At 58.1% G+C, this 56,159-nt stretch carries 58 protein-coding genes and 4 pseudogenes (2 of these 62 only partly in view); 20 read left to right on the plus strand and 42 right to left on the minus strand.

Annotation, left to right across the window (positions count from 1 at the left end):
* Window positions 1-851 carry the 5' portion of an MDR family oxidoreductase gene (locus DK261_RS23075; RefSeq protein WP_110176494.1) on the minus strand. Its footprint begins 133 nt before the window's first position, so 851 of the gene's 984 nt are visible here — the first part of the coding sequence; it begins with the start codon at window positions 849-851; its stop codon lies beyond the left edge, outside the window.
* Window positions 852-1,169: 318 nt separating this feature from the next.
* On the opposite strand from DK261_RS23075, the gene DK261_RS23080 reads away from it, so the two are divergent.
* The 6 genes from DK261_RS23080 to DK261_RS23105 all read left to right on the plus strand — a co-directional run bounded on the left by DK261_RS23080 (window position 1,170) and on the right by DK261_RS23105 (window position 7,124).
* A complete protein-coding gene (locus DK261_RS23080; RefSeq protein WP_053269230.1) occupies window positions 1,170-2,234 on the plus strand; it encodes a nitronate monooxygenase family protein in 1,065 nt (354 codons plus the stop codon).
* A 173-nt stretch (window positions 2,235-2,407) separates the two neighbouring features.
* Window positions 2,408-3,175 carry a molybdate ABC transporter substrate-binding protein gene (modA, locus tag DK261_RS23085; protein ID WP_038632868.1) on the plus strand — a complete coding sequence of 256 codons (768 nt, stop codon included), beginning with the start codon at window positions 2,408-2,410 and terminating at the stop codon, window positions 3,173-3,175.
* Window positions 3,176-3,856, plus strand: a complete 681-nt coding sequence (gene modB, locus DK261_RS23090; RefSeq protein ID WP_009049354.1) for a molybdate ABC transporter permease subunit — start codon at window positions 3,176-3,178, stop codon at window positions 3,854-3,856.
* 6 nt (window positions 3,857-3,862) lie between these two features.
* Window positions 3,863-4,948 (plus strand): molybdenum ABC transporter ATP-binding protein, encoded by a 1,086-nt coding sequence (gene modC, locus DK261_RS23095; RefSeq protein WP_173477436.1) that lies wholly within the window; start codon window positions 3,863-3,865, stop codon window positions 4,946-4,948.
* A gap of 255 nt (window positions 4,949-5,203) precedes the next feature.
* Window positions 5,204-6,844: an ABC-F family ATP-binding cassette domain-containing protein gene (locus tag DK261_RS23100; protein WP_016702438.1), complete on the plus strand. Its 1,641-nt coding sequence runs from the start codon at window positions 5,204-5,206 to the stop codon at window positions 6,842-6,844.
* Window positions 6,845-6,914: 70 nt separating this feature from the next.
* Window positions 6,915-7,124: a hypothetical protein gene (locus DK261_RS23105; RefSeq protein ID WP_009049357.1), complete on the plus strand. Its 210-nt coding sequence runs from the start codon at window positions 6,915-6,917 to the stop codon at window positions 7,122-7,124.
* 243 nt (window positions 7,125-7,367) lie between these two features.
* Here the strand turns inward: DK261_RS23105 and DK261_RS23110 are convergent, their stop codons facing one another.
* Window positions 7,368-7,688 (minus strand): YbjQ family protein, encoded by a 321-nt coding sequence (locus DK261_RS23110; protein ID WP_009049358.1) that lies wholly within the window; start codon window positions 7,686-7,688, stop codon window positions 7,368-7,370.
* Window positions 7,689-7,898: 210 nt separating this feature from the next.
* Here DK261_RS23110 and DK261_RS23115 point away from each other — a divergent pair, with 210 nt between their 5' ends.
* Window positions 7,899-8,225 (plus strand): isochorismate lyase, encoded by a 327-nt coding sequence (locus DK261_RS23115; RefSeq protein WP_009049359.1) that lies wholly within the window; start codon window positions 7,899-7,901, stop codon window positions 8,223-8,225.
* A gap of 63 nt (window positions 8,226-8,288) precedes the next feature.
* Here DK261_RS23115 and DK261_RS23120 read toward each other — a convergent pair whose 3' ends face one another.
* Together DK261_RS23120 and DK261_RS23125 are read right to left on the minus strand one after the other, a co-directional pair.
* Window positions 8,289-8,489 (minus strand): hypothetical protein, encoded by a 201-nt coding sequence (locus tag DK261_RS23120; protein ID WP_016704205.1) that lies wholly within the window; start codon window positions 8,487-8,489, stop codon window positions 8,289-8,291.
* Between the two features lie 114 nt (window positions 8,490-8,603).
* Entirely contained in the window at window positions 8,604-8,807 is a 204-nt protein-coding gene (locus tag DK261_RS23125) for a DUF6021 family protein (RefSeq protein WP_009049361.1), read from the minus strand.
* A 406-nt stretch (window positions 8,808-9,213) separates the two neighbouring features.
* On the opposite strand from DK261_RS23125, the gene osmE reads away from it, so the two are divergent.
* Complete coding sequence (gene osmE, locus DK261_RS23130; RefSeq protein WP_029527026.1) at window positions 9,214-9,573, plus strand: osmotically-inducible lipoprotein OsmE; 360 nt, start codon at window positions 9,214-9,216, stop codon at window positions 9,571-9,573.
* 448 nt (window positions 9,574-10,021) lie between these two features.
* Here the strand turns inward: osmE and DK261_RS23135 are convergent, their stop codons facing one another.
* Both DK261_RS23135 and DK261_RS23140 read right to left on the minus strand, forming a co-directional pair.
* Complete coding sequence (locus DK261_RS23135; protein WP_028682521.1) at window positions 10,022-10,534, minus strand: fimbrial protein; 513 nt, start codon at window positions 10,532-10,534, stop codon at window positions 10,022-10,024.
* 424 nt (window positions 10,535-10,958) lie between these two features.
* Window positions 10,959-11,390, minus strand: coding sequence for an anti-virulence regulator CigR family protein (locus DK261_RS23140; protein WP_009049364.1), 432 nt, complete (start codon window positions 11,388-11,390; stop codon window positions 10,959-10,961).
* Window positions 11,391-11,505: 115 nt separating this feature from the next.
* Here DK261_RS23140 and DK261_RS23145 point away from each other — a divergent pair, with 115 nt between their 5' ends.
* A complete protein-coding gene (locus DK261_RS23145) occupies window positions 11,506-11,979 on the plus strand; it encodes a hypothetical protein (protein WP_080577950.1) in 474 nt (157 codons plus the stop codon).
* Window positions 11,980-12,445: 466 nt separating this feature from the next.
* Here DK261_RS23145 and DK261_RS23150 read toward each other — a convergent pair whose 3' ends face one another.
* A complete protein-coding gene (locus tag DK261_RS23150) occupies window positions 12,446-12,853 on the minus strand; it encodes a hypothetical protein (protein ID WP_028682519.1) in 408 nt (135 codons plus the stop codon).
* A gap of 147 nt (window positions 12,854-13,000) precedes the next feature.
* Entirely contained in the window at window positions 13,001-13,189 is a 189-nt protein-coding gene (locus tag DK261_RS33960) for a winged helix-turn-helix transcriptional regulator (RefSeq protein ID WP_218278189.1), read from the minus strand.
* 538 nt (window positions 13,190-13,727) lie between these two features.
* Here DK261_RS33960 and DK261_RS23165 point away from each other — a divergent pair.
* Both DK261_RS23165 and DK261_RS23170 read left to right on the plus strand, forming a co-directional pair.
* On the plus strand, window positions 13,728-14,057 hold the full coding sequence (locus DK261_RS23165) for a hypothetical protein (RefSeq protein ID WP_009049368.1): 330 nt from the start codon (window positions 13,728-13,730) through the stop codon (window positions 14,055-14,057).
* A gap of 170 nt (window positions 14,058-14,227) precedes the next feature.
* Window positions 14,228-14,656 carry an N-acetyltransferase gene (locus DK261_RS23170; protein ID WP_080710562.1) on the plus strand — a complete coding sequence of 143 codons (429 nt, stop codon included), beginning with the start codon at window positions 14,228-14,230 and terminating at the stop codon, window positions 14,654-14,656.
* A 103-nt stretch (window positions 14,657-14,759) separates the two neighbouring features.
* Here DK261_RS23170 and DK261_RS23175 read toward each other — a convergent pair whose 3' ends face one another.
* Both DK261_RS23175 and DK261_RS23180 read right to left on the minus strand, forming a co-directional pair.
* Entirely contained in the window at window positions 14,760-15,146 is a 387-nt protein-coding gene (locus tag DK261_RS23175) for a DUF5329 domain-containing protein (RefSeq protein WP_038632885.1), read from the minus strand.
* 69 nt (window positions 15,147-15,215) lie between these two features.
* Entirely contained in the window at window positions 15,216-15,671 is a 456-nt protein-coding gene (locus DK261_RS23180; RefSeq protein ID WP_053269242.1) for a hypothetical protein, read from the minus strand.
* 90 nt (window positions 15,672-15,761) lie between these two features.
* Here DK261_RS23180 and DK261_RS23185 point away from each other — a divergent pair, with 90 nt between their 5' ends.
* Complete coding sequence (locus DK261_RS23185) at window positions 15,762-16,154, plus strand: hypothetical protein (protein ID WP_038632891.1); 393 nt, start codon at window positions 15,762-15,764, stop codon at window positions 16,152-16,154.
* A 315-nt stretch (window positions 16,155-16,469) separates the two neighbouring features.
* On the opposite strand, the gene DK261_RS33230 is transcribed toward DK261_RS23185, so the two are convergent.
* The 5 genes from DK261_RS33230 to DK261_RS23205 form a co-directional block, all read right to left on the minus strand.
* A complete protein-coding gene (locus DK261_RS33230; RefSeq protein ID WP_007921689.1) occupies window positions 16,470-16,619 on the minus strand; it encodes a hypothetical protein in 150 nt (49 codons plus the stop codon).
* 193 nt (window positions 16,620-16,812) lie between these two features.
* Window positions 16,813-17,049 (minus strand): YceK/YidQ family lipoprotein, encoded by a 237-nt coding sequence (locus DK261_RS23190; RefSeq protein ID WP_009049373.1) that lies wholly within the window; start codon window positions 17,047-17,049, stop codon window positions 16,813-16,815.
* A 1,042-nt stretch (window positions 17,050-18,091) separates the two neighbouring features.
* Entirely contained in the window at window positions 18,092-19,213 is a 1,122-nt protein-coding gene (locus DK261_RS23195; RefSeq protein WP_081361067.1) for a P1 family peptidase, read from the minus strand.
* An 85-nt stretch (window positions 19,214-19,298) separates the two neighbouring features.
* A complete protein-coding gene (locus DK261_RS23200; protein WP_081361066.1) occupies window positions 19,299-20,408 on the minus strand; it encodes a polyamine ABC transporter substrate-binding protein in 1,110 nt (369 codons plus the stop codon).
* Between the two features lie 140 nt (window positions 20,409-20,548).
* A complete protein-coding gene (locus tag DK261_RS23205) occupies window positions 20,549-21,364 on the minus strand; it encodes a carbon-nitrogen hydrolase family protein (RefSeq protein WP_081361064.1) in 816 nt (271 codons plus the stop codon).
* A 134-nt stretch (window positions 21,365-21,498) separates the two neighbouring features.
* Here DK261_RS23205 and DK261_RS23210 point away from each other — a divergent pair, with 134 nt between their 5' ends.
* The 3 genes and pseudogenes from DK261_RS23210 (at window position 21,499) to DK261_RS33965 (ending at window position 23,942) form a co-directional block, all read left to right on the plus strand.
* Window positions 21,499-22,284, plus strand: a complete 786-nt coding sequence (locus DK261_RS23210; protein WP_081363201.1) for a helix-turn-helix transcriptional regulator — start codon at window positions 21,499-21,501, stop codon at window positions 22,282-22,284.
* Window positions 22,285-23,147: 863 nt separating this feature from the next.
* Window positions 23,148-23,411: pseudogene (locus tag DK261_RS23220) on the plus strand (nitroreductase family protein); the annotation flags it as partial.
* Window positions 23,412-23,609: 198 nt separating this feature from the next.
* Entirely contained in the window at window positions 23,610-23,942 is a 333-nt protein-coding gene (locus tag DK261_RS33965) for a hypothetical protein (RefSeq protein ID WP_164486667.1), read from the plus strand.
* Window positions 23,943-23,956: 14 nt separating this feature from the next.
* On the opposite strand, the pseudogene DK261_RS33630 reads toward DK261_RS33965, so the two are convergent.
* Window positions 23,957-24,160 (minus strand): annotated as a pseudogene (locus DK261_RS33630) (IS5/IS1182 family transposase); the annotation flags it as partial.
* A gap of 399 nt (window positions 24,161-24,559) precedes the next feature.
* On the opposite strand from DK261_RS33630, the gene DK261_RS23235 reads away from it, so the two are divergent.
* On the plus strand, window positions 24,560-25,666 hold the full coding sequence (locus DK261_RS23235) for a polyamine ABC transporter substrate-binding protein (RefSeq protein ID WP_177411734.1): 1,107 nt from the start codon (window positions 24,560-24,562) through the stop codon (window positions 25,664-25,666).
* A 338-nt stretch (window positions 25,667-26,004) separates the two neighbouring features.
* Here the strand turns inward: DK261_RS23235 and DK261_RS23240 are convergent.
* Window positions 26,005-26,441, minus strand: a pseudogene (locus DK261_RS23240) (OprD family outer membrane porin); the annotation flags it as partial.
* A gap of 92 nt (window positions 26,442-26,533) precedes the next feature.
* Between DK261_RS23240 and DK261_RS23245 the strand changes: the two are divergent.
* Window positions 26,534-27,079: pseudogene (locus DK261_RS23245) on the plus strand (extracellular solute-binding protein); the annotation flags it as partial.
* Window positions 27,080-27,153: 74 nt separating this feature from the next.
* Here the strand turns inward: DK261_RS23245 and DK261_RS23250 are convergent.
* The 5 genes from DK261_RS23250 to DK261_RS33635 form a co-directional block, all read right to left on the minus strand.
* Window positions 27,154-28,071 carry a LysR family transcriptional regulator gene (locus DK261_RS23250; RefSeq protein WP_081361058.1) on the minus strand — a complete coding sequence of 306 codons (918 nt, stop codon included), beginning with the start codon at window positions 28,069-28,071 and terminating at the stop codon, window positions 27,154-27,156.
* A gap of 5 nt (window positions 28,072-28,076) precedes the next feature.
* Window positions 28,077-28,634: a DUF924 family protein gene (locus tag DK261_RS23255; protein ID WP_081361056.1), complete on the minus strand. Its 558-nt coding sequence runs from the start codon at window positions 28,632-28,634 to the stop codon at window positions 28,077-28,079.
* The gene (locus DK261_RS23260) at window positions 28,634-30,385 is read right to left on the minus strand and encodes a monovalent cation:proton antiporter-2 (CPA2) family protein (RefSeq protein ID WP_081361055.1); all 1,752 of its coding nucleotides are present in this window, start codon (window positions 30,383-30,385) and stop codon (window positions 28,634-28,636) included. The genes DK261_RS23255 and DK261_RS23260 overlap by 1 nt, the downstream gene beginning before the upstream one ends.
* A 27-nt stretch (window positions 30,386-30,412) precedes the next feature.
* On the minus strand, window positions 30,413-30,682 hold the full coding sequence (locus DK261_RS23265) for a hypothetical protein (RefSeq protein WP_081361053.1): 270 nt from the start codon (window positions 30,680-30,682) through the stop codon (window positions 30,413-30,415).
* 330 nt (window positions 30,683-31,012) lie between these two features.
* Window positions 31,013-31,135 carry a hypothetical protein gene (locus DK261_RS33635; protein ID WP_256597596.1) on the minus strand — a complete coding sequence of 41 codons (123 nt, stop codon included), beginning with the start codon at window positions 31,133-31,135 and terminating at the stop codon, window positions 31,013-31,015.
* A gap of 289 nt (window positions 31,136-31,424) precedes the next feature.
* On the opposite strand from DK261_RS33635, the gene DK261_RS23270 reads away from it, so the two are divergent.
* Entirely contained in the window at window positions 31,425-31,790 is a 366-nt protein-coding gene (locus DK261_RS23270) for a hypothetical protein (RefSeq protein ID WP_081361052.1), read from the plus strand.
* 314 nt (window positions 31,791-32,104) lie between these two features.
* On the opposite strand, the gene DK261_RS23275 is transcribed toward DK261_RS23270, so the two are convergent.
* From DK261_RS23275 to DK261_RS23285, 3 genes are all read right to left on the minus strand, one after another.
* The gene (locus DK261_RS23275; RefSeq protein WP_081361050.1) at window positions 32,105-32,527 is read right to left on the minus strand and encodes a hypothetical protein; all 423 of its coding nucleotides are present in this window, start codon (window positions 32,525-32,527) and stop codon (window positions 32,105-32,107) included.
* Window positions 32,517-33,734, minus strand: a complete 1,218-nt coding sequence (locus DK261_RS23280; RefSeq protein ID WP_110176498.1) for an EAL domain-containing protein — start codon at window positions 33,732-33,734, stop codon at window positions 32,517-32,519. Before DK261_RS23280 ends, DK261_RS23275 begins: the two co-directional genes overlap by 11 nt.
* Before the next feature lie 383 nt (window positions 33,735-34,117).
* A complete protein-coding gene (locus DK261_RS23285) occupies window positions 34,118-35,053 on the minus strand; it encodes a fimbrial protein (RefSeq protein WP_081361047.1) in 936 nt (311 codons plus the stop codon).
* A 126-nt stretch (window positions 35,054-35,179) separates the two neighbouring features.
* Between DK261_RS23285 and DK261_RS33970 the strand changes: the two genes are divergently transcribed.
* The gene (locus DK261_RS33970) at window positions 35,180-35,359 is read left to right on the plus strand and encodes a hypothetical protein (protein WP_371923104.1); all 180 of its coding nucleotides are present in this window, start codon (window positions 35,180-35,182) and stop codon (window positions 35,357-35,359) included.
* Between the two features lie 130 nt (window positions 35,360-35,489).
* Here DK261_RS33970 and DK261_RS23295 read toward each other — a convergent pair whose 3' ends face one another.
* The 8 genes from DK261_RS23295 to DK261_RS23330 form a co-directional block, all read right to left on the minus strand.
* The gene (locus DK261_RS23295; RefSeq protein ID WP_081361044.1) at window positions 35,490-36,446 is read right to left on the minus strand and encodes a fimbrial protein; all 957 of its coding nucleotides are present in this window, start codon (window positions 36,444-36,446) and stop codon (window positions 35,490-35,492) included.
* An 11-nt stretch (window positions 36,447-36,457) separates the two neighbouring features.
* The gene (locus DK261_RS23300) at window positions 36,458-38,929 is read right to left on the minus strand and encodes a fimbria/pilus outer membrane usher protein (RefSeq protein ID WP_110176501.1); all 2,472 of its coding nucleotides are present in this window, start codon (window positions 38,927-38,929) and stop codon (window positions 36,458-36,460) included.
* Window positions 38,930-39,158: 229 nt separating this feature from the next.
* On the minus strand, window positions 39,159-39,911 hold the full coding sequence (locus tag DK261_RS23305; RefSeq protein ID WP_232000889.1) for a molecular chaperone: 753 nt from the start codon (window positions 39,909-39,911) through the stop codon (window positions 39,159-39,161).
* Between the two features lie 42 nt (window positions 39,912-39,953).
* Window positions 39,954-40,478, minus strand: a complete 525-nt coding sequence (locus DK261_RS23310; RefSeq protein WP_081361039.1) for a fimbrial protein — start codon at window positions 40,476-40,478, stop codon at window positions 39,954-39,956.
* A 266-nt stretch (window positions 40,479-40,744) separates the two neighbouring features.
* On the minus strand, window positions 40,745-42,805 hold the full coding sequence (locus DK261_RS23315) for an ATP-binding protein (protein WP_081361037.1): 2,061 nt from the start codon (window positions 42,803-42,805) through the stop codon (window positions 40,745-40,747).
* A 162-nt stretch (window positions 42,806-42,967) separates the two neighbouring features.
* Complete coding sequence (locus DK261_RS23320) at window positions 42,968-43,594, minus strand: response regulator transcription factor (RefSeq protein ID WP_081361036.1); 627 nt, start codon at window positions 43,592-43,594, stop codon at window positions 42,968-42,970.
* A gap of 40 nt (window positions 43,595-43,634) precedes the next feature.
* A complete protein-coding gene (locus DK261_RS23325) occupies window positions 43,635-44,729 on the minus strand; it encodes an EAL domain-containing protein (RefSeq protein ID WP_158286946.1) in 1,095 nt (364 codons plus the stop codon).
* A gap of 562 nt (window positions 44,730-45,291) precedes the next feature.
* The gene (locus DK261_RS23330) at window positions 45,292-46,392 is read right to left on the minus strand and encodes a P1 family peptidase (protein ID WP_110176503.1); all 1,101 of its coding nucleotides are present in this window, start codon (window positions 46,390-46,392) and stop codon (window positions 45,292-45,294) included.
* Between the two features lie 180 nt (window positions 46,393-46,572).
* On the opposite strand from DK261_RS23330, the gene DK261_RS23335 reads away from it, so the two are divergent.
* Complete coding sequence (locus DK261_RS23335) at window positions 46,573-47,376, plus strand: helix-turn-helix transcriptional regulator (RefSeq protein WP_081363199.1); 804 nt, start codon at window positions 46,573-46,575, stop codon at window positions 47,374-47,376.
* Between the two features lie 371 nt (window positions 47,377-47,747).
* Here the strand turns inward: DK261_RS23335 and DK261_RS23340 are convergent, their stop codons facing one another.
* The 9 genes from DK261_RS23340 to DK261_RS23380 form a co-directional block, all read right to left on the minus strand.
* Window positions 47,748-48,371, minus strand: coding sequence for an NIPSNAP family protein (locus DK261_RS23340; protein ID WP_081361030.1), 624 nt, complete (start codon window positions 48,369-48,371; stop codon window positions 47,748-47,750).
* A gap of 4 nt (window positions 48,372-48,375) precedes the next feature.
* The gene (locus DK261_RS23345; protein ID WP_081361028.1) at window positions 48,376-49,572 is read right to left on the minus strand and encodes an alpha-hydroxy acid oxidase; all 1,197 of its coding nucleotides are present in this window, start codon (window positions 49,570-49,572) and stop codon (window positions 48,376-48,378) included.
* 65 nt (window positions 49,573-49,637) lie between these two features.
* Window positions 49,638-50,951, minus strand: a complete 1,314-nt coding sequence (locus DK261_RS23350) for an MFS transporter (RefSeq protein WP_256597597.1) — start codon at window positions 50,949-50,951, stop codon at window positions 49,638-49,640.
* Between the two features lie 96 nt (window positions 50,952-51,047).
* Window positions 51,048-52,298 carry an OprD family outer membrane porin gene (locus DK261_RS23355; protein ID WP_081361025.1) on the minus strand — a complete coding sequence of 417 codons (1,251 nt, stop codon included), beginning with the start codon at window positions 52,296-52,298 and terminating at the stop codon, window positions 51,048-51,050.
* Between the two features lie 180 nt (window positions 52,299-52,478).
* Window positions 52,479-52,979: a flavin reductase gene (locus DK261_RS23360; RefSeq protein WP_081361024.1), complete on the minus strand. Its 501-nt coding sequence runs from the start codon at window positions 52,977-52,979 to the stop codon at window positions 52,479-52,481.
* An 11-nt stretch (window positions 52,980-52,990) separates the two neighbouring features.
* Window positions 52,991-53,950 (minus strand): PDR/VanB family oxidoreductase, encoded by a 960-nt coding sequence (locus tag DK261_RS23365; protein ID WP_110176507.1) that lies wholly within the window; start codon window positions 53,948-53,950, stop codon window positions 52,991-52,993.
* A gap of 68 nt (window positions 53,951-54,018) precedes the next feature.
* On the minus strand, window positions 54,019-54,759 hold the full coding sequence (locus DK261_RS23370; RefSeq protein ID WP_081361021.1) for an SDR family NAD(P)-dependent oxidoreductase: 741 nt from the start codon (window positions 54,757-54,759) through the stop codon (window positions 54,019-54,021).
* An 11-nt stretch (window positions 54,760-54,770) separates the two neighbouring features.
* The gene (locus tag DK261_RS23375) at window positions 54,771-55,247 is read right to left on the minus strand and encodes an aromatic-ring-hydroxylating dioxygenase subunit beta (RefSeq protein WP_081361019.1); all 477 of its coding nucleotides are present in this window, start codon (window positions 55,245-55,247) and stop codon (window positions 54,771-54,773) included.
* A gap of 17 nt (window positions 55,248-55,264) precedes the next feature.
* Window positions 55,265-56,159, minus strand: the 3' portion of a protein-coding gene (locus DK261_RS23380) for a Rieske 2Fe-2S domain-containing protein (RefSeq protein ID WP_081361018.1). The gene runs 392 nt beyond the window's last position; the window shows 895 of its 1,287 coding nt (coding positions 393-1,287); the start codon falls outside the window, past its right edge; it ends in the stop codon at window positions 55,265-55,267.

Raw genomic sequence — 56,159 nt, forward strand, 5'->3', positions numbered from 1 at the left:
AGGCGCTGCCAGGCCTCGATGCGCCGGGCCTTGGGCTGGGTCACGCTGTTGATCCCGACCAGGGTCACGCCCCGCAGAATGAAGGGTGCTACCGACGCCGGGAAGTCCATGCCCTGGGCCAGCCCGCAAGCGGCCACAGTGCCGTTGGCCTGGGTGCTGGCGCAGGCATTGGCCAGGGTATGGCTGCCCACCGAGTCGATCACCGCCGCCCAGCGCTCCTTGGCCAAAGGCTTGCCCGGCGCGGACAGACTGGCGCGGTCGATGATCTCGCTGGCGCCCAGGCGCTTGAGGTAGTCCTGCTCGGCAGTGCGCCCGGTGGATGCCACCACCTGATAACCGAGCCGGGCCAGCAGGGCTATGGCAAAGCTGCCGACCCCACCATTGGCCCCGGTGACCAGCACCTCGCCCTGGTTCGGAGTCAGGCCGTGGCGCTCCAGCGCCAGGATGCTGAGCATCGCCGTGTACCCGGCCGTGCCGATGGCCATGGCCTCGGCCGCGCTGAACGCCTGGGGCAAGGGAATCAGCCAGTCGCCGTCCAGCCGCGCCTTCTGCGCCAGCCCGCCCCAGTGTCCTTCGCCCACGCCCCAGCCGTTGAGCAACACCTGGTCGCCGGGCTGGTAATCCGGGTGGCTGCTGTCTTCGATGATGCCCGCCAGATCGATCCCCGGGACCATGGGAAACTTGCGCACCACCGGGCTGCTGCCGGTGATGGCCAGGCCATCCTTGAAGTTCAGGGTGCTGTAGGCCACCCGCACCGTCACATTGCCCTCGGGCAACTGCGCTTCGTCAATCTCGCGCAGCGCCGCGCGATAACCGGCGTCGTCTTTCTCGATCAAAATACCCTTGAACATGACTGCCTCCCGATGGGCCCTTGGCCGGGCCGTGAACTTGAGTTTCAGCTTGCAAAGCCCCCACCTTCCCAGCCCGTGCGGGAAAAATCCACGCTCTTTTCGTCGTAGGCCACACCCTGCCCGTAGGAGCGAGGCTTGCCCGCGATAGCCTTATCACTGGCAGCCCAGGTGGCGGCCCTGATCCCGTCTCGCGAGCAAGCTCGCTCCTACAGGGGATCGCCAGGCTCCGGCCAAAGTCGACTGGCCTTGGTCGTCCATCTCCTGATACAACCCCCCGGGTTGCCGTCCTTATCTCTTGACGTCGGAGCATCATTCAACATGAGCCAATGGCCTGACACCCGTATTCTCGACCTGCTGGGCATCGAGCTGCCGATCATCCAGGCGCCCATGGCCGGCGCCACCACTACGGCCATGGTGATCGCCGCCGCCCAGGCCGGCGCGCTGGGCTCCCTGCCCTGCGCCATGCTCAGCCCCGAGCAGATTCGCCAGGACGTGCAGAGCATTCGCCAGGCTACATCTGCCCCGCTGAACCTGAACTTCTTCTGCCACCAGAACCCGATACCCGACCCGGAACGGGAAATCCGCTGGAAAAACGCCCTGGAACCCTACTACCGCGAACTCGGCGCCGACTTCGAGGCGCCGACCCCGGTCAGCAGCCGCGCCCCCTTCGACACCGTCAGCTGCGAACTGGTGGAGGAGCTGCGTCCGGAAATCGTCAGCTTCCACTTCGGCCTGCCGGAGCCGGCCCTGCTCGCGCGGGTCAAGGCCACCGGGGCGAAGGTGCTGTCGTCGGCCAGCACCGTCGATGAGGCGATCTGGCTGGAGCAGCGTGGCTGTGACGCGATCATCGCCATGGGCTACGAGGCCGGCGGCCATCGGGCGATCTTCCTCAGCGAAGACCTCAACACCCAGGTCGGCACCATGGCCCTGGTGCCGCAGATCGTCGATGCGGTGCAGGTGCCGGTGATCGCCGCCGGCGGGATCGGCGACGCCCGCGGCATAGTCGCCGCCTTCGCCCTCGGCGCCTCGGCGGCGCAACTGGGCACCGCCTACCTGTTCACCCCGGAAGCCAAGGTCAGCGCCGCCCATCACCAGGCCCTGCGCACCGCCAAGGACAGCCAGACCGCCCTGACCAACCTGTTCACCGGCCGCCCGGCGCGGGGCATCGTCAACCGGGTGATGCGCGAGATCGGCCCGATCAGCCCACTGGCCCCGGCCTTTCCCCTCGCCGGTGGCGCGCTGATGCCATTGCGCGCCAAGAATGAGGCCGACTTCGCCAACCTCTGGGCCGGCCAGGCCCTGCGCCTGGGGCTGGAACTGCCGGCCTACGAGTTGACCCGCACGCTGGCCGAGCAAGCCCTGGCCAAGCTCAACAGAGGCTAAAAACCCCAGGGCCGCGACTCCGCTCGCGGCCCGCTGCCCACTCCAGCTCTTGCCCCAGTTCCGTTCGCTGGCGATTCGCTATATATTTCCGTATACAGCGTTTCACCCACCCCCGGTGCAGTCCCTTTCCATATCCCCCACTGCCCAACGTCCCTTCGCCAATGGAGCTGTTCATGAACCGTCGTCTCTCAGGTTTTGCCCCGACCTGCCTTGCCGCTGTGCTCGCCGCCTGCGCTTTCGGCTCGGCCCAGGCCGATGAAGTCCAGGTCGCGGTCGCCGCCAACTTCACTGCGCCGATCCAGGCGATCGCCGCCGACTTCGAGAAAGACACCGGGCACAAGCTGGTGGCCGCCTATGGCGCGACCGGGCAGTTCTATACCCAGATCAAGAATGGCGCGCCGTTCGAAGTGTTCCTCGCCGCCGATGACAGCACCCCGGCAAAACTCGAAAGCGAAGGCGCCACCGTCAAGGGCTCGCGCTTCACCTACGCCATCGGCACCCTGGCGCTGTGGTCGGCCAAGGATGCCTACGTCGACAGCAAGGGCCAGGTGCTCAAGGACAACCACTACCAGCACCTGTCCATCGCCAACCCGAAAGCCGCGCCTTACGGCCTGGCCGCCACCCAGGTATTGGCCAGGCTAGGCCTGACCGAGCAGGTCAAGGGCAAGATCGTCGAAGGCCAGAACATCACCCAGGCCTATCAGTTCGTCTCCACCGGCAACGCCGAACTGGGCTTTGTCGCCTTGTCGCAGATCTACAAAGACGGCAAAGTCAGCAGCGGCTCGGCCTGGATAGTTCCGGCGCAGATGCACGACCCGATCAAACAAGACGCGGTGATCCTCAACAAGGGCAAGGACAACCCGGCGGCCAAGGCCCTGGTTGACTACCTCAAGGGAGCGAAAGCCGCGGCCGTCATCCAGTCCTACGGTTACCAACTCTAAATGCCGCTATCGAGTGCCGACTTTTCCGCCATCTGGCTGACCCTGCAACTGGCGTCGCTGACGACCCTGATCCTGCTGATCGTCGGTACGCCGATTGCCTTGTGGCTGTCGCGCACTCGCTCGTGGCTGCGGGGGCCGATCGGCGCCATCGTCGCCCTGCCCCTGGTCCTGCCGCCGACGGTGATCGGCTTCTACCTGCTGCTCGCCCTCGGCCCCAACGGCTATATCGGCCAGCTCACCCAGGCCCTCGGCCTGGGCACCCTGACCTTCAGTTTCAGCGGCCTGGTGATCGGCTCGGTGATCTATTCCATGCCCTTTGTCGTGCAGCCGCTGCAGAACGCCTTTACCGCGATCGGCACCCGTCCGCTGGAAGTGGCGGCGACCCTGCGCGCCAATCCCTGGGACACCTTCTTCAGCGTGATCCTGCCGCTGGCCAGGCCGGGCTTCATCACCGCGGCCATCCTCGGTTTTGCCCACACCGTCGGCGAGTTCGGCGTGGTGCTGATGATCGGCGGCAATATTCCCGAGAAGACCCGGGTGGTCTCGGTGCAGATCTACGACCACGTCGAAGCCCTGGAATACGCACAGGCCCACTGGCTGGCCGCCGCCATGCTGGTGTTCTCGTTCCTGGTGTTGCTGGCGTTGTACTCCAGCCGCAAAACCCGCGCTGGCTGGAGTTGAGTCGTGATTGCATCGATCCATGTGCGCCTCAAGCGCCGTTACAAAACCTTCGACCTGGATCTCGACCTGGAACTGCCGGGTCGTGGCGTCACCGCCTTGTACGGGCATTCCGGCTCCGGCAAGACCACCTGCCTGCGTTGCATCGCCGGCCTGGAGCAGGCCGAACAGGGCCTGGTGCGGATCAACGACGAAGTCTGGCAGGACAGTGAACGCCAGCTGTTTATGCCACCGCACAAACGTTCCCTGGGCTACGTGTTCCAGGAAGCCAGCCTGTTCGCCCACCTCTCGGTGCAGGCCAATCTGGAGTTCGGCCTCAAGCGCATCCCCCGCGCGCAACGCCGTGTGGACATGGCCCAGGCCACCGAGCTGCTGGGCATCGGCCACCTGCTGCAGCGCCATCCGCACAACCTGTCCGGCGGCGAGCGCCAGCGCATCGGCATTGCCCGCGCGCTGCTGACCAGCCCGCGGCTGCTGCTGATGGACGAGCCGTTGGCGGCCCTCGACAGCAAACGCAAAAGCGAGATCCTGCCGTACCTCGAACGCCTGCATGACGAGCTGGAGATCCCGGTGCTGTATGTCAGCCATTCCCAGGATGAAGTGGCGCGCCTGGCCGACCATATCGTGCTGCTGGAAAACGGCCGCGCCCTGGCCAGCGGGCCGATCGGCGAAACCCTGGCCCGTCTCGACCTGCCCCTGGCCTTGGGCGACGACGCCGGGGTGGTGATCGAAGGCCAGGTCAGCCACTACGACGCCGGCTACCAGCTGCTCGCCCTGCAACTGCCCGGCAGCCAGTTGCGGGTGCGGGTCGCCCATGCGCCGATGGCCATCGGCAAGCACCTGCGCTTCAAGGTCCAGGCGCGGGACGTCAGCCTCAGCCTGCAAGCCGGCGAACACAGCAGCATCCTCAACCGCCTGCCGGTGACGGTCAGCGGCGAAATCCCCGCCGACAACACCGCCCATGTCCTGGTGCGCCTGGACGTCGCCGGCACCCCGCTGCTGGCGCGAATCACCCGCTATTCCCGCGACCAGCTGCAACTGCACCCGGGCCAGCAACTCTGGGCGCAGATCAAGGCGGTGGCCGTGCTCGCCTGAGCCGCGCGCCGGGCGCAAGCGTTTCTCGCGAGCAAGCTCGCGCCTACCAGGGCGAGTATTGGATCTGTAGGAGCGAGCTTGCTCGCGATAGCCGCGCCGCGGGTTGTCATCCGGCCCACCCGCGCGTTAGGCTAGCCGCCCTTCCCCGTCACCGGACGATTGCCGACGTGAACAACTAAGCCTTCCAGAAATGTATTCGCGACAAGCCGCCTTGCTGCGCTTGTTGGCCTTTTTCGACATTCTCCGGAGGTGCTGATGACTCACGTCACACGGCTGCCTGCGCTGGTTTCCCTGAACCAGCTGACATTCCAGTTCGCCCATGGCGAAACCCTGTTCGATTCACTCGACCTGACATTCGATGCCTTGCCCACCGGCATAGTCGGGCGTAACGGCACTGGCAAGAGCGTGCTCGCGCGCCTGATCGCCGGCGAGCTTGCGCCGTCCTCGGGCAGCGTCACGCGCTTCGCCCGCCTGGCTTATGTGGCCCAGGAACACCTGGCGCAGGAGGGCCAGAGCGTTGCCCAGGTCACCGGCATCGCTGAGGCCCTGGCCGCCCTCGAGCGCCTCGCCGCGGGCCAGGCCTCGATGGCCGACCTGGCGCAGGTCGACGAGCGCTGGGACCTTGGCGAACGCCTGCGCCGCCTGCTGGACGAGGCCGGTCTCGACACGGTCGGCCCCGACGATCCGGCCGCCAGCCTCAGCGGCGGGCAACGCGCGCGTATCGCGGTGATCGGCGCCCTGCTCAGCGATGCCCAGCTGCTGATACTCGACGAACCCAGCAACCACCTCGACGAGCCCGGTCGCCAGTGGCTGCTGACGCAGCTCCAGCAGTGGCGCGGCGGACTGCTGCTGATCAGCCATGACCGCCAGCTGCTGGCGCAGATGCAGCGCATCGTCGAACTCACGCCTCACGGCGCGCGAGTCTACGGCGGCAACTACGCGGCATTCCGCGCCCAGCGCGAAGCCGAGCACGGCGCGGCGCGGGCCGCCCTGGAGCACGCGCGAACCGAACGCAGTCGCGAACAGAAGCGCCTGCAACGCGAACACGACACCATCCAGCGCCACGCCGCCGGCGCCCGACGTTATGCCGACACCGCCAACATCGCCAGCTTTGAACGGAGGAAGATAAAAAGCGCCGCCCGGGACATCATGGGCCAGGTGCGCAACCGTCAGCAGGGCCACAAGAACAACCTCGATCAGCAGGTCCGCGACGCCTATGCGCGGGTAGTGCCGGAGGCGCCAACCCTGGTGACGCTGCCCGGCGCCGCGGTGCCCCAGGGGCAACAGGTGTTCTGCCTGACCCGAGCGCAATTGCCCTGGCTGCCGCCCGAGGCCGCCTCCAGCTACCTCGACCTGACCGTCACCGGGCCCATGCGCATCGCGGTCAGCGGGCCCAATGGCTGCGGAAAATCCACGCTGCTGAAGATGCTGGCCGGCGAGATCCAGCCCTTGAGCGGCCAGTGCCAGGTGCGGCTGGCCAGTGCTTGCCTTGACCAGCGCCTGTCGCTGCTCGATCCCGAGCGTTCGATCCTCGACCACCTGGAGGCGCTCGACCGGCCACTGCAGGAAGGCCTGCTGCGCAGCCGCCTGGCCTGGCTGCAACTCGATGCCCAGCGCGTGACCCAGCCCTGTGGCCGGCTCAGCGGCGGCGAACGCCTCAAGGCCGCGCTGGCGATTGCCCTGTGGCGTGAGACGCCGGCCAAGCTGCTGCTCCTGGACGAACCGACCAACCACCTGGACCTGGAATCGGTGGAAGCCTTCGAAAGCGCGCTGCGCGATTTCCCAGGCGCGATGCTGGTGGTGTCCCACGACCGCGAGTTCCTCGCCGCCATGGCACCCAGCCACCGGCTGCAATGGACGGCAGCGGGCTGGAGACTGGACGAGGCCGGCCAATGAACAGGCTTTTGCGCGAATTTCAGAGTTGCTTCTATAGTTGCTCTGAGCAGCTATCAACCAGGGAAGCGCCATGGAAGACATTTTTGTCGTAAAGCGCTGCAACAAGATCATCATTCAGGGTCGACGCGCCGGGGAAGCCGCCCACGGCGCGCCGATCGCCGCCCACTGGTACCGCATCGCCGACACCCGCACCGACGGCTTCATCGGCGATGGCTACGACCTGGAAGAGGACGCCATGCGCGAGTGCCGCCGGCTCAATGCCGCCAGCCGCCGCGCCTGAAACCGTGGACAACCGGGTGGTGCAGCCACTCGCCGGCAATGATGAAATTTCTTTCACTGTGAACCTGCCAAGGCTTCGCTAAAGTGGCTCACGCTTATTGAAGACTCCCGACTGGCCCACCGCTCCCCCGGTGGGTCTTTTTTATGGGCGATCGCCAAGGGCCGGGCGGCGGTCTGGCAGAGGACGCCAGGCATAAAAAAGCCCCGCACGCGGGCGAGGCTGTGTGATGCGGCGAGACGCTGCTTACTTGAGCCTGACGGCGGTGCCGGTGACAAAAACCACCACCATGCCGCCACGGCCGCTGGGCATGCTGATCTCGTAGTCCAGGCCGATCACCGCATCCGCGCGAATATCGCGGGCACGCTCCTTGATCTCGTCGGTCGCCTGCACCCGGGCTTCTTTCAGCGCCCGCTCCAGGGTCTGGGAACGCCCACCGAAAAAGTCGCGCATTCCGGCGAAGACGTCACGCACGACGTTGATCCCCTGCACGGACTCGGCGCTCACGATATCCAGGTACTCGGCGATCTCTCGCCCCGCGATCGCGTGGGTGGTAGTGATAATCACGGCATTCTCCTTTGACCGGCGCGACCCTGCCCTGAACCCGGGCGGGGTCGCAAAAAAACGCGATGGTAACAGACGCTCGGCAGGCAGCCATGCAGAGCATGCCCCGCGAGGCTGGCGCAGCGGTCTGCACGGTGCTGCCAAGGGCGAGCCTGTCCGTGATTAAATCCGCCAGCGGATAACCGCAGATCCTTTCCCCACTGGAGTATTCACATGGACGTCATTCAGTCGCTAGCCCCCGAACAATGCGCAGGCATGGAGGATATCCGCCGCGAGATCGATCGCCTCGACCAGGTTGTCATCCAACTGCTGGGCGAACGTTTGCGCTACGTCATGGCCGCATCGAAATTCAAGACCTCGGAAACCGCCGTGCGCGCCCCCGAGCGTTTTCGCGCCATGCTCCTGCAACGCCGGGAATGGGCCCAGGCCGAGGGCCTGAACGCCGATGCCATCGAAAAGCTCTACAGCGACCTGGTGCAGCACTTCATCGCAGAGGAGCTCAAGGGCTGGAAGTCCGCCCAGGCCCAGTCGCCGGCCTGAGGGCAAAAGAACACCCGACAGCCCGGGAACATGCCAGGCTGTCGGGCAGGGTCGTGGATGGGGTTATCGGGTGTTGGCCCCTTGCGCAATCTTCTTGGCCTTCGCCTTGTAGGCCGGCAAGGCTGCCGCGTAGGCCAGGGCCTCTTCCCGGGTGCCAAAGGAGCCAAGACGGTCGCCCTTGGTGCAGACCCGCCAAGGGCCGCTGTTGACGCTGACCACGTCATAGCCGTTCATGTGCATCTTGTTCAGCATTGGAACGCTCATAATCGCCTCCCTTTCGGTAGAGATCGTCCGAGGTTGTCGCGAACACCTTACACCCGGTCCGCGCGGGCGTGGGTTCCATCCATCGCTACGAAGCCGGAGTACCCTGCCTGTGTTTCACTTGGGCTTCAGGTTCCCCAGCGGGTCATACGCCCGGGACTTGGGTTCTTTCTCCGGCTTGTTGTCCCTGGGTGCTTTCGCCGGACCTATGGGGTCCACCTGCGGATCAGCCAGGTCCGGGGAGTCAGGGTCGAAGCCCAGTTCGTCCTTGCCGGAAGCGTGCTCGGATGAACGCGGGCCAGTGGGCCTGTTCGTATTCATGGATACCTCCCGACCAGGATGGAATGTTCTTTCAATAAGAGGGCCATTCCGGCGCGGGGTGCAAAACAGCTGACGAATGGCACTCGAGCAAACGACCTTTTTCCGCCGTGCTTATGGCGTTTTGGAAGGTCTGCCGCAGTCGAATCATGAGCTGCGTTATCAGTCCGCGCCAAGGCCTGCGTTTCGTCGCCCTGTCGTTGCTAGGGCCATAGCGCAAGCGCACACTGGCTGCAGCTGACGGATCAGCTCCCCCTCTGCAAAAAGCCCGCCCATGCGGGCTTTTTGTCTATCCGCCATCCCCTCGTCCCGCCCTTTGCGAATACTGCTCGCCGCCCTCGTCGCTCGGCTTTACTTCAACTGATGCATCAGGCGTCTCTTCACGACACCGACCATCGGGAGCCCTGCCATGAACAAAGCACTTATCGTCATGATCATCCTGTTATCAGCTGCCTCCGGTTGCACCAGCAATTCCCACGTCTACCGCAATCAACCGCTGGTGGCGAAGGTCGAGACCGGCATGACCCAGGACCAGGTCCGACAGATCGGCGGCGAACCCTTGTCCGTCACCCCGCGCACCGTGGAACTCGGGACCTGCTTCGACTATGTGTTGACCCAGGCCGGTCATAACCAGCCGTTCAATGTCAGCTTCGACGGCAACGGCAAAGTCGACCACACCAGCTTCCTCACCTGCGCCGAATGGAGCCACGCCCAGCAGAAAGCCAGGGCTCCAGGCAGTGGCACGAGTGATATGGGTGGCGGTTATTGAGCTGAGCTGGCCAGAGTCGGCGGCGATTGCGGGTGGGTACGGCCAGATGAAATTTCTTTCACTGTGAGCCGGGCGCCAGGCGGGTAGATTTCACCCTGCTCATTCAACTATTGGCCCGCTCCCCGCGGGCTTTTTTTTGCCTTGCAGAGCGACGTGAAAGATCGCCGCAGGCAAATTTCAGGCAAAAAAAAGCCCAAGTAGCTGATGGACACTTGGGGCTAAAAATGCATAAACCGTGGTAGGTGAACGCGGGGCTATCTTAACGTCCCCGAGAACATGTAACAATATATTTTGAGGTTATTTTTACCCTAAATGCTTTCTAAGCCCTTAAATAACCACATGTTTTTTCAGGCCATGGCCGATTCGTCACCTTGTTGACGTCAGTAAAAAAGCACCACCGCCTGGCTTTCCGCATGATTCAACGTCTGTGTGAACCTCTTGCCTGCCGTCAGGCATACAGGATCACGCACTCCGCAAACGAGGAAAACTCACCGGCTTCCACAGGCCCGCCGGAGCTGACCAACCTCGCTGCGAAGGACAGCCTGAAACCCGGTGCCACCGGGTACTCGGCACGGCCTTCATGGCCCAGAAGCACGACTTTTCCCTCGCTATCCAGCAGTTGAACGCCAACATTGCGTGCGGAACCGGCCTCTTCGTAATCATTCATCAAGATCACACCATCACTGGTGATGCCGTCAAAGTAGATCTGGACCTTTTTCGCCCCCTTGAGCCTGTCTTCATTCAACTCGACGCTGAACAGCTGCGGAAAACTGCCACCCGCCTGAAGCACATCAAGGCTCGATGTGCCCAGCTCGACCACCTGCTCCATGCCGCTGGAACGCCGATGTGCAACTCCAGAAACAACACCTGCATCCAGGCCATGACCAGGATCGATCGTCCACGTGGGAGCGGTGACCCTGGCGCGAAAATCAAAGAACTTTCCAACATTTTGAGTGGGCATTATTTATTCCTTTAATTGAATGCAAACATGCGATCGGTTCAGTCCGGAGCAACCACCCAGGCCACTCTTCTGCCTGTCGCCCTGCGCTTTTTCAATGGGCGAAACACCGCCGGCTCGACAGTCGGTGTCAATCCAAAAAGCGCACACGGCGAACGCTGAAACCTTAAAACGGCGCCCAATCAACGTCCTTAGGACACTTCCGAAACGCTCCACTCAACTATCAGATCGCGCTGGAATGTTGCCGAAGAGGACGCTCGGCAAAATCACCGCCAAGGCGGTTACCTGTATTTGAGCCAACGAAAGACAGGAAAACCGGAGTCAAACAGGATGTTGGAGAGGGAATATCGGTGGGAATGGAATGCTGTGTGTCAGGCAAAAGCCCGGTTTTGCACCGGGCTTTGCTTGCGGGTCGGGCCGGACTGAATCAGTCCAGCGCGTCGTGCAGAACTTCGTAGATGATGCCTGTCGCAATGGCGACCAGGATCAAGTCAGTACCAGCCTGTTGCCACTCATAACCGTCATAGTGCGGCAGCCGGCTTAGCATCCGGCCATCCAGCTTTTTCGCGATACCCGGCGGCAGGGGTTTGCCTCGGGCCAGGTTTTTCTGAATGCCTGGCGGCAGGGCCGGCCCGGGTGACCAGTAGTCGCGACTGTCGCCAATGATCACGCGCACACCGCCGACATCTACTTGAGGTCCGCCATACCTGTAGTCTTGGGATTTGTTGCCTTTATTGCCGTGCCCACCCTGATTGCCGTGGGGATTGCCCTTGCCGTTCCCTGGGTCCGCATACAAGGCAGTCGAGCCGAATAAAAACGCGGCGCTTGCTAAAACAGCTACAACCGAACGAGTCGTCATCTCTGCAGTCCTCTGCATGAATCCAGCCGTGGTGCCATTCGTCATGACACACGAACTATAGACAGCCGATTGCGTCTTAGTTCATGCAAACCTCTCCTTATCTATGGAAGCGATCATGCTTTTAAAGAAAAAAAATCTCGTGACGGCCCTGACCTGCGTACTGATGCTGGCAGCGGCGCCTCTGCTCCCTGTGACGTCCGCCTATGCAAAGGACGGTGGTGGCCATGGTGGCGGAAATGGCGGTGGTAACGGTGGGGGTCATGGCGGTGGCAATAGTGGCGGCAATGGTGGTGGTCACGGTGGCCAGGCAGGCGGCCACTCCGGAGGGGTCAGCAGCAAGGGCCATAGCGGCGGCCTGAAAAGCGATCCGGCCGGCAAGTCGGTTCGCAATCTCGGAGAAAATGGCAACCATTACGGCAGCATTCGTAATGACAGCAACGGCCATGGTTCGACCACTTCCGGCGTGGCTCACTCCAAAGACACCCGCGGGCTGTCAAAAGCCACCGCGATCTCGGACACCACGCCCGGTGACCACAACTCGAAAGGCCTGGGCAAAGCCAGCGTCTCCTCGAGCAAGAATGATCGATAGACCCAGCCTCATGCTCTCCAGCTGAGTCGGTTTCAACACTGCCGGTTGGTCAGCATTGCCCGCATGAAAAGCCCGGCCCAGCGCCGGGCTTTTTAGTATCTGCCCCGCCCTCCTTTGCCCTCACGACTCGCGCATGGATGAAATTATCTTTAAGTAACCTTCATGAAGCGAAGCATCTGAGTGCCTACCCTTCTGGGACCGACAAAGTGAACTACAGGAGTAACCCACGATGTTTTCCCATGAAGGTCTCGGTCTGATGTCCATCTTCATTGTCCTGCTGCTGTGTGTGCTGGCGATGTTCATTCATCCTGTGCACGCCCTCTGTAGCTGGGTGCAAAGGCGTAGGCGCAGGTTGTCGGTCGAAAATACGCGGCGTGAAGGCAAGCCCTACTCACGCTGAACAGGCACCCATCCAACGAAGCCCGGCCATGTCCGGGCCTCTGCTTTCTTGCTTCTACGCAGCCGCTTAGAGCCGCCCGGGCCGTTTGCGCCGGTCGATCACAACCGCGGTCGCCGCCAGCAGGATCGCCAGGGTGTAGGCAAACAGTCCGAGGTTAACGCCCAGGATCAGCTTCTCAGAGCCATCGGTGAGCACCATCGACCCACCGTAAGACTGCCGAAGCCAGTAAGCCGCCAAGAAGCCGCCCGTGACGAACAGGGTCAGGAGGCTGGACAGGCGCAGGTTGCTCTTCAACCACACCAGCCACAGGCTGAATGCACCGATCGCCGTATTGGTGAACAACTGCCAGACCTCATGCAACCGTGCGTGCGGCTCCCAGGCCGGGTTGAAAACATGGGTCTGATTGATCTCCAGCACCGGTACCACAACGGCGTAGAAGATTATCCCGATCGTCACGAGCAGCTTTGCTATCACTTGGAACCTCCTTGTTGTGAGGGGCGCGGCAACGTTCGGTAAGAACGAGGCCAGCACTTCAGCGGCATATAAGGACACGCAACCCCATAAAGGTCAGGCCCGATATCTACCAAAAGCCAGGAGGGAATCACGCTGCAACTGCGCGTTCTACTCTCCGCTGCCTGCCGATTGCCTCAGTTGCCGGGCATCGTAAAGCGCCCGGGCAGCGTCCAGTTGCGGGAAGTTGTGCTCGGCCCAACGATCCAGCGCGGCCAGGGTGTCGACCAATGAGCAGGCTACCGCCGTCAGCCGATACTCGACATGGGCGGGCTTCTCGGCGAAGCCCAGTCGCTCGATCGGCTTCGATGTGCTGGAGCCCTACCTCATCCACGGCGTGCGTGGCGGGCTGGCTCCTGAGGCAGAACGGAAACAGCAAAATACCTGGAGCAGCGAACCCTCGATTACCAGGCCAGGCTCACCCGCTGGGCACAGTGGCCGTCGATCCCGTTCAACCAGGAGCAGGACTTTATCGATGGCCAGAGCTTGCGGCCTGGCGCGCCGACTTACAGCCCGTTCGTCCGGCACATCCCTTAGCCGTGCAGCCAGCAACCTGTGCGGGCTAAAGGGTTGTTTTACAAGGAGGGTAAAACGACAAAGGCCAAAGGATGATTGGGCTTTTTCGATGCTCGAGCGACGCCTGCCAATGCCATTCGTCCAGGCCTGAGAGCCGTCCCCCGTTCCTCATCTACACCTTAGACATGAGATATCTGGTCGCACGGGTCCGCACAGCTGAATGGAGAGGACCGGGCCAGGCATTCGATTCGATGGCACACGAAGCGCCATGCGAAACCGCAGTACCTCAAGCTTCGGGCTTCATTTCTCAAGGAACGGAAAAATGATCACGAACTGCACGAACTGGCATGCCTGGCTGGACACCATGCCACCCAAACCGGACGAACTTCATGTAGTCGGAGACGTTGAAGTCTCCAACCCAGGGGTCAAGGCCTACCTGACGGTACGAGTCCCGCAGGGTATCAACCCGGCAATACTTATGCTGGATCTGCACCTGTACCAAAGGCCAGGGCAATGGATTCAGGTAATCACCTGCACGCAAGTCAGGTTCACCCGGGTGCTGCCGCCAAACTCCGTGCTCTACAGCGCGGTTGAAATCTTCCACAACGGTGAGCGAATCGCGTATATCGACGAAATCCCACACATCTCCTGACTGATCCGTACTGAATCAGTGGAGCCTTGAAATCCGACTGCGACCGCCTGATCCTCGATCAGTCGGTCGCCTCCCCCGCCACACTCCTGCTTCGTTCAATAGGTTGGCTCTTGAACTGGCCAGCGTCTGCTTCTAGCCTGCAACCCGTTGTCAGGAGAAGCGGAAGAGAAATGATCAGAAGATTTGAACAGCAAGATATGGATGCCGTGCTGGACATCTGGCTGCAGGCTTCGCTGAAAGCCCACGATTTTATCGATGCCTCATTCTGGCAGTCGCAAGTCGACAACATGCGCAACCTGTACCTCCCGGCGTCAGAGACCTATGTCTTCGAGCGGGAGTCCAAAGTGCGGGGTTTCTATTCACTGCACGACGAGCAGCTGGCCGCCCTCTTTGTTGCACCTGAATTCCAGGCCAAGGGGATTGGCAAGCAACTGCTCGCCCATGCCAGGGCACAGCGTCCCGTGTTGAGCCTGGCGGTATACAAGGACAATACGGCCAGCTGCGGCTTTTACCTGGCACAAGGCTTTGTCGTGACCCACGAGCAGACGGATGAACATACGGGGCAGCAGGAATACCTTATGAGCAGCGCCCCGCTCTGATCCATGTAGCCCGTCACGGTATATCCAGCCCTGGCCTTTTACTGCCCTCCAAAAACCAAAAAGCCCAGCGTACGAGCTGGGCTTTGCCTGGCCAAAAACTGAATCAATGAGGCTGGCGTTGCCTCTGCAACTCTGCCTTTAACCAGCTGCTTGCCGGTTGCGATCCAGCAGCGCAACGCACTTCATAAACCTTGCCACTCATGCTGCTTTTAGTGGCGGCAAGATCGATAAAGTCCTCCGCGCTGCTCACCATGTTCTTGCCCTCGAGGTAATTCAGTTTTTTCTCCAGGTGCTGCCGTGCTTGGGGGGCTGGATACTCGGTGCCATTACGCACGAACTGGCATTGGCTGTGCTCGACAAAGTCCAACAAGCCCTTTATCTCCTGGGCTGCCTGAGGCGTCGTTTGCGCCTGCGCGTTAGTCGCCATTGCCAAGACGGCGATACCCGCCGCCATCAACCATCGAGCCCGTTCACCGGTAAAAATTCGCATCATTCGTCCTTGTCTTGAAACTGAGCACTGTTGTCGGATCTGGCCGAGCATTACCCGGCGCCAGGTCGGTCAGACTTCGATAGGGAAAACCGGCTGAACGCCCTGTTGCGCATCCGCGCTTTCTATAGCGGCCTCAAGTCTGGCCAGGAAGGCTGGATTCAATTTGGCGTCAAGCAGATTGACCTGCTCTACCGCCCTCTTCTGCTCAATCATCTTGGCAAGTTCTGCATAAGACAGTTTGGGTGTCGGGTTTTGAATAATAATCACTGAAACGCTTCCTTGGTTCATCCGTCCAGCCCACCAGAGGTGTGGCGGCAAGTGTATCCGCTGTTCCGCGCTGATCCAAACTCGCCCGGCCTGCACTTGGACGCTTGCATCCACTCCCTGCTTTGTCGATACCTGCCGCCTCCGGGCCTCGAATGCCGCGTCGAGCGCAGCCTTGAGCGTTGCCGCCTCCGCCCGTATTTGCCACGCATGCCTGCCCATGCCCAGGCCCGGCAGCGCTTCTGCCCCGTCATAGACCAATGGTGCCGCCAGTCGTCGTCGCAGCGTTGACGCCCTATCCCTTAAGGCGCGCAATGGCCCCCTAAAAATGATCGCCTGGGGCCTTTCCAGATGGCAAAGATCATAGTGCTGGCCGGTGACTTCCCCCAGGGTGACGCGGAGTATCTGCGCGGAACCATCACGCTCAAAACCGCCAATAAACCGCTGATAGGGAAAAGTTTTCTCGTCTCCGAGTTCAAGGACCTGGTCGTCGAAAATACCGACTCGAACAAGAACATTAAGAGCGCCATAGGCCTTGGAATGGTTGGTGCCATGTTTCTGGGGCCTGTGGGTGCCGTCGCCGGTTATCTACTGGCGGGCCACAATACCGAGGTGACATTTCTGGCCACCTTGAAGGATGGTCAGACACTGCTTGCTGCAACCGATAACGAGACCTACCAAGACATCTCGGCGCGCTTCAACAGAAAAAACTCACCTGAAAAACGCGATAAAACCGAGACTTGATGCCCGACATCGCGGGATGTTGCAGGCCGTGACGGGGTGAACGTAGCACTGTGGTGTCCCCCTGTTCACCCGGTACTCATTGACCGTCATATCGAAGATCAGGCATCCAGAATGCCTTGCAGATTGCTGCGTTTTACCCGCCAGCAGCCCCCTCTCGTTCAGCCTTCTCCGCAGCCGGCAACTATCGACGCAGCCTGGATGGGGGATTGAGAGCAGCGCGATTTGCGCCCGAATGGAAAAGCAACAAGGCTGACCGGATTAGCCATTCACAGTCAGCCTTGTCGTTGGGACAGCTTCAACCCAGGAAACGGCAAATCACCATTGGCCCGAGAAGATGCAGGTCAGTGCTTCGATACCGCTGAACTTCCACAGCGAGTCGTTACAGTCTCTGGCGAATGCATGGGCGTTCGAGGCGGTGAGGGCCAGGACCACGGCGGAGGCGTAGACGATTTTCTTGAATGACATGGTGAATCTCCTTTTTCGTATCGGCACTTTCTTGTAAGAGCCACCCCGACGAGGATGGTCGTGCGCACTATAAGCCTGGCCTCGGTAGCAGACGATTAGGGCTGGTGTGCTAATGGCGAATACGCATCACCCAAGGCCGCGGGCGAGTTGCACAGGGCTTACACCCCCCTCTGCGAATGAACGCCGAGCCAGATCAGAAGTTGCAGTTGTATTGATACTCGAAGGGGAAGAACACCGTATCAACCACCAGGGAAAACGGCGCGTCGATCAGTAAAAAGGGAATCAGCTTTCCATGGGAGGTGCCTACCAACCACCAGTCCAGGCGCACGCCTTTGTAGGGGCAAGGGTGGTCGTAGTCCATGCGCATCGCCACCGCGGCGCAGCCGCTCAAGCAACTGATCAGCAGTAACAGAATCACTTTCCGAAACACGTAATGTCCTTATTACATCCATCTGCGGAGCGACGTAGACGTCTCTGCAATACGCCCGTCACCACTTCCCAGTGGTGATGAAAGAGAAATACCTCCGCCAGCAGAAAGGCAGCCTCTCAACCGCGTAAATCGCAGAGCGGATTTGAATGTGCGAACCGGAAACGAACAAGGGTTTGCATCAGCTTTCGCCAGCAAACCCTTGAGATAGATGGTGCCGAAGCCGGAATCGAACCATCCTCTTTATCGCTGAAAATAAAGGAAATTTTCAAGTTCGAAAATTTCTGTACCTCTATGTGTACCCTCATTGGGCTCCCATTGGTACGACTGGCACGCAGTGAGCCACCGCGTAGACGAAAATATCCCGGGTGTTTTTTCGTTCCTCGTGGAATTCAGTCAAACTCCATGGAGCAATATTTGGAGAGGGAAACGAGACTCTCATCTAGCGTCCGACCCATTGAAATCTAAGGGGTTTCTTTTATTCCTGAATCAGGAATGGACTTGATTCTGGACTTGTTTTCAGAGGGTATCAAGAGCACAAAAAGAACAACTCCAAGCCACGCTATTGGGTTCTACCCATAGCCAATCGGACAACTGAGCATCAAGTTGGTGGCCCAATTGCTCAGGATCAACAGGAGCCGAGCCCTCCCGAAAAAACGCCCCAACCTCCCCACTCACCTGTCAACTCACAACTGAGGGATATCGGCCAAGTCTAAACGTTCCGATAGAGCTCCAGCAGAACCTCCAGCGGGTGCCTCACCCTTGAGGACGATTGCCCGCTGTTGATGCGTAGTGCAGGGGGAGTCGTCGACGATGATTATTTGTTCTGAGGAGGTAAGTGGCATTTCTCAATTTAATGTGACAATTCAGGTCATTAACCAGTCAGATCGCCGCAGTAGAACGCCTGCATTTTAGGGCTATCCAAAAGCGACTGCTCTCACTTAAACGTCGCGTGAGCCTTAAGTCGTGAGGTCTTCCCTGGAACCTGAACATGCAGGTGGCATGAACGCGGAACAAGCACACCACCTGAATACCGCTAGATCAGTTAACCATTCGCCGCTCCCGGCCAGCCGGCCTGATGCAAGGCTTTGAGCAGCGTCTCACAATCAAGTCCCGGCACGGAATGGCCGTTGCCTTCGGCGGTGTCAGCGGCTAACAAGGCATTGATGATGGCTTCTTCCACCGCTTCGGTGGCGGCAAGAAACAACTCGCTGATGTGGTCGTTGTTGACCATGCTCAAGTTGTCGGTAGTTGGCGCGCGCTTACTTTCGTAAGCGGCCGGTGGCACATGATTACCGGTGGAGAAGGCGATGAAAATGTCACCGCTGTGGTCTTCATTACCACCACCGGTGCGGGCGAGACCGAGGCTGGCGCGTTGCGCCAGGCGCGTACACTGGTGCGGCAGCAACGGCGCATCGGTGGCCAGGCAAACGACTATCGAACCCATGCCCGGGTGCGGCAGCGAAGCCTTGAGGAACGGCGAGTCGGCCTGTTCCATGTAGCGTCCGACCGGGTAGCCGTCGACGCGCAGTTCGTTACGGATGCCGTGGTTTGCCTGGACAATGGCGCCAACAGTCCAGCCGCCCTGAGTGCTACTCAGGCGCCGCGATGCGGTGCCGATACCGCCCTTGAACTCGTGGCAGATCATGCCGCTGCCGCCACCGACCGCGCCTTCGATAACGGGCCCAATCACAGCATTACTCAGAGCTTCGGCCACATGCTCGGGCTTCACATGAAAACCGTTGATGTCGTTGAGCAGGCCGTCATAGGTCTCCAGCACCACCGGCATGTTCCAGTAGAGACGGCCGTCATCCGGCTGTTGTTCACGGTCCAGCACAATCAGTGCATCGCGCACCACGCCCAGGCTGTGGGTGTTGGTGAAGGCGACGGGACTGGTCAAAAGACCCGCTTCGCGAATCCATTCCAGACCGGTTGCGTCGCCGTTGCCGTTCAACACATGGACGCCGGCAAAGCACGGCTGCTGGCTGGTGGAACCGACACGCGGTTCGATGACCGTTACCCCGGTCAGGACGTCGCGGCCGTTAGCGGTGCGTCCTCGCACATTGCTGTGACCGACCCGAACGCCCGGCACATCGGTGATGGCGTTGAGGGGACCGGGTTGCAATTGTCCGAACTGAATATTCAGGTCGCGGGCGCGTGACTTCATTGTGTCTTTCATGCTCTCTCGCTCTTGTTTTGGTTTGTTTCATGCCTGGGGCTTGGTCAACCATCAGCAGAACCGGGTCTACCAATCAATTGCCGGTCTTGACCGTGTTCCACGCACGGGTCCGAATGCGCTCCATCTTCAGCGGCAGTGGTTCCAGAGGAAAAAGCGTGGCCAGCACATCCTTGGACGGATACACCCCTGGGTTGTCGCGGATCTTCTTCTCGACAAGCGCAGTGGCATCCTTGTTGGCGTTCGGATAGCTCAGGTAGTTGGATGACTCAGCGATGACTTCGGGGCGCAACATGTAGTTGATGAAGGCCAACCCTTGCTCCGGGTTCGGCGCATCATTGAGTTGCACCAGACTTTCCACCCACACCGGGGCACCTTCGCGTGGAATGCTGTAGACAAGGTTTCGATGGTTACCAGCCAGCTCGGAGGCTTTTTGCGCGTCGGAGACACCGCCCGCCCAGCCCAGCACGACGCAGACGTTGCCATTGGCGAGATCAGAGATGAATTTGGAAGAATCGAAGTAAACAATATGGGGACGCAGTTTCAGCAGCAGTTCCTGGGCTTTTTTGTAATCATCCGGGTTTTGGCTGTTGTATGGCAGTCCAAGGTAGTGCAATGCGATGGGAATAACCTCGCCAGGGGCGTCCAGCATGGCCACACCGCACTGACTGAGTTTGGCCAAGTTTTCTTCTTTAAAAATCAGATCCCAGGAATTGACTGGCGCATCGGGGCCGAGTATCGATTTAACCTTGTCCGCGTCATAACCGATACCAGTGGTCCCCCACAAATAAGGGGCCGCATAGCTGTTTCCGGGATCATTGCTCTGCAACTTGGCGAGGATGTCGGGATCAAGATGGGACCAATTGGGTAACTTTGAGCGATCCAGTTTTTTCAGCACACCGGCTTTGATCAGGTTCGGTAGCAGGTCGGCACTGGCAACCACTACGTCATAACCACTGCGGCCAGCCATCAGTTTGCTTTGCATGACGTCACTGTTGTCGAACACATCGTACACAGCGCTGACGCCTGCTTCTTTCTGGAAGTCTTTCACCGTGTTCGGGGCAATGTAGTCATACCAGTTGTAGATATGAACACTGGGCTTTTGAGCTTCATCGGCCTCGGCGCAGACCAGGCCAAAACTGAACAACGAGACCAGCGCGAATTGTATGTAACGAATCGGCTTCATGGGGATGCTCCAGAGCGTTAGCGCTGAGTTCAGGGGCACGAGTACTGCTCCTGCTAGTTTGTGAATTATTGTTGTGGCAGGGCCAAAACAGGCGTTAAGACGAAACAATCGCTGTGTTGTGGTTACACTCCGCGACTGATTCAGGGGATCAGGAGTTCACGTCGACCATCTCCGTGCTCAATCTGCTCGCCGGTCAGGAGCAGGCGGCGGTCACTGAGGTAGTCATATTCGTGGCGGGCGGTGCGAAGCAGGTCGAGATCGAGTTCCACCACCTGCCGACACTCTGCGCGGCCCGCTTCGAATAGCATGCGCCCGAAGGGATCGATAGCGACGCTCCCACCGGCAAAAACGAGGCCTTCGTCGCCGTCGCCTACTCGATTGACCATCACCGCGAACGCCTGATTTTCCTGAGCGCGAGCTATGATCGCGGTGCGGTGGACAGGGCCGTAGGGATCCATGTTGCCGTTAGTGACCAGGATCAGCTCGACGCCGAGTTGGCCGAGTGCCCGAGCACTTTCCGGCAATTCAATGTCGTAGCAAATCAGGATACCGACACGGATGCCCTTCCAGAGCGCAGTGGTATAGCGGTCTCCTGGTTGGAACAGTCCGCGTTCCGACGGCCAAAGGTGAGTCTTGCGATAACTCAAGGCGATCCCTTGTGGGGTTACCAGCAAGGATGTGTTGTAGAAGGTGCCGGAGTCGTTCTCAGCCAGACCAATCACCACTGAGACGTTCCGTTCGCGCGCGGCGCGTTGCACGGCCTGCACACTCGGCCCGTTAACGGGCTCGGCGATTTCGGCGAGCTGTTGGGCACTGGCAAATCCCATCAACTGCGTCTCTGGAAAAATCAGCAGATCGGTATCCACTGCGCAGGTCGCGATGGCCTGCAAGGTACGCTCCAGGTTATAAGCAGTATCGCCATCGCGACCGGTAAGTTGTACAAGCTCAATCTTCATTGGTGATCCTTTCACGTGCATGTGGACTCGCAATCGCCAAACTGAACAGCACCCGCTAGGGCTGAAATGGAGTATGGAGAGCCATAAAACGGAAAGTAATTACTTCGATGGGGTAACCCCGTATGGGTAGAAACGTGAGCATTACATTGCACGACATGGCCTGGCACCAGGCGATTGGCAGGCTGATAGAGGCACTTGACCGCCCTAATTTCTGGCTGGCCCTGGTGCGTCTGCTGGATAGATACATTCCGGTGGACAGTTGGGTTGTGCTGATTTTCAGCAATGGCCGTCCGCAGGTACTCGCAGAATGCCCAGGCAAGGATGGCGGGCCAGATCCACTCTTTCAGGATTACCTCAAAGGCCTGTATCTGCTCGACCCCTTTTACCTGGCCAACCGGGAAGCACCGCAGAACGGTTTGTTTTGGCTAGCCGACGTGGCGCCGGAGTGCTTCGAACAAACCGACTACTACCAACGCTACTTCCGCCTCAATGTCGTTGCCGACGAGGTACATATCAACGTCCAGCTTGACTCGGAACGCACCCTCAGCCTATCGCTGGGAAGTGAGTGTCTCTTCAGTGCAGAGCAGACCGCCCTACTCACACTCATCCAGTTCTGGGTCGCCGCCCTGATGCGTCAGCGCATGGCATTCGAGCGGGAAACGCTGGAGCAGAACACGTCGCCGACACCAAGCTGGCAGAGCTGGCTGGACTCCACTGACCAGCAGTTGGAAACGCCGCTTTCCGCCCGTGAACTGGAAGTCGGCCGGCTTATGCTTAGCGGCTGCTCGAACAAGGAGATCGCGCGCAAGCTGGCGATTTCCGCAGAGACTGTGAAGGTCCATCGCAAGCACATGTACAGCAAGCTCGGCATTAAATCTCAGTCCGAGCTGTTCTCACTGTTCTTGAACGCACAGAGCTGAAGCCGTTGTTTCCTGATGGCTTCAGTTCCTAAGATAATCGGCTTCGCTGCCACGCTTGCACATCAAGCGAATGCTTACCTGACTATCAAAGTCAGGCTTTAGTGCGCAAAACTGAATGACTGACTGGGTTGTTCTCTGCCGGTCATGGCCACGCAGCGTGATGGTCAAGTCCCATGCAAACAGCTGGTCAAATCAGTGCAACTACCCAGCTGGGCATGGAGCTGTCGCCCAGGTCAGCCGTGATTGCAACGGCACCTATTGCAATTCTCATCCTGGTGCAAATTCTTATACGAATAAGGGCAGTAAAACAGCATTGAACTAGCCGCTTCCAACAAACCCTCCCCGCTTGAGGAAACCGGCGCATTGCGGAACGCAGTCAAATGGCTTCTGCCCACCTGAGTCGGGTGTGCGATTCTGCCAGGTCCGATTGCATGTGGTTTCACAGCCAGTCGAAACGACTGGCCAGGGTTGTCGATAGGAGGGGTTCCTCCTGATCTTCGGCCTGACAGTCTCGAATTTCGTAGAGTTCGTCGGCTTCGCAGGACGTTCGCTGAACCCGACAGGCGCGAGATCTGCGGATAGCGTCGTAAACCTCAAGTACGTTTTGGGTGTCACCTTCAAGCACACGAGTCCTCCCCAATAGGTGTGCAAGCAGTCAGGCATCTTCAAGCCTCTGCCCTGCACCAGCTCCTTGATGGGGACGTATGGCGTGAGCGGCGTTACCGATCAGCACTACGCGACCATGTGTGTGTGTAGCCCGCAAGCTCTTCCAGTTCGTGAAGTGCCCCCTACCACCACTCAGCAAAGGCTTTTAGCATCTGGGTCTCGCTGGTGCTTTTGACCCAAGGTGTGTCTTGTGGCCATACCAGGACAACCCGCAGTTTCAGCGCAACGAAGCCATTCGCTCCTCCGGCTCGCTAGCGGCCGTGACCCTGATGCTGGCCGCGAAGGGCCAAGGACTGGTTTCGGCGCCCATGATCGGGTTCGACCAGTTGACAGTGGCGCAAGCGTTTGGTCTCTCCGCGACGGAGGTTCCAGTGATGTTGGTCACCGTTGGCTATCCTGGCTCGGCCAACTGGCCACAAAAACCTCGTAAAGCCGTTAAAGACGTTCTGCAGTTCGTGTAAGTGAATGCTGCCAGCGGTAGTCAAGAAGTGCTCATCACCAGGTCCATTGCCACCAACACCGCGATTTCCCCATCCCTTGCACCGTGACCGGAACATGCGCATCCAACTGGGACTTTCCTCTGGTCGACTTGGGCCTCATCATCACCACACAGTTGCCACAAAGGGTGCCATCCTGGTGCCTTGCCGGAGGACATGATCATGCAGGCACTGCCCGATCGCTTTGGGGCGCAAACCCGTCGTATCGCGTTCCTCTGGCTGCTGATCAGTACAGGCCCTTCTTCTCTTCAGTTGTTCGCTCTGTTGCTTCTGAGCACATTCAAGGCGGCGCACATGCCAGAGTGCATCACAGAAGTGAAGCGAACTCTCCAGGCCTACCACTTCGCTGGCGCGCGGACCATAGGCGACGAAGTCCCGCGCACCGGCGAGCATGGTATTGAGCACGAACCGGCCCAACGGTGCGAGAGCGCCTTACAGCCACTCAAGGTCAATGCTGTTGCGTGTAATGGCAAATCAAGCCGGTGGTTGGACTGAATCCGATTGAGTTAGCCGTAGATATAGATCTTCAGCGAGATACAGGATGGGTAGGCCGGATGACCTGTAGCAGGATCAACACTTTTGAACCCAAGCGCGCCTAGGTCGAGCTCATCGACGAAAACGTCGACTACACGGACTGGATTTTCTTCGACTAGGTAATCGTCCAACCACTCCGACTGCAACGCGCCTTGCAACTGAGCCTCACCTTTACTGATCTTTGACGGTGGACAACCTTTGCAGGTTCCACTCTGGCTGGGCACTCAACTCATGAAGGTAATCCACATCAATTGCCCCATCAGCGAACAGCAGTTTATTTATCGAGATTCGCGAGTTGCTGATCCTATCGGATGGTTGCTGCTGGCGGGCCGGATGATCCCATGCGGATGTTAAGGAGAATCCGTCAGTAGAGTGCTTAGATATCTTGGGATAGTTAATCAAGTCGATTTTTATTTGATTACGTGCTCCATGGCACAGTATTTGCTTTTTTTCGATGGATAAACCAGATAAATATCGGTGTTATCCAAGATCGCTTATCCGTAAACGTGTTCCACACAGTCATTACAAGGACACAGTCCCAAACAAACGTGGCATCCATAAAGGTTGGATTGAAATTGATAAAAAACAGCCCCCCCCGCTTAATCATCAGCGCCCTTTGCGGGCTCTGCCTACTCAGCTCACTCGCCAGTGCGGAAGAACGCACCCTGCGCGTCTACAACTGGTTCGACTACATCACCCCCAAGGCCCTGGAAGACTTCAAGGCCGAGAACAGCCAGGTCAAGCTGATCTACGACATCTTCGACACCAACGAGGCGCTGGAGGCCAAGCTGCTGACCGGCAACTCCGGCTACGACGTGGTGGTGCCGTCCAACGTGTTCCTCGCCAAGCAGATCGAGGCCGGGGTGTTCCAGCCGCTGGACCGTAGCAAGCTGCCGAACTGGAACCACCTCGATCCCAAGCTGATGAAGCTGATCGAAGCCAACGACCCGGGCAACCAGTTCGCCGTGCCCTACATGTACGGCACCATCCTGATCGGCTTCAACCCGGCCAAGGTCAAGGCCGCCCTCGGCGAGAACGCGCCGGTGGACAGCTGGGACCTGATCTTCAAGGAAGAGAACATCAGCAAGCTCAAGCAGTGCGGCGTGGCCCTGCTCGACTCGCCGTCGGAGATCCTGCCGCTGGCCCTGCAGCACCTGGGCCTGGACCCCAACAGCAAGCAGCCGGCGGACTACGCCAAGGCCGAAGCGCTGCTGCTGAAGATCCGCCCCTACGTCACCTACTTCCATTCGTCCAAGTACATGGCCGACATCGCCAACGGCGACATCTGCGTGGCGGTGGGGTATTCCGGCAGCTTCTCCCAGGCCGCCAACCGCGCCAAGGAAGCCAAGAATGGTGTGGTGGTGGACATGCGCCTGCCCAAGGAAGGGGCGCCGATCTGGTTCGACATGCTGGCGATCCCCAAAGGCGCGAAGAACCCGGACGATGCCTACACCTTCATCAACTACCTGCTGCAACCGAAGGTGATCGCCCCGGTCAGCGACTTCGTCGGCTACCCGAACCCGAACAAGGACGCCACCGAGCTGGTCGATCCGGCGATCCGCAACAACCCCAACCTGTACCCGACCGACGCGGCGATGAGCACGCTGTACACCTTGCAGCCGCTACCCCGCGACGCAGAGCGGGCCCGGACCCGAGCCTGGACCAAGATCAAGTCGGGTACCTGAGTCTAACAAGGTGGATGGTTGGTACTGCAGCCATCCACCTCATGCTGTTTGAGCGATAGTTGCCAGATTCAATGAGCTTGACATCGAGATCATATATCCGCAGTCCGGAGCTCCGGAGATGAAAGGGACAACTGAAGGTTTTTTCGACACGCTGGAGCCCTGGATTGATCTATCCACTTCCAGGACGACGTTTCCAGCGCCCAACAATGGTGCCATTACCCTTCAGAAGTGCCCCCTTATCGGATCTTGAGTAGATTTTGATCGAATGAATGATTGTGGATTATTACCATCAACGCCTCTATTGCGGCCTTGGAGATACTACTCCGGCTCAAGTTTGATCAACACAAGTGCATTGCCAGATCGGCATCCAGTTCGGCCTGGGCCTTGTTGCCGCGGTGCACGGCGTGGCGCAGGGTGACGGCGAGGTTTTTCGCCGGTCCGGACTGCACCACGTACTTGGGTCGATGCCGCTGCCACGAACATACAGGGCTCTGAAGGTCAGGCCGGGAACCTGGTAGCCGGCCATGTTGAGGTCGTAGCGGGCCTGCCAGGAGGCTTCTTCAGGGGCGTTGAAGTCCGACAGGGCCACGGCGTTACTGAGCAGGATCGCGCCGCGGGTGACGTAGTCGTAAGGCGTGTCGCCGTCGACCTTCTGGTAGCCCAGGCCAAAGCTGTGGGCGCCGCTCCTGTAGGTCGACATCAGGCTCCAGGTGGTGTTGCCGATGCGTCCGGACAGGGCCTGCGCATGGCACAGCACGGCGTATGTACGCAAGTTCTATGCGGTGAAGTAACGCCTGGCACAAACAACAACGGCGCCCGCGGGCGCCGTTGTCATGTCGGGCGAAAACCGCCCGTGCGCTCAATCATCTCGCCCTGCACTACCTTGGCCTGCCCCCCAACAGCAGCAGCCCTGAGGACTACAAAAAAGCCGAAGCGCTGATGCTGAAACTGCGTCCGCACATCACCTACTTTAATTCGTCGAAGATCGGCAGCGATCTGGCCAATGGTGATATCTGCGTGGCCCTGACCTGGTCCGGCGCAGTATTCGGTGCGAAGCAAGCCGCCAAAGAAGCCGGAAAAGGCGTGAGAATCGAATACAGCATCCCCGTTGAGGGTGCACCGCTGTGGTCAGACAACCTGGTGCTGGTGAAAGATGGCAGCCATCCCGAGCAGGGGCTGATGTTCATCAACTATATGTTGCGCCCTGGAGTGATAGCGTCCACTACCGATCTGGCGCTCACTGCCAACGCCAACAAAGACGCGACTGCGCTGGTTTCGGCCGAGGTCAATGACAACCCGAACATCTACCCCGCCGCAGACGTGATAGCCAAGCTGTTCACCCTGCAATCTCAGTCCCATGCGACCGAACGTGTACGCTCGCGCTCATGGAGCAACATCAAGAATGGCAACTGAGCCGGCTTCCACTGCGGCGTATGAGTCTTCCGTGTGAGAGCTTCAGCATGACCACAGCGGACAGGCGCAGCGAATCAGAGCGACCCGGGGGCCTCAAGATGGGGTTGCATCAACGCTTCGAACCAATCAATGAACGCATTAAGCCGACGCGAGCGTTGGCGTCGATGTGGGTACAGCAGCGAGACCGGCATCGACGCGGCGCGAAATTCGGGCATGACCTCCACCAGTTGCCTGGAATCGAGCAGGTGTTGCACGTCGAACCGGGGGATCTGAATCAACCCCATTCCCGCCATGCAGCAGGCGATATAGCTCTCGGCGTTATTGACGATCACCCAGCTGGGTACCGGCACCTCGTGGGTCTTGCCAGCGCTCACATACTCCCAGGGCAGCTCACGACCGTTATTCGGCGAGGCATACCCTACCGAGAAATGCCCATGGGTCAGGTCTCCCGGCTCCCTCGGGGTGCCATGCTGACGAAGATAACCAGGAGGGGCACAGTTGATCAGCGCGATCTGCCCGATCGTTCGCGCGATCAGGCTGCTGTCGAGCAGATGACCAATGCGGACGACGCAATCGACCCCTTCCTGTACCAGATCGATAGAGCGGTCGGTGGAGCCCAAAGCGAGCTGCAGCCCTGGATAGCTGCGCTTGAGAGTCGGCAGGGCCGGTGCGATCAACCTTCGGGCGATGCGACTGGGAACATCGATGTTCAAACGCCCCGATACTTGGTGCTGATGCAGCTGAAACAGCCGCTGGATGTCGTCAGCATCCGTCAGTAACCGTCGTACCCGCTCCAGCAACTGAGTGCCATCGGCGGTCAATTGAACCCGCCGTGTCGTTCGATGCAATAGCCGTACGCCCAGGTCTGTCTCCAGCTCCTGAATAGCGGCGGACACCGAAGCCCGTGGCAATTCGAGCATGTGGGCCGCCTTGATGAAGCTGCCCATTTCGGAGACCTGGATGAAAATACGGTACTGGATAAGCTTGTCCATAATGGCTAGCCGGCGAAGCCCCCCTCCTCCAGAAAACGCTTTTCCTCAGGCGTACTCTCGCGTCCGAGCAGTCGATTGCGATGCGGGAAACGAGCAAATCGGCGGATCACCTCCCGATGCCCTTCGGCATGGGCGAGCCAGGGTTGCCCCAGGCGAGCATTGAGCAGGACTGAAAAGTCCTGGTCGATGAGGTCCTCGGAATGGGCAAAGGGCAGGCAGAAGAATAGCCTCAGGTCGGCAGCGACCTCCTCCATATGCCCCGCTGCCTGTGCCAGGCGGGCGAAATGTCGAGCCAGGACGTCCGTCGCATACATATCCGCCGAACCACGAAAAGCATTGCGCGGAAACTGGTCGAGCAAGATCAGCAGCGCCAGCGAACCCTCGGGCGTATTCCGCCAAACCTCGCATTCACCTCGCACCACCGCCCGATGCCGATCGAGAAAAAGCTCGCGAAAACGTTGGTCGAACGCTGGGTCCTTGGCGAACCACTGACTGGCGCCCGCCTCCCGCCAGAACCGGACGACAGCGGCTGCCTGCTTGTCGTTGATAAAAGCCATGAACATCAGTCCTTGGATACCGTGTTGCCCAGGATCATGGACCTGCCGGCATAGATGCCGCCCGCCACCTCCAGCGCCAGGCGCTCGGCGTCCTTGCGGCGCAATTCATCTGCAATCGCCTCGGCCCCGTCGGGTGTCGCGCCCAGCACCTTCGATGCCTCTTGTCCAAAGGTCATGGCTGACTCAAAGGTGACGCGGATCTGGTAATCCACATCGGCGTTGATCAGTTCGATGGCATGCTCCCGGTCGAGGGCGCGCGCCAGTACACGGGCATGGGGAAACCGGGTCTTAGCATATTCGACGATCCGGGTGGCGGCCTTGCGGTCGTCGACGCACACCAGGATGGCACGGGCGTGGTGCGCTCCAGCGGCATGTAGTACGTCGGGATAGGTGCCGTCGCCGTAATACACCTTGAAGCCGAAATCCTTGGCGTCGCGTATCACCTGAGGCTGGTTATCGATGATGGAAATATCGGCCCCCATCGCCAGCACATGCTGACTCACGATCTGCCCAAAACGCCCGAAGCCGATGATCAGCACGCTGCCGGCCAGATTCTCCGGCGCTTGCAGGCCTTCCAGGGAGGCTCCGGGCTTCGGCCCCCAGCGACGGTAGACGATGACCACCAACGGCGTCAGCGCCATGGAGAGCACGACCACGGCGGTCATGTTGGCGTTGACCTCAGGGGCGATCACACCACTGGCCAAGGCAGCGCCAAAGAGCACAAAGGCGAACTCGCCGCCCTGGGCCATCAGCACGGCCCGGTCCAAGGCATCGACGTGAGAGCTCCTCGTCAGCCGCGCCAGGCTGTAGATGCACAGTGACTTGACGGCCATCATCGCCAGCACGCCGGCGACGATGAGCGGCCAGTTGTGCGCGACCACCCTCAAGTCCAGCGACATCCCGACGCCCAGGAAGAACAGCCCCAGCAGTAAACCACGGAAGGGCTCGATATCCGCCTCGAGCTGGTGACGGAAAGTCGACTCCGACAACAACACCCCGGCAAGGAAGGCCCCCATGGCCATGGACAGGCCACCCAGTTGCATCAACAGCGCTGCGCCCAGCACCACCAGCAACGCAGCCGCGGTCATCACCTCGCGCGCCCTGGCGTTGGCCAGGATGTAGAATAACGGGTTGAGCAGCCAGGTCCCCACGGCGATCAGCGCCGCGAGCGAGCTTGCGGCGATACCAATGCTGAACCAGCGCGAATCGGCAACCGGCGCAGAAGGATCGACAGGCGCGATGAACGCCACCAGCGCCAACAGCGGTACGATCAACAGGTCTTCGAAAAGCAGTATGGCCACGATCTTCTGTCCGCGTGCTGCGGCAATGTCACCACGCTCGCCCAACAGTTGCATGACGATGGCGGTGGACGTAAGCACAAAGCCCATCGCGCTGACGAAGGACACCGCCAGCGGAAAGCCGAACGTCACCCCTACCCCGGTCAGCAACACACCACAGGCCAGTGTCTGTAGGCTGCCCAGGCCGAAGATGTCGCGCCGCATGCTCCACAAATGAGAGGGACGCATTTCCAGGCCGATGACGAAGAGAAACATCACCACTCCTAACTCGGCAGTGTGCAAGATGGTTTGGGGGTCGTTGAACAGGCCCAGCCCGAAGGGGCCGATCACCAACCCCGCCGCCAGATAGCCCAGTACGGAGCCCAGGCCCAGGCGCTTGAACAGGGGCACCGCCACCACTGCCGCTCCCAGCAAGGTCACGACCTTGACCAGATCACCCGCGCTGCCCTCTACCGACATAAATGAATCTCCCGTATCCAAGGCGTGTCAGGCATGGGCAAACTGCCAGAGAGCAATGCCCGCGGCGAAGGTAGGTACGGCGAAGACCAGCAATAGGATAGGTAACTCCTGGCGCACGCTATAACCCGCGTAGGTGACACCCACCCACATATTGATGCCTGCCATCAGCAGCCAGAAAGGAACAAAGGCCCTGGTCGCCAGTACCATGCCCAGGCTGTTCCCACCCCAGAGCCAGCCGAACAGGATAAACACCAGCAGAAGGACCAAGCCTCCCGCTATGACCATCAGCACATGCATATCCAATCTCCTTGTTCAGGCAACGCCCTGCCCCGACACGCCTCGGGCAATAAGCGATAAAAACCGTTGCGTCTTGCAGGCACGGGCAAACGTACGGATATGAGAAGGCTCAAACCGCCCAGGCATCGGGTGTGGATCCTGTATGGAAAATCGAAAGAGAACAGCAGCGTTTCGCGTAACCCCCCCTGCAAGACACATGAAAGGGAGGGTCGACCATGAGAAATATCCACCCTGCCCTCTGGGTAGCATCGAAGTGTAGGTAGGCGGAACCGACCGATAAACTCGGCTAATCTGGATAGACAATCCCAAAATTCAGTCTAGTTAAAAATGTTATCCCTTCTCCTCGCTGGTTTTTGCCTGAAAGAATGGCGAGAAGTCGGCAAAATCGTCGAAAACGCCGGAACATTCGGGATCATTTTCACCTGATAAATGAAAAGAGATGGCATCCATCACTTACCGGCTACCTGAACTAACAGAGAAAATCTCGGTCAATTGAACGCAACAAAAAAGTTTAATGACGTCGTGCCTGCATTACCTGTCGTAGGTATTTGGAGTGGGTATCTTCCTGCCACTTATAGTAACTCGAGCGCTAACCCGAGAACCTAAGAAACAGAACTGCCCACCCTAGTTACTCTTGGTAATACTTTCTATGATTGACGGCGATCAATTGTTGTCAAAAAAATACTTGGCCGATCTGATTCGGTCATTACAGCTCGATTCAATTCTCAGGTAGAGGTGGCGTATGTATATCGTCAAGAAAGCACCGAGCTTGGCAATGGTGGGAATCCTGATGGGTGGTTTTTTTCAATCATCCGTTCAGGCTGAAGGCATCATTGGCTCGGCACTCAACGGTGCAGCCAATATCACCGGGGCGGCGCTGGGTGGGGCCGCCAATGTCACTGGGGCCGCGCTGGGAGGTGCGGCGAATATCACTGGAACAGCACTCGGCGGCGCAGCAAACGTTACAGGGACAGCACTCGGTGGGGCCGACAATGTGACCGGCACTGCGCTCGGCGCTCCCAGATACAGTTCCGACGATGACTATGACCCGCCACCACCAAAGCATCGCCGCCATCAGCAACAGCGTTATTACCAGGATAATAACTAACAGCAGCAGCTGTCTTATCCAAGCCAGCCAGAAACTGATGTTTTGTTGTGGATGGCGGCAAGGGCTCAACAGGTAGCGGGAAAACTTTCAGAGGGCGATAGCGTTCACTTGTTTTTAAGTGGGCACTATCGCCCTTTTTTAGTGCAACCAATGCTCAGCGAATACTCATCCGAAACAAAAGCTCATACGTAAAGGGTTACCGCCCATGGCAGATAACACCATTGTGGGCTTGCCTTTATTTATACCTCTATAGTTCGCGCCCTGGTATAGGGCGGATCAACTTGGTAAATGCACTATAACTGGGCGCTGATCCATCAAGAGTGACTTATCGTTTTATGTGCCGGTTCGTTGAGCATGGGCTGGTCGACTTTGTGGATCAGTTGCTTGATCGGTACGCCTTCGGGCAATTGCATGGAGCTGAAGACAATCCGGGATTTGACCTGGGCACCAAGCCTCGCCAATTGGTACTCCGGTACATCGTAGATGAAAGCTTGGCGGATCAGCGGATGGTCCAAGCAAAACGCCAACAGGTTGAAACGGACGTTGAGCGTCAAGCCGGCATTGATCAGCACCAGGTCGAAGGCAGTGTCGCCGTACTCCAGCAACGTTAGCATCTCCTCCAGGCTCGACGCCGGCGCGATGCCGTAGTAACCCTCGCGGTTAAAGTCCCGCTCCAGGCGCAAGCGCTGAAAGTGCTGTGGGTCAGCGATCATGATGCGTAATGCTTTATTGGCCATGGGCTGCTCCTAGCGACCGTTCAACTGTGCGCTGCAGCCAGCGCAGCAGATCGGCACCGTTCATGGCCCGGGAATGCCAGTAGCCCTGCCCCTGGGTACAGCCCAGTGTCAGTAGCTCCTGGTGCTGCTCGGCGGTCTCGATACCCTCGATCACTACAGACATGCCCAGGGTCTGCCCCAGCGCCAGGGTGCTGGCGACTACGGCCCGGCAACGAGGCTCATGCTTGAGACCGCGGACAAACTCCGCGTCGAGTTTGATTTCGTTGAAGGGCAGTTGGCACAGGCGCTGCAACGAGGAGAAGCCCGCGCCGAAATCATCGATCGACAAGCGACACCCCATGATGCGCAGGCGCACCAGGTTTTCCAGGGACACCGCTGGAGCCTCCAGCAAACCACTCTCAGTCAACTCAAAGGTCAAACTGCAACCCGGTGCCTGGAACATGGCGAGGATCCGTTTGATCTGCGACGTCAACTCCACATTGGCCAACTGCGCCGCATGCAGATTGAACGCCAGGTTCAACTCCCCTCCCCGGCTCCTGACCTGCCGCTGCAAGCTCAACGCCTGGAGCATCAAGCTGAACAGCAACTCATCCATCAGCCCACAGTGCTCCACCGTCGCAAGAAACGTCGCCGGCGACAACAGGCCCTTGAACGGATGGTTCCAGCGCGCAAGAACCTCCACCCCCAACACCTCGCCGGTTTTCAAATCAAACTTGGGTTGGTAATAGGGCTCCAATTGTTCGTCGAGTAAGGCCCGTCGCACCTGCTCCTCGTTGGCCAACTCCATATCCGTGAGTGGCGACAATACGGCCGGCTGCCGGCTCAAATAGTCCTCCAGCAGTTGCCGCAGGGTTTCAGCCTGCAAGGGTTTACCGATATCACCGAGCATGTGCAGCCCCAACAATGCGCCCATTTGCCGAACCGTACGGCGCACATCGAAAGGCAGGTAACTGCTGATAATGATGGCCCCCAACTGTCCGGTTGCTCCGGCCCGTTGAATGAACTCCAGACCATCCATGCCTTCCATTTGCAAGTCGCACAGGACCACATCCACAGGGCCGGCCTCTTGCAGGATGGCAAGGGCCTCGCCACCGCTGCTAGCCTCCAGCACTTCGCGACAACCCAGCTGCATCAATAGACTGACGGCTACGGAGCGTTGAAATAGATGCTCTTCAAGCACCAGAACACGGAGCGGCAGGCTGGCCATTGGGGTCACTCGGTTGCAAATGGAATACGCCAATTTTCCGGGAGTAGACGGGGTGAAGACAGTAGAAACAGTCCGTACTCTGATAGGAAATTTCTCGGAAACCAGGAGAAAATGCCTTAGCTCCTGGTTACGGTAATTGCTCTACGGGACAGCCCATCAGGGTTAACAGGCGTGCCGTTTCGGCCTGCTGCAGGGGCTGCATGAACGACCGGAATGCGTAAGTATGTTGCCGGGGGCTCAGACCTTGCGTCGACTCATCTCAGCTTGAGGACTTGAGTTATGGCGACAAAAATTTTCTGTGTGCTGCGCCAATGCCTTGTTCTGGTGGTCGTTGATATTTGATGGATCCACAGCGGCATGCGACATAAGTACAGGTGGGGAAGTCAGTTATACGTCATGGTAAAAGTTGCTGTCCCGTTGGCCTGGCCGGCCTTGACATCTGGGCTGGTCTGATAATAACGCGCAACAAACGGAATGTTGTACGGACCATTATTAGCCGTTACGCCCGCCTGGACTGGTGTACCAAAGTTCACTGGTACACCATCGCGAGTGATTTTTATCCCCACGCCACTGGCGGCATTGCCCGTGGCGGATGAGTTAATTGCCATCACTCCCGCCGCACCAGAACTATCAGCGGGCGCGTCAAGCTTGAAATCAACCCGAGTGCCAGCGCCGCAGTCAAGTGGGATAACGAACTGAACCGGGCTCCCTTCGTACCCTACGCCTGTAAATGTGCTGCGTTGTACATTGCCCATCGGTACATTGATCGCGGTGTTAGTGACTGAACACCCCACAGGAACTATAGTGTTGGTTCCTGTCAAGTTTATATCAGTAAGCCTGAGAGTATCAACGTTGATAAATGCCAAGGTGCCAGGGGTTAAGGTACCGCTACCAGTAGGGCCAACTGACGTCTTGATTAAAGAGGCCGTAACGTTGCCGGTAACAAAAGAACTGCCTGCGACATATGATTTCGTATATGGGAATGTATTTTGACCACGCTCTAACAACAGCCCCACACCAGCAACATTAGTATTATAAACGCTTTTCCCATAAGCGCTAAGTATCGTAAACTTATCAATACCTAAGATAAAATTGTAATTCGATGTGCAGGTGTATAGCCCAGTTTCTTGGTATACTGTTTTGGTTGACAGAATCGCTCCAAGGGGAGCGCCCTGCTGAACCAGCACGATCCCGAAATCTATATTACTTACTACCTTGTTGCTGTTGCCATCCTGAAAATAGCATACAGCCCATGCTCCCCCGGGAAGGATTATCAGCGTACCCAGTAGCGAGACGATAATTGCTTTGATGTTTCTCATTTTCTTACTCTCTAATTGCCCGATTATCGACAAACAAAATCGGATGTCGCCAGAGCTTCTCCCGAGGGAGCTGTCGATCCTGCACCAGCTTGCCAAAGACTGAGCGACAAGCAGATCGGCGAAGACGTGCTGCTCAGCAACAAGACCATCAGCCTGTATAAAGCCCGACTGATCGAGAAGCTCAATGTGAGCTCCCCGGTGTGCCTGTCGGACCTGGAATCTGATCTGATGAAGTACTCACTGCACAGATGCTTGGTCCAGCTCCTTGCTCTGGCGTCACAAGGCTCAGGTTGCCAGGTGGCTTGAATCGGCTGTTTTCAAATCGCAACGTTAATCCAATACGGAAAAATCGTGCCTTTCGGTGTGCTGCGCCAACGCCTTGTTCTGGTGTTTGATGAATCCACAGCGGCATGCGACATAAGTACAGATGGGGAAATCAGTTATACGTCATGGTAAACGTTGCTGTTCCGTTGGCCTGCCCGGCCTTGACAGCGTTGCTGGTCTGATAATACTGCGCAACAAACGGAATGTTGTATGCACCACTATTAGCCGTCACCCCTACCGGGACTGTTGTACCAAAGGCCACTGCAGAACCATTACGTGTGATTTTTATCCCTACCCCACTGGCGGCATTGCCCGTGGAGGATGAGTTAATTGCCATCACCCCCGGCACACCAGAACTATCGGAGGTCGCGTCAATCCTGAAGTTAACCCGAGTGCCAGCGTCGCAGTTAAGTGGGATAAGGAACTGAACCGGATTCCCTTCGTACCCTACGCCTGTAAATGTGCTGCGTTGTACATTGCCCATCGGTACATTGATGGCGGTGTTAGTGACTGAACACGCCACAGGAACAATAGTGTTGATTCCTGTCAAATTGAGCTCAAAAACCCTTAGGGTGTCGACGTTATCAAATACCAATGTGCCAAGGGTTAAGTTACCGCCACCAGTGGAACCAACTGATGTTTTGATTAACGAGGCTTTATAGCTTCCGATATGGCGCGTGGTGCCTGCGGGATAGTTCCATGTAGACGAAGGTGCAATCGGGAGCGGATAGGTAGTGCCATTATATGTGTACTCTAGCAACAGTCCAACGCCAGCGACATTAGTACTGTAAACGTTGTTACCATAAGAGCTAGGAGTCGGAAATTTACTTATATTAAATGTGTAAGAATAAGACGATGAGCAAGTGTAGTATCCAGTTGAGATGATTGTTGAGCTAGTGGCCAGAATCGTTCCGGGGGGAGTGTCCCGTTGAATCGTCACAGCACCGAAGTTTATATTACTTACTTGCTTGCTATTGCCAGCATTTAAAGTGCATACAGCCCACACTGCCCCGGGAAGAACTGCCAACGTACTAAGTAGCGAGACGATAATTACTTTGGTATTTCTCATTTGCGCACTCTCTAATTATCCGATAATCGACAAACAAAATCGGGTGTCGCCACTGATGATGGGGGGTCTACTTTTGGCAAGGTGAAGTCAACCTGACACTGTTGGTTCGCCGCATCGCCCCACTTAACCTGCAACTGACCTTTTTCCGGAACGCCACTCAGGTACACTTGGCCATCCGTGCCGACAATGCTGCTGTTGTCCATGGCACCGTCCTCTTGCAGCAGGGCGGCGGTGGCGCCAAACGGCACCGGTTTGCCCTGGTGTGTCAGCGTCATCAGCACGCGGCTGCCCACTCGGGTCTTGAAGTTGGCCAGCACCACCGCGCCACTGGTTGGAATAACCGTCTGGGTGTTGGTGTCGATGTCCACATCGTCCGCCAGCGTCTCGCTATCCAGCGCGACACGGTTCTTGCGATAGGTACTGACATACGGCACCACCGCGTAACCCCGCCAATCCGTGCGCACCCCGGTATTATTCTGCACCTTCGCATCCGCCGCGCCCGGCGCGCGGACCAGGGCGATGGTCTCGCCTTGTTCCTGGGAGAAGGTCACGCCGTAAGGGTGAGCCACGATCCCACCCTGGAACCCGTAGTTCACCTGTTGCGAGTTCTTGTCGTAGTTGTAGCCCGCCCGGGCTTCGCCATAGGTGCCCCTGTAGTTGGCGCTGGCACTGCCGCTCGTGCCGATGCCCTGGTTGGCATAGCCCTGCTGTACGTTGTAGTTCAGGTTGTTGTCCGCCAGGGCTGTGCCGCTCAGGCTCACGTCCTGGGTGGTATTGCCCTTCTTGCTGGTGTTGAGGTTGTAGCGAACCCAGCTGTTAGGCAGCACTTTCTCCAGGGGCACCTGCACGTTGAAGGACAGCTGTTGATCCTTGCTGTTGCGGCCTTCATAGATCGGCGCCTGGGTATAGGTGTAGTCCACGCCGTAGCTGATGCCGTTGTAGCTCAGGTTGTAACCGGCGCTCAGGCTGCGCTCATAGCCCTTTTGCCGCCAGAAGTCCTGTTGGTAACCGTTGACATAGAAGTTGCCATATTCGCCCAGCGACTGACTGATGTTGATCTGCGCCTTGCTGCGCTTGTTATAGGTCCGGCGCCAATCATTGAAGTTGCCAGGATCGATTTCATTGGCTTCCTGGAAGTCGTAGTAACCGCTGGTGGAGTAACGGTAACCGGCCAGGGTAAAGGTGGTGCCGGTGGCCGCGATGTCCTTGGCGTACTGAATGCGATACGACTGGCCGTTATGCCGGGAGCCATCGCGCAATTCGGTCTTGGCCTGGGTCACATCGGTGGACAGCGAACCCCAGTCACCAAACCCATGGCCGACACCCAGGCTGGTGGCGGAATACTTTCCAGACGCCAGCAATCCACCGTACAGCGTGGTGTCATAAGGCATACCGTAGATCAGCGTGCCCTGGGCAAATGCTGGTTTGCTGCTCTCGCTGGCTGTCGAGCGGTATTCACCCGCAGTCACCGAGTACTTCAGACGCCCTTCACGCAACATCACCGGCACCGCGGAGAACGGCTGGACAGAGCGTCGTTCGGTGCCGTCGGCCTCGGTAATGGTCACTTCCAGATCACCACTGGACGATGTGGGGTACAGGTCGGTGATGGTGAAGGCACCGGCTGGCACATAGGTCTGATAGATGATGTAGCCGTTCTGCCGCACGGTGACCTGGGCATTGCTCTGGGCAATACCACGCACCACGGGGGCAAAACCTTTCAGGCTGTCGGGGAACATGTTGTCGTCCGATGCCAGCTGCGCCCCTCGGTATTGGACACTGGTGAACACATCGCTGGGCGTCGAGCTGTCACCCAGGGTCAGTTGCCCCTTCAGCGACTGAATGTCCCGCTGGGCATAGCTGTTGACTTTGTCCCAGCCGCTTTTGCCACTGCTCTGGTTGTAGGTGGAGTAGTTGCGCAGCCGCCACGCACCCAAGTTCAAGCCGCTGCGCAGGTTCAGGTAATAACTGTCGTCGGTCCCCGAACGGTTGTCGCGCGAGGTATTGGCGCCGCTGAAATTGTAGTTCAGCAGGCCAGCCGTCAGCCCCTGGTCCCAGGTGCTGGGGTCCACATAACCACGGGCTTCGTTGGTCAGCGCCGCTTGCGGAATACTGAGATCCAGGCGTTGCTCGCCGAAGTTGAACCGACTGCTGGCGTCCGGAATATAGTCCTGCAGTTGGGTGATGGTTTGCGCAGTTGGCAGTTGCTGCAGCGTCGGGAAGGCTTCGAGCTTGACGCCCATGTCTTTCAATTGCTGCGGCGTCAACTCGGGCTGCAACTTGCCCTCGACATCGACAAAGTTGACGTCGCGATTGCTGACGCGAGTGTCGTTCAGAAAAATATCGACCCGGTAAGTACCGGGAAGCTGCCCGCCCTGGCTGGAGAAACGCTCAAGGTCGATGGACTGCTGGCTGAGGGTATCTATTTCCAATGCATAAGGGTTGAAATAGTCCTCTGCCCATACCGAGGCGGGTTGCAAACTCATCCCCAACACGAACTGGGCCGCTATCAGTGTCGCCAGACGAGTGGGAGTGAAAGCATATGAATGACCACCTGCTTTCAGCTGTGGCACAGGGCTCAAATAATGTTTTTTCATGCCAATAAACTCCACTCAACTTTATGACGCGCACGCCGCTCCCACTGGCTGCGGGCAGTTGATCCAGCGGATTGATATTTAATTAAACGGGAGGGGTAAAGCAGACCTCTGAACTTGATCAGAGTGGTGCACTGGCATCCGCAGAAATACCACCAAAATCATTGATCGCCTGCCAACTTGCGGCACCGGTCGCGCCGGCCGGAATTGTCCAGGCCAGTGAACTTTGTGGAGCCACCATGCCGGCATCTGTAATCTCTTCCTTACCCACACTCACGCGATAAAAAGAAACGTGGTATGGCGTTGGGTTATTGACCTGCAATTGATTACCGGATCGGCTGAACTTCAGGGACTTATAGGCCTCACTGGCGGAGCCAGACAAACCAGCCGGGCGGAAGAACAACTTAATGCGGGTTTTTACCGAAATCTGTAGTTGATTGGCGTCGGACTTTTCCGAAGCGGGAATCGACTTGATATTGACCCAGAACACCGACTCCTTGTTCTCTGGAAAGGTGCCGCCCGTACGGATGATACGCAGCACGTTTTCTTGCCCCGCATCAAGGCGAAACAGCGGTGGTGTCATGATAAAAGGGGCCTTCTGGGTGCCGCCGGCCGAGACATCCTCGATCCAGGACTGAATTAGGTAGGGCGTGGTTTTTTCTGGGTTCATGACGGAGATGGAGGCTTCTTTTTTCGAGCCGTCATACACCACACGAGTCCCGCCCACCACTACGCCAGCCCAGGAAGCATGGGTAATACCGAAGAGACAGCCGGCGATACAAACGGACTTGAGCCAATGCATTGATAAATGCTCCTTGAGTTGCTCCTCATTTCCTGTTTTTTTCAGGGAAGTTGGTGCGATTTGATCATTCACTCGTGCCGGGCATTAGGTGATTTAATGCCCGGACTTTACGAGTTAGTTGTAAGTGACGGTGAAGTTGCTGACGGCGTTCGCGGAACCGGCTACGACAGTCGCGTTAGTGGCAACGTACTTGGCAATGAAGTTGAAAGTGGTGTCAGCGGTCGTCGACAATGCCTGGCTGGCCGACGTGCCACCGACCGGGATCTGAGTAACGGCGTCCTGCTCATACAGACCGATGCCGACACCGGTCGCTACGCCCGCGGCGTTGGTCAGTGCCAGCAGGCTGCTGTTCGCAGGGTTGGCCGGGCCGTCGAACTTGATGGTGGCGTTGTTGACGTTTGCCGGGCAAGAGGTCAGCACAATGTTGAAGCGCGTCGGAGCAGCGGTAGCGCCTACACTATTCAGGGCCGAGGATTGGACAGTACCCAAGGTGACGGTCTGGTTGGCGGTGTTTGCAGTAACGGTGCAAGCTGCGTCAGTAATGTTGCCGATGAAGTTGATGGTGCCGTCAGCGGCGTTGGCCATGCCTGCAAATGCGCAACCAGTCAGCAGCGCTACAGCGATCAAACTTTTCTTCATAGCGGTATTTCCTTCAGGTTAAGTAGGTTCTTGCAAAATATTTAATTGTTTCACTCAACAACACAAACGCCGGACTATTGCTTTTTTAGGCAGCAGGTTTATATGCAGGCCGATTACCGTGATTGAGAGAGTGAATAACAACAACGCAATTGTGTGGATAGTTGGCGTCAGATGCGCGAGGAAAAGACTATCGCGCTAAGAGAAAATTCTCGCGATAGCTCAGAATTATCTTGCCTAGAATTTAGCAGTCCGCGACTCAGCTATAATCACGCCCATCGTTGATGGTGATACTGAGTCCTGAGGTAGAAAGACAGCCGCTCCATGCACTGATAGAGACTGTTGATCGCTTCTGTGAGAGCGGAATGTTCCTGTTCGCCACAGGCTGTCTCGACCTCTTCGCAAGACTGAATCAAGGCTGAATAGCCGATGATCCTGGCGCCCCCTTTGATTCGATGGGCGAGATTCGAGAGCCCTTGCACATCATGTTGGGCGAACAACTTCTGTAGGCGCGTCATGTCCTCTTCATTGTTATTGTCCAGCTCCTGCAGGAGCTTTCTCATTGCCTCCTTGTCGCCACGGGTCAGTTGCTCAAGATTGGTGAGGTCGATCTCCTCGATGCCATCATGTCGAGCCTCAAGCTCGACCCTGGCGGGAGTCATCACCTCGGGCGCGGCGCTAAGCCAGGCCTCCAGCGCCTTCAGGCCGATCGGCTTGAACAGGCACTCATCCATGCCGGCCGCCAGGCAATGCAGCTTTTCTTCAGGTTGGGCATTGGCGGTGAGCCCCAGGATCAGGCAGGGCTCCAGCCCACGGGCATACTCCTCTTCGCGGATTGCCTGCGCCAGGTTATAGCCATTCATGATCGGCATATGGCAGTCGGTGATGACCACATCGAAATGACGATTGCGCCATGCCCGCAGGCCGTGGGCGCCGTCCACGGCATCTTCGACCTGATGTCCCAGATAGCTCAGTTGCTGGCACAGCAGAAGGCGGTTGGCGGGGTAGTCATCCACCACCAGCACGCGCAGGCTCCGCTCCCTGATATCTACTGGCAACAACTGCTCGACTACCGCCTGTTCAACCAATGGTTGGAGAACAGGCAAATGCAGAGCGACCACAACTTGCGTGCCTTCGCCAAAGGCACTGGAAAGGGTCAGGGTTCCCCCCATCATTTCGCATAGCGAGCGGCTGATCATCAGGCCCAATCCCGATCCACTGTAGGATGACTGCGGATTGTTGCCGACCTGGGCAAAAGGGTTGAACAGGATTTGCTGGTCCTGCCGGGAGATACCAATTCCGCTGTCCTCGACCCTGAGGGTCATCTGGATAGACTTGCCATCCGAGGCCGGCTCGGCACGCATCTTCACCCAGACACTCCCCTCTTCAGTGAACTTGATCGCGTTGCTCAACAGATTGGAAAGAACCTGCTTAAACCGCAAAGGGTCTACCCATACGTCGCAATCCGAACAGGCGCCCAGCTCCAGGACCAGGGACAAATGTTTCTGCTTGGCAACGCCCTCGAATACCCGGGCTACCGACTCCACGATTTTCAGCAGGTTGGCGCGCTCCGGTGCCAGCAAAAGTTTTCCGGACTCGATGCGGGAGATATCAAGGATATCTCCTATCAGGCCGAGCAAGTCCTTCGCGGTACCAGACGCCACCTCGATAGCGAAGCGGTCGGTCACCCCCTGCTCGGCTTTCTTCATGGCCAGTTCGAGCATGCCGATAACGGCATTCAATGGCGTGCGAATCTCATGACTCATGGCAGCCAGAAAGGTGGTTTTTGCCCGGTTGGCCGCATCGGCGGCATTCTTGGCTTCGCTCAACTCATGCAGCAGTTGCTGGCGTCCGCTGACATCGATCCAGCCGGCGACCATCCCGGCAACCTCACCATCGGACCCTCGATACGGCAATGCCCAATGGTAGATTTTCAAGGTTCGCCCGTCTGTCATGGTCAGGTCTCGATCATGTAGATGGGGTTCTCCCTTGCCCATCAGCGCCAGGCAATACTTGTGGTAGTTTTCCGCTTCGTTCCTGTCGGCAAACGGTTCATCAAGTGCTGAGGTACCAATGAGCTCCCCTTCGCTAAGACCGATCATGTTCTGGTAACTACTATTGCAAGCAACCATTCGCCCCATGCGATCACGGATGTAGAGAGGGTGAGGTGTTCCATCCAGCATCTTGCGAGTCAGTTCGTAGCGGCTTTCAAGCAAGTGGTATTCATTTGCGCGTACATTCTGTGCATGACGTGAAAGACAGCACTGAACAATATTCAAAATTACCGAAAGCAAGATAAAAACAATAAGCAAGCACATGAAGGAACTCATCGAACGAAACCAGAAATTTACTAAGTTCAGCCGACTATCGTGACTCAGCCAACCAGATGCAGCAGATGGCAGAAAGAAGCAACACTAGAGTTTTGCTGGTGCACCCTTGGTGCAGACTAAGTTTGAACCGATAAATAATATATATACCGTTAAAAAATCTCCCTATATCAGATTGTTGCGCTTGGCAAAGTCAGCTAGATAAATAACTGATTTGACCTTGAGCTTTTCTATAAGCTTGACCTTGTAGGCGCTGACAGTCTTATTGCTGATCAACAGGGCCGTTCCTATTTCCTTGTTTCCCAGGCCACTCGCAAGCATCTGTATTATGCTCAGCTCGCGGTCCGACAGGCTTTTGATCAGATCCGCATCCGATACATGAATATCACTGCTCCGCACCGAACTGGCAGACAGGTTGGGGAAGAAGCTATAGCCGTCCATGACGGCCCTGATGGCTCTGACCAACTCATCCAGATGGCTGGTTTTTGATACGAAACCAGCTGCCCCCGCCTTCATGCAGCGCAGGGAATATATCTCCGCGGCCTGCGAGGTAAAGACCAAGACCTTGATGGGAAGGTCCATCATTCCTATGCGCGTGATGACTTCAAGCCCACCCATCTTGGGCATGGAAATATCGAGCACCATGATGTTCGGCACATGCAAGCGGGCCAGTTGCAAGGCTTCGGCACCGTTCTCTGCTTCCGCTACTATGTCGAATCCCCTTTCGCACAAGATGTTCCTGAGTGTCAGTCTGATCAGCGGGTGATCGTCCGCTATAATTGCCTTATACATAAAGTATCCGTTGAGTTGCGTGATGTTGAGAAAGTAAAGGTCAGCGATTTTTTTTCAAATGATTTTCAAAGTTCTCTTGGCTCAACCAACTCTGAAAGTCCAGCCCGGTCATGGGGCGGGCCAGGTAATAGCCTTGCCCGAAAGTACACCCCATATTGATCAAACGTTCCAACATGCTCCGATTACTGATGCCCTCGATGACCAGACTTTTGCCCAAGGCATGGGCAAGCGCCTGAGCACAGGAAATCAGCGAATGATCATGGGTGTCCTTTATTCCTTCGATAATGCTTGCGTCGAGCTTTATCTGGCTGAGCGGCAGCTGGCTCAACAAGGAAAGGGAAAAAAAGCCGCTACCGAAGTTGTCGACCGACAGATTGCAGCCCATCTTGTGCAGCTCTAAAAGATGCTCTCTTGTTGCTGGGCACAGGTCGGAAAGACCATTTTCTGCCAGTTCGAAGGTCAAGATGTTTCCAGCGAACCCATAGCGCTTGAGAGAGGTTTGTATATGCTCTACCAGTTCACGCTTGATCAGTTGAGAAATATGCAGATTGAAGGCCAGCCCCAGTTGCGTAGGTTGATTAAGTGTCTGCAGCAACATCAGCCCCTGGTCCAGTAACTGCTTGAACATCTCATCAATCAGGTCATAGGCAACCATGGCTGCCAGGAAGTCTTTGGGCAGCAGCACGCCTTTGCGCGGGTGCTCCCAACGCGCCAGCACTTCGACACCTGCCAGGCTGGCGTCAGCCAGCAGGAATTTAGGTTGATACCAGCCACGGAAATGCCCCAAGGCCAGGCTGCGGCGTATTTCCACTTCGCTGGGCAGCATTGAAAGCACGGCTTGAGGCACAGCATGAGACTGACCGATCGCTCCTCCTGGCTCATAGCGCAGCAACAGGTCATAGAGTGATCGGAGCTCAAAAGGCGCAGACAAAATTCCGAGTATCGGCAGCCCCGAAAGGCTTCCCAGACTCTCCAGCACCCTGTGCAAATCCGCACTGCATTCGCCGCACAACACCACCGCCCGTGCCCGCTGCTTTTCTCCAGCCCGACCAAGAAAATCCAGGCCCTCGAGCCCTTTATGATCCAGGCTGCAAATAATGACCCCGACATCGCCTGCCTGGATTATCTGGTCCATGGCCTGCTCAGGTTCACTGGCTTGCAGGACATCACGTACACCCAGTCGATATAGCATCTGTACCAATACGGTGCGTTGGGACAGGTGGCTCTCCAGGACGAGAACACGAGGGCAAATCATTTTGACTACTCGAGAAAATTTGAGGGGGGATTGTTCAGAGCTCTACCACCGCCTTCAAGGCGACCTTTCTCGGCCACCTCAAGAAATTTCTCGCGCGACAAGCAAAGGGGGGAGCACGCTCATTGAGCAGTCGGTGTTTCCAGCCCGATCAGCTATCAAACTGCATACATCCCCGCAGGGGCTGGTGACAAGTATGAGGGGGGCAGGACGGCACGGTAATCACTGCAACGGGTTACCCTGCCTGGGTGAGTCGGTGGGATGAGGCGAGTTACAGGGGGATGATTGTTGCCCTGCTGCTCCAATCCAGCTCCTGCAGGACTCCGGCTGTGATCAAGCTGAGCAGAACATCACCCTGCTGTTATCGACGGGTGCAACCTGTAGCGATGGACCACTCAGCAGGGAGCAACAGCTCATGATGCTCCCCCCTAGTGATTGACGTGATTTATCCGCGCCAGCCAACCTCGCGCAGTGCATGCAGCAGGCGTTCACCGCCCAGGCCGGGCACCAGCACGCCGTCGGCAGTCTGCATATCGACCCCGGCCAGCAAGGCGTTGATGATGGCCTCTTCCACGGCTTCGGCCGCCGCCATGAACAGCGGGGTAATGTGGTCGTTACTGAGCATCTCAACCGGCATGGCAAAAGGCACGCCTTTACGTCCGTAGGCGGCCGGCGGCAGCTTCTGGTCCGCACAGGAGAAGGCGACAAAGAGATCGCCACTGGCATCTTCGGTACCGCCGCCGGTACGCGCAATGCCGATGGATGCGCGCTGTGCCAGGCGCTGGCACTGATGCGGTAGCAAAGGGGCATCCGTAGCAATGATCACCACGATAGAGCCCATTCCTGGCTCGCCACGATCAGCAAATGGCGACGGAATATCACCCAATACCCGACCCACCGGGTAGCCGTCGACGCGCAACTCTTGACGCTGGCCATGGTTGGCCTGCACCAGCGCGCCTACCGTCCAGCCTCCTTGCTCCGTCGAGAGTTTGCGCGAGGCGGTGCCAATACCACCTTTGAACTCATGGCAGATCATCCCCGTCCCCCCGCCCACTGCGCCTTCGGCCACAGGACCGGATTTCGAACTGGCCAGTGCATCGCGCACATTCTTGGGATTGACATGCTGTCCCCAGATATCGTTGAGCAACCCATCGTAAGTTTCCAGAACCACCGGCATACACCAGTACTCTGAGGGGTCAGCCAGCGCATCACGCTCCGCGGCGATCAGCGCATCACGCACGACACCAACACTGTGGGTATTGGTGATGGCGATGGGGGTGCTCAACAGGCCAGCCTCGCGAATCCACTCCAGACCCGTCGCGTCTCCGTTGCCGTTGAGCACATGCAGGCCCGCGAAACAAGGATCGAGACGCGCCTCGCCGGCGCGTGACTGCACCACCGTCACGCCTGTACGGATCTGCTTGCCGTCGGCGGCATCGGAAATCAGGGTACTGTGGCCGACGCGAACACCGGGGACATCGGTAATAGCATTAAATTCGCCGGTGGTACCGACACCGACAGTGATACCGAGTTGACGAGCACGCATGGGGACTCCTTTGAGAATGAGACTGCAAGAAAGAACGACGGCGCGACCTTCCTGAGGGACGCTACCCGGACGCAATCTAGCGAGGCGACAACGCACCGCCAATCACCGTAAGGAGTTACACCTCTTGACGCAGATATATGAAGTGGAGGAAAACCGACGGTACTTTTCAGGGGAATGGGAATGCATCAGATATTTCGCGAAGTCAGCATGCACTCCAGCCTAGGTCGAGTGATCGAGCATATTGGGCGGCCCCGCTTTTGGACGCTGCTGACATTGTTGTTGCAGCAGTGGGTGCCGTTTGACCATGCGTTGGCAATCTTTTATCCAGGCAGTGGCGCGCCAGTAGTACTGGAACTATACGATGCCGTACCACATGATGGCCCGGCCCTGCCTGTCTATCTCGATGGCCTGTACCAACTCGACCCTTTCTACCAAGCCTATCGCGACGGAATTTCCAGCGGATTGCATCGCTTGGAGGAAGTAGCCCCCGACCAGTTCCGCCAATCCGAATACTTCCTCAGCTACTTCCACGCCAACAATATGTTGGAAGATGAGGAGCAGTTCATTGTGCAGATACCTGGCCAGGGTGCGTTGTCGCTGTCATTGGGCACACGTCAGCCTTTTTCGATCGAGCAACACGGAATCCTGACCACGATCTGCCCATGGGTTTTAGCGCTGATGGAGCATCATTGGCAGGAATACAGTCAGCCTTTACAACTGACCAGCGCTGCGGAAACCTCTCAGATGAGGGACGCTCTCGGTCAATTCGGATCGTCCGTACTGTCTGAACGCGAGATGGAGACCGCCCAGCTCATCCTCCGTGGCCATTCCACCAAAGCCATTGCAAGGCTTCTGGGCATCTCTCCTGAAACCATCAAGGTACATCGGCGACATCTCTACAGAAAGCTTGATATTTCCTCGCAGCCCGAATTGTTCGCGTTGTTTTTGCAATCGCTGGGACATGACTTGGAGAATCACCGTTAGCGAACTTCTTACGCCCGGTCTGTAGCGGGTGGTCGGTGCCAAGGAAAAAGATAAACAGAGTTAACAATCCCAGAAAGTCATCCCCCCTCTTTGCATTGATATATCGTCGACAGCGATGTAGCGCCCCGTCTTGGCGTGTCTATGCGCGTAATGGGCTGCTCGCCCCCCACAACCGAGCTTGGTAGCCGTCACCACATCGAAAAACCTGGCGAGCGCAAAGGTATCGAGTCCGTCATTCACGCCCTGCTCTGGGATGCTGAACTACATGAACCCATGCTGGTCCTTTGACATCGCTCATGGCGAGACCATCACCTTTCGCACACGCAGCCGATAGCGACGCGGCGAGCAATTAGTCCTCCCTTGATCGATGATCATTGCAATGGCGAAAAGGCCGCTGGCAAATACACCGTCGATTGCATTTCCTGCAATTGCGGCGCGGAATTCTCTGGCGGCCAAGTGCCATCTCGCACAGCCCGGGTCCGTACATCCAAACGCTGCTCAAGACTTGCATATGGCCAAATGTGTAGATAACGCGGCAGCCTTCCGCTGGTGGCGTAGAACGCCGCGTACACCGATGAATAGGTATCAGCGGTTCGCTGGCCTATCGCCTTGCGCCAACCAGCCAAAGTCGGTGCCAGACCGGATGTCACCAGGTCATACTCGCGCAACTCGTAAAAAGGCCCATGGGGGCCCGGCGGCAAAGGTACGAGGAACGGAAAAAGCCGATAGTCCTCGATCTGCTGAGTCAACACGAACTCGCCGATGCCAAAGGCATCGCTGGAGAGCACGCAGCGCTCACGCTCCTGTTGGCGGGTGTGACTATCGGCAAATCCGCGAAGAACCACGATACGGTTCTGCTGACCGATTTCCGAGAGCCAACAGCCCATCAGTCGAACGCCATCCGGCGTATCACTCAAGGTCTGCTGCAGACACGGCAAAGCTTGTGATGGGGTGCGTACCCGTAGGGTGAAGGTGATCAGTTCGAACAACTCCATAGTGTCATCCTCGGCCAGCAGAATGAGAGTGCAGATCGGCCAGACAGTCGGAATCGAGGTCCTGGATGTCGGTACACCCCATCAAGTTGAGCGTGCGCGCAAGCTCTTCACGAAGCAGGTCCAGCGCGCGACCTGCGCCCTGCTCTGCGGCGACAGAGACGCCATAGAGAGTGGCGCGCCCCAGCAGCACTGCATCAGCCCCAAGCGCCAAGGCTTTGGCGATATCACTGCCACGACGGATACCACTGTCGAGTAACAGCGCCATCTTGCCTTTAACCACAGGAGCGATCAGCCGCAGTGCATCCAGACTCCCGAGCGCCCCCTCGAGCTGACGTCCGCCATGGTTGCTCACCACCACGCCGTCGAGCCCCAGAGCTAACGCCCGCTCTGCGTCAGAGGGGTGCAGCACCCCCTTGAGCAATAGGTTCCCGGACCACTGATCACGCAGGCGGGCAAGCATGCCCCAGTCCAGGAGTGTGTCCATCTGTTCGCCAATGAACTTCATCGAGCCCAGGGCATTGCGTTCGGTGGGCGGCAGGTACGGCTCAAGATTCCCCATAGATGGCATGCCATTTGGCCACATGACCTGGTGCAACCAGCGAGGATGACGCAGTACATCGAGCTTATTGCCAAGACTCAGTTCTCGCGGACGGATGAAGTTGCGGCGATCCCACTCACGGTTTCCCAGCACCATGGCGTCACTGGTCAACAGCAACGTGTCGACACCAGACTCTTGTGCCCGAGACAACAAACTGGCCTGTATTTCAGGGTCGCGCATGGCATACAGCTGGAACCAGAGATCGACGTCCGGCACTTGCGCCTTGATCGCCTCCATCGAGACGTTGGACACGGTGCTCAAGCAGAACGGCACCCCGCGCGCAGTCGCGGCTCTAGCTAGGTGGAGGTCGGCATCACGGTGCAGCATGCCGTTGTAGCCGGTCGGTCCGATCAGCATCGGTGCAGCCAGTTCACGACCTAGCAAGTGACGCAGGATCACCGGAGGATGACACGGAACCAGCGTGCGCGAATGCAGCTGTACTTCGCCAAATGCCACACGGTTGCGCGCCAGGGTCAATTCGTCCTCGGCCCCACCAGACAAGTATTCCCAAGCGAAATGCGGTAACCGATGGCGAGCCAGTTCCGCCAGTTCGGCGATGCTGTGAACGCGACTCAGGTCCCGACCACGGTAGAAGCTACGCATACACACTCCTCGAAGAAAAAAACCCGGCGAGCAACCGGGAAAAGGGAACAGTAAAAATAAACGGGTCAGCGACTCAGTCCTGCCACGATGGCCGGGCTTTGAGCGGGTAAAGGCGCTCGAATAGTCAATAATGTCAGCGTGGTCAGCCCACCAAACAGCACCAACATCAAGGAGACCGGCCAAACGCCGTGGTAGCTGGCAAACAGCGCGGTGGCAATCAGAGGAGCGAAACCACCGGCGAAGATCGACGCGATCTCATGCCCCATGGCCAAGCCTGTATAGCGAACATGGGTGGGAAACAACTCCCCCATCATGGCTGGCTGGGTGCCGATCATTGCGCCATGGCTCACCGGCAAACCCAGGATCAACGCCAGGTACACCAATGTCGGCTCATGGGTATCGAGCATCCAGAAGAAGGGAAACGCCAGCAACATGAGGGAAATGGAACCGAACGCATAAACGGGACGACGACCGATCCGATCTGATAACCAGCCCCAGAACAAAATGCTGAACGCTTCAAGCACCATGGCCAGCATCACGCCAAGCAGCACCAGCTGGGTCGGCAACCCTGAGAACTTGGCATAGGCCATGGAGAACGATAAAAAGATATAAGCCCCGCCGTTTTCTGCCAGACGCAACCCCATGGCCTGCAATACCTCCTTGGGGTGCTCGCGCAGCACCTGAAGCGCGGGCAGATGACGAGCTGTTTCCCTAGCTACATTGGCCTGGGTGAAATCGCGGCTTTCCGGCAGCTTTCGCCAGATATACAGACCCACACCGAAGATCGCGACGCTGGCCAGGAACGGCAAGCGCCATCCCCAGCTCATGAAGTCGTCGCCAGGCAGCTGTTGGACCAGATAGAACACCGCCGCCGACAGGACAAAACCACCGGACACCCCGAGCTGACTCCACGCTGCGTAGAAGCCGGTACGCTTGGGCGGTGCATTTTCACTGAGCATCAGCACCCCGCCGCCCCATTCGCCCCCCGAAGCGACACCTTGCACCAGACGCAGGATTACCAGGCACAGGGGAGCCAGATAACCCGCTTGCTCGAACGTTGGCAGCAAGCCGATCAGAAAGGTGGCCCCCCCCATCAGTGCCAAAGTGATCACTAAGGCTCGCTTGCGTCCGTGGCGGTCACCAATGTGACCGAAGACAATGCCACCTAGCGGACGGGCCACAAAGCCAACGGCGAATCCTGCGAATGCACCCATGGTCGCGACCACAGGATCCGTATCGGGCGGAAAGAACAAGGGGCCGAATACCAGCGCCGCGGCCGTACCGTAGAGAAAAAAGTCATACCACTCCAGGGCGTTGCCGAGCACCGAGGCAAAGACAATTCGGCCCATTGGAGGTGACGCTTGAGCCATACGCGACATAGAACACTCCGACACCGCACAGAACACCCCGTGCGATGATTTTCTCCAGTAGTGGACAGACAAGGCCGCATGGACATGGGCCTTGTCCGATAGGCGTTACCAGACTTTCCAGGTGTAGCTGGTGATCAGGCGGTTCTCGTCGAAGTCATTGCCATAACGCTGCTTGACCATATAGTTCTTCCATTCGAGGCCCAGACCCTTGAGTGCCCCGCTCTGCACCACATAACGCAGTGCCAGATCGCGCTCGTTCTCGGTTTCGTCGGCCAGGGTGTCACCGCGCTTGATATCGGTTCCCTTGATATAACGGGTACTGAAGGTCAGACCGGGGATCCCCATGGCCGCGAAGTCATAGGCATAACCCACGCCCCATGAGCGCTCCTGAGGGCGCATGAATGGCTGATTGGCCCAGTTCAGCAGGTAGAACTGCGGGATGTAGCCGTTAAGCGTCGGGAACATGCTCTGGCCGAACATGCGTTGATAGACCAGGCTGGTACGGTGCGGTCCCTTGGTCAGGGTCAGTCCGGTGGACAGCGCGCGGTTATCGATATCGCCGCTCAGTGCCTCGCCATCTTCCTTGTTGTCGAACCAGCGTACATCGGCGCGCAAGCCGTAGCCGTTGCCCAAGTCGGTGGTGTGTGCAAGGCCGTAGTACTGTTGACGATAGATATCGTGCACAACACCGTAGAAGTAACTGGCCTGAAGTCGCGGCGTAGCGTTCCATACGGCCCCGCCGAAATCCATTCCCTTGTCGCTGTCCAGGCTGTCCTTGGAGCCGAACTTGTAGAACTTCTCGTGATCGGATGATTCCCGGGTGACGGCAGACCAGAAGCGGCCACCCGTCAGCGTCAGGTTGTCGATTTCCTTCGACTCGACGACAGCACCTTGAAAAATGGTGTCCAGCTGGCGACTGGGGTCATGCCAGGCGACAGGCAATTCCGGGCGCATGTCACCGATTTTCAGCTCGGTCTTGGAGTACTTCATCTTGAAGGTCGCTCCGGCCCGGCTGTAATCCTTGCTCGTCATTCCTTTGGCGGCGTTGTAGGGCAACGTACCGTCATTGCCGGTGGAATCCAGCCGCAGGGCGTACTGCGCATCCACATCCAGACCGAACGCCACCGGCGTATCGGTGTAGCCCGATGTGAACTGCAGGTCGAAACCCTGGGACCAGTTACCCACTTGCGGTACCTTCGCCCCACTCTTGGTGAAGTTGCGGTCGAGGTAGAAGTTACGCATGTCGACCTTCAGATGACTGTCATCGACCAGGTCGGCGTACGCTGCCACGGGGGAAGCCACGGCTCCCATCAGGCCCAAATATTTGAAGCTGCGCGCAAAAGACGAGTACAACATGTGACGCCCCCATTCATCCCGGCCAGGCCGGGGGGATTTGGTATGAGCAGATCAACAAAGTTAGTAACTCGGCAGTCAATTCGCGGTGTGCATTCTGAGGCACGGCTATCCGCGAAATACGGACACGACGTGCCCGCTCGCCTGACTTTGAGGCCAGGTTCTAGGTATGTGGAACAAGACTTAGCGCAGGTTTTTCGAGGTCTCGCCAAGGCGGTGGTAGGCACGGTTGAAATACACCAGGCCGTCCTGTGTATCGCCCTGCCTGATCGCCAGGATTTCGCAGTAGAAGATGCTATGGGAACCGACTTCATGCACCTGAGCGATCCGGCAATCGAAATTCACCAGGCCCTCATCCATCGCGGGCGCGCCACTTTGCAGAATCGACCAGGCGGTTGTGGCAAAACGCTCATCCATGCTCAGGTTCTTGTTGGCGAACGCGCCGGACAAGGCCTGATGGCTGGCAGCCAGGACGTTGACACACACAGCCCCGTTGGTCTTGAAATGCGCATTGGAGTGCGAGGCGCGATTCATGCAAACCAAGAGTGTGGGGGGTGAGTCGGTAACGCTGCAGACAGCCGAGGCCGTGAAGCCGAAGCGACCGGCAGGACCATCGGTGGTGATGACTGATACGGCCCCGCCGAGCAGGGCCATGGCGTTACGAAATCCATTGATGTCGACCATTGCCGTTACTCCTAGATGTCCAGAACCAGTTTTTTCGATTTGGCGCGCGAACAGCAGACCAGGATCTGGTCGTTGTCAGCCTTCTCGTCGTCCGTCAGGTAGACATCACGATGATCCGGTTCGCCCTCGAGTACGTCGCATACGCAAGTACCGCACACACCTTGCTCGCAAGAAATCTCGATCTTGATGCCCACACTCGCCAGTGCCTCGAGGATTGTCTGGCCGGCGGCGACCTCAACAGTCTTGCCGCTGCGAGCAGCCACGACTTCGAAGCTTTCACCACTGATATCAACCTCAACCTGGAAATACTCGCGATGTATATGTGTGTCGGCGTAACCGACTTCCAAAGCCGTGGCGATGACCCAATCCATGAACCCGGAGGGGCCGCAGGTATAAACATGTACCCCGGCTTCAGGCGAGCCGAGTACGCTAATCAGGTCGAGTTTTTGTGCAGCGTTCTCATCGTCGAAATGGACGCTTACCCGCGCCGCGAAATCGGCGTTCTGCAATTCGTCGAGGAAGGCCGTACTGTTGCGCGAACGGGCGCAATAGTGCAGTTCGAAGTCCTGCCCGTCGGCCTGCAACGCATACGCCATAGCAATCATCGGGGTAATGCCGATGCCGCCACCGATCAGGATCGACCGAGTGACCTGGGTGGCCAGCGGAAAATGATTGCGCGGCGTGCTGATGGTGACTTCAGTGCCTTCTAGGAGCTCCTCATGCACCCCGATTGAACCACCGCGAGATGCCGGGTCCCTGAGCACACCCAGGCGATATACCCCGGCATTGGCTGGATCGCCGCACAAGGAATATTGACGCACCAGGCCTGGGGCGACATGGATATCGACATGCGCGCCGGCCTCGAACCCGGGTAGCAGGCCGCCGTCGGGACTAATCAGGTCGAGCACGACAACGCCGTCGCCCTGAATTTCGCGCTTGCTTACGATGACTTTCAACAATTCTTCATTCATGACCGGTGTACCGTGGTAGATCGAGTAGGGCCCCGACGTCTGCCCTCACCCAAGGGAAAGGCGTGTGTTTAACGCATGAACAAACCACCGTTCACATCCCATGTGGCACCGGTGGTGAAATAGGCTTCGGGACGCGCCAACTGGACGACCAGATCGCCGAGGAATCCAGCATCGCCCAAGCGCCGGACGGGAATGTTGCCGATGAGGCTTTCCATACGCTCGACAGGTACCGCCGCCCGAACGGCCGGCGAATCGATCGGCCCTGGAGCGATGGCATTGACTGTCACGCCCTGGCCCGCGAATTCTTTGGCAAAGATCTTTGTCAGGGTGATGATCCCGCCTTTGGAAGCGGCGTAATGTGCACCAGTCGCGGTACCGCCGTTCTGTCCAGCCAGCGAGGCCATATTGATGATCCGGCCATAACCGGCTTCGGCCATGTACGCACCGATTACCTGGCAGCCGACAAACACGCTGCGCAAGTTCAAGCCAACGACAGCATCGAACTCCTCGGGGCTGATCTGCATCACTGGTGTCGTCATGGTGATCGCCGCATTGTTGACCAACACGTGCAGCGCCCCCCACTGTTCGAGCACCTGCGCGAGGGCCGCTGCAAAGTCGGCTTTGCATGTGACATCGAGCTTGATGGCGACAGTGCTCTCGCCCGTGTCGTCCAATTGCCCGGCTGCCGCGGTGGCCGCTTCCAGAGAGCGGTCGGTGACCACCACCTTGTAGCCCGCCTCCAGCAGTCGGGCGCACAAGGTGTAACCCAACCCTTGGGCGGCACCGGTGACCAGTGCGATATGGTTCATGGGACGTCCTCTCACAGGATGTAGCCGATACCAGCCAAGGTATCGTCGGAGTTGATCAGCCGGATCAGCTTGCGCTGGATCTTGAAACTCTCGTCGCAGCGCTCAAGTTCATAAACGAGGTCTGCGCTGTAGTGCTTGAGTGCGTCCTTGCGGAACTCCCGCAGGTTCTGCGCACAACGCACCGTGATGTGAGCCCCGTCGTCGAACAACACCCGAAAGCGCGACAACGTCCGCACCGTGCGCGGCAGCGGGCTGGTGGAAATCGACTCGCCGCCGGTCAGGCGCTGAACTCGTAACTCGCGCATGTGGTGGTCGTCGTAGGCGTAATTGAGTGAGTTCTCGAAGTCCTGCTCCTTCGGGTCAATCGGGATGATGTACGTCCCTTTTTCGGCCCACAGAGCCAGCCAGGCGTCATATTCGGAATGGTCAAGCATGTCGCCTTCCTGCCAGATGAAGGCGGTCACTTCTTGCAGCGATTGCAGGTTCATACGGTCTTCTCCACGCCTCAGGCTTTATTCGGGGCCGACATCATTTTTTTCCACTGCTGGTACGCCGCGCGCATGCCGGTCTCGGCGCTCACGTCGCTGAGCAGTCCGTCTTCGGTAGGCGTCTCTCCAGGCAGCCCACGGTTGAGCATGATCCACAGGTTCTCACCGGCGCTCGCGCCCTTCTGCACCCGCTCCCAGGCCTCGGAATCGTCCGGCGTGCCAAAACCCATCGGCCCCTGGAAATGCTCGTGCAGGCGCAGGCGATAACGGTTCGCCACCGCCGGGCCGCCGTCCATGGTGATCACCGAGTGATGGATTTCGGTTTCGGTCACCGAGATTGGCTGCAACACACGGAAGAACGCCATCGAGCACGCGACGTTGGGGAACAGATTGAGATTGAAGCCCGAGCCACCCACGGCCCGGACGATGCGCCGCACCTGTTGCTCATCGACACCTTCGGCGCGCAACTCGACGGCCAGGTTCTCGAAGCGTTCAGGAATCGGTTTGTCCAGGTCGGCCTCCAGGTCCACCAGGTCAGGGATCATCACCATCACGCTATGACCGTTGCCCAGGTCTTCGACATAACCGGGGCCTTCGACGAAGTCGAACAAGGCCAGGGTTTCTTCATCCACGGACGACAGGAAGGACTTGTGCACCAGCGGGAAGTGGTAGGCATCGGTGGTGTTTTCCAACTGGATTTTCCAGTTGCCCGGGAAGCGGAAACGATGCTCGCCAGGCACCTTGATCGGGTAGCCGGCCCCCTGCTTCATGAACAGGTCCATCCACTTTTTCGCCGGGCCGAGGAAGTCCACCAGCGGCTCGATATCATCCTTGAAGGTGGCGAACAGCATGCCGGCGTATTCCTCGACACGCAGGCTCACCAGCGGGAACTCGGCCTTGTCCAGGCAATCG

This window comes from Pseudomonas sp. RW409, from assembly GCF_003184125.1.
Classification (GTDB): domain Bacteria; phylum Pseudomonadota; class Gammaproteobacteria; order Pseudomonadales; family Pseudomonadaceae; genus Aquipseudomonas; species Aquipseudomonas chlororaphis_I.

Coding starts and splice junctions, on each gene's coding strand:
- DK261_RS23340 (WP_081361030.1), bottom strand. CDS start 48,371: ATGGAGTTGTTCGAACTGATCACCTTCACCCTACGGGTACGCACCCCA.
- DK261_RS23140 (WP_009049364.1), bottom strand. CDS start 11,390: ATGACGACTCGTTCGGTTGTAGCTGTTTTAGCAAGCGCCGCGTTTTTA.
- DK261_RS23105 (WP_009049357.1), top strand. CDS start 6,915: ATGGAAGACATTTTTGTCGTAAAGCGCTGCAACAAGATCATCATTCAG.
- DK261_RS23255 (WP_081361056.1), bottom strand. CDS start 28,634: ATGTTCATGGCTTTTATCAACGACAAGCAGGCAGCCGCTGTCGTCCGG.
- DK261_RS23080 (WP_053269230.1), top strand. CDS start 1,170: ATGAGCCAATGGCCTGACACCCGTATTCTCGACCTGCTGGGCATCGAG.
- DK261_RS33965 (WP_164486667.1), top strand. CDS start 23,610: ATGCAGGCACTGCCCGATCGCTTTGGGGCGCAAACCCGTCGTATCGCG.
- DK261_RS23370 (WP_081361021.1), bottom strand. CDS start 54,759: ATGAACCATATCGCACTGGTCACCGGTGCCGCCCAAGGGTTGGGTTAC.
- DK261_RS23330 (WP_110176503.1), bottom strand. CDS start 46,392: ATGCGTGCTCGTCAACTCGGTATCACTGTCGGTGTCGGTACCACCGGC.
- DK261_RS33230 (WP_007921689.1), bottom strand. CDS start 16,619: ATGTCATTCAAGAAAATCGTCTACGCCTCCGCCGTGGTCCTGGCCCTC.
- DK261_RS23100 (WP_016702438.1), top strand. CDS start 5,204: ATGACTCACGTCACACGGCTGCCTGCGCTGGTTTCCCTGAACCAGCTG.
- DK261_RS23295 (WP_081361044.1), bottom strand. CDS start 36,446: ATGAGAAATACCAAAGTAATTATCGTCTCGCTACTTAGTACGTTGGCA.
- DK261_RS23355 (WP_081361025.1), bottom strand. CDS start 52,298: ATGTTGTACTCGTCTTTTGCGCGCAGCTTCAAATATTTGGGCCTGATG.
- DK261_RS23320 (WP_081361036.1), bottom strand. CDS start 43,594: ATGTATAAGGCAATTATAGCGGACGATCACCCGCTGATCAGACTGACA.
- DK261_RS23125 (WP_009049361.1), bottom strand. CDS start 8,807: ATGAATACGAACAGGCCCACTGGCCCGCGTTCATCCGAGCACGCTTCC.
- DK261_RS23165 (WP_009049368.1), top strand. CDS start 13,728: ATGATCACGAACTGCACGAACTGGCATGCCTGGCTGGACACCATGCCA.
- DK261_RS23200 (WP_081361066.1), bottom strand. CDS start 20,408: ATGAAGCCGATTCGTTACATACAATTCGCGCTGGTCTCGTTGTTCAGT.
- DK261_RS23300 (WP_110176501.1), bottom strand. CDS start 38,929: ATGAGTTTGCAACCCGCCTCGGTATGGGCAGAGGACTATTTCAACCCT.
- DK261_RS23265 (WP_081361053.1), bottom strand. CDS start 30,682: ATGCATGTGCTGATGGTCATAGCGGGAGGCTTGGTCCTTCTGCTGGTG.
- DK261_RS23285 (WP_081361047.1), bottom strand. CDS start 35,053: ATGAGAAACATCAAAGCAATTATCGTCTCGCTACTGGGTACGCTGATA.
- DK261_RS23345 (WP_081361028.1), bottom strand. CDS start 49,572: ATGCGTAGCTTCTACCGTGGTCGGGACCTGAGTCGCGTTCACAGCATC.
- DK261_RS23115 (WP_009049359.1), top strand. CDS start 7,899: ATGGACGTCATTCAGTCGCTAGCCCCCGAACAATGCGCAGGCATGGAG.
- DK261_RS23280 (WP_110176498.1), bottom strand. CDS start 33,734: ATGGCCAGCCTGCCGCTCCGTGTTCTGGTGCTTGAAGAGCATCTATTT.
- DK261_RS23250 (WP_081361058.1), bottom strand. CDS start 28,071: ATGGACAAGCTTATCCAGTACCGTATTTTCATCCAGGTCTCCGAAATG.
- DK261_RS23315 (WP_081361037.1), bottom strand. CDS start 42,805: ATGAGTTCCTTCATGTGCTTGCTTATTGTTTTTATCTTGCTTTCGGTA.
- DK261_RS23335 (WP_081363199.1), top strand. CDS start 46,573: ATGCATCAGATATTTCGCGAAGTCAGCATGCACTCCAGCCTAGGTCGA.
- DK261_RS23275 (WP_081361050.1), bottom strand. CDS start 32,527: ATGGCCAATAAAGCATTACGCATCATGATCGCTGACCCACAGCACTTT.
- DK261_RS23120 (WP_016704205.1), bottom strand. CDS start 8,489: ATGAGCGTTCCAATGCTGAACAAGATGCACATGAACGGCTATGACGTG.
- DK261_RS23310 (WP_081361039.1), bottom strand. CDS start 40,478: ATGAAGAAAAGTTTGATCGCTGTAGCGCTGCTGACTGGTTGCGCATTT.
- modA (WP_038632868.1), top strand. CDS start 2,408: ATGAACCGTCGTCTCTCAGGTTTTGCCCCGACCTGCCTTGCCGCTGTG.
- DK261_RS23260 (WP_081361055.1), bottom strand. CDS start 30,385: ATGTCGGTAGAGGGCAGCGCGGGTGATCTGGTCAAGGTCGTGACCTTG.
- DK261_RS23350 (WP_256597597.1), bottom strand. CDS start 50,951: ATGTCGCGTATGGCTCAAGCGTCACCTCCAATGGGCCGAATTGTCTTT.
- DK261_RS23135 (WP_028682521.1), bottom strand. CDS start 10,534: ATGCCCACTCAAAATGTTGGAAAGTTCTTTGATTTTCGCGCCAGGGTC.
- DK261_RS23365 (WP_110176507.1), bottom strand. CDS start 53,950: ATGAATGAAGAATTGTTGAAAGTCATCGTAAGCAAGCGCGAAATTCAG.
- DK261_RS23170 (WP_080710562.1), top strand. CDS start 14,228: ATGATCAGAAGATTTGAACAGCAAGATATGGATGCCGTGCTGGACATC.
- DK261_RS23270 (WP_081361052.1), top strand. CDS start 31,425: ATGTATATCGTCAAGAAAGCACCGAGCTTGGCAATGGTGGGAATCCTG.
- DK261_RS23195 (WP_081361067.1), bottom strand. CDS start 19,213: ATGAAGTCACGCGCCCGCGACCTGAATATTCAGTTCGGACAATTGCAA.
- DK261_RS23375 (WP_081361019.1), bottom strand. CDS start 55,247: ATGAACCTGCAATCGCTGCAAGAAGTGACCGCCTTCATCTGGCAGGAA.
- DK261_RS23175 (WP_038632885.1), bottom strand. CDS start 15,146: ATGCGAATTTTTACCGGTGAACGGGCTCGATGGTTGATGGCGGCGGGT.
- DK261_RS23325 (WP_158286946.1), bottom strand. CDS start 44,729: ATGGACCAGATAATCCAGGCAGGCGATGTCGGGGTCATTATTTGCAGC.
- DK261_RS23145 (WP_080577950.1), top strand. CDS start 11,506: ATGCTTTTAAAGAAAAAAAATCTCGTGACGGCCCTGACCTGCGTACTG.
- modB (WP_009049354.1), top strand. CDS start 3,176: ATGCCGCTATCGAGTGCCGACTTTTCCGCCATCTGGCTGACCCTGCAA.
- DK261_RS23360 (WP_081361024.1), bottom strand. CDS start 52,979: ATGGTCGACATCAATGGATTTCGTAACGCCATGGCCCTGCTCGGCGGG.
- DK261_RS23205 (WP_081361064.1), bottom strand. CDS start 21,364: ATGAAGATTGAGCTTGTACAACTTACCGGTCGCGATGGCGATACTGCT.
- DK261_RS23185 (WP_038632891.1), top strand. CDS start 15,762: ATGGCAAAGATCATAGTGCTGGCCGGTGACTTCCCCCAGGGTGACGCG.
- osmE (WP_029527026.1), top strand. CDS start 9,214: ATGAACAAAGCACTTATCGTCATGATCATCCTGTTATCAGCTGCCTCC.